The sequence below is a fragment of the Dialister succinatiphilus YIT 11850 genome (genome assembly GCF_000242435.1).
GTDB classification, from domain to species: domain Bacteria; phylum Bacillota; class Negativicutes; order Veillonellales; family Dialisteraceae; genus Dialister; species Dialister succinatiphilus.
Genome location: NZ_JH591188.1, coordinates 329,498 through 386,912 on the forward strand (window position 1 = coordinate 329,498; position 57,415 = coordinate 386,912).

The following is a 57,415-nucleotide window of genomic DNA, read 5'->3' on the forward strand; positions in this document are numbered from 1 at the left end:
TAACAACCTCGTGGACCATCTCAGGCAGGCGGTTTGACTGGGGCGGTCGCCTCCTAAAATGTAACGGAGGCGCCCAAAGGTTCCCTCAGGCCGGACAGAAACCGGCCGAAGAGTGCAAAGGCAGAAGGGAGCTTGACTGCGAGACAGACAAGTCGAGCAGAGACGAAAGTCGGGCTTAGTGATCCGGTGGTACTGAGTGGAAAGGCCATCGCTCAACGGATAAAAGCTACCCTGGGGATAACAGGCTAATCTCTCCCAAGAGTTCATATCGACGGGGAGGTTTGGCACCTCGATGTCGGCTCATCACATCCTGGAGCTGGAGTAGGTTCCAAGGGTTGGGCTGTTCGCCCATTAAAGTGGTACGCGAGCTGGGTTCAAAACGTCGTGAGACAGTTTGGTTCATATCCATCGCGGGCGCAAGAAGTTTGAGGGAGGCTGCTCCTAGTACGAGAGGACCGGAGTGGACGGATCAACGGTGTACCAGTTGTCACGCCAGTGGCACGGCTGGAAAGCCGCATCCGGAAAGGATAAACGCTGAAAGCATCTAAGCGTGAAGCCCGTCCCGAGATGAGACTTCTCATCAGCAATGAGTAAGACCCCTTAAAGACGATGAGGTTGATAGGCTGTGAGTGGAAGTGGCGCAAGTCATGGAGCGACGCAGTACTAATAGGTCGAGGTCTTAGCTTAGATTTCACGAAAAGCACGACCAGAGGCGAGAGCCTTCGGAACTTCTTCTATGCAGTTTTGAGAGAACAGACTCTCAAAGATTCAGTGGCGATAGCTGTGAGGATACACCCGTACCCATGCCGAACACGGTAGTTAAGCTCACAAACGCCGAAAGTACTTGGCTGGAAGCGGCCCGGGAGGATAGGAAGCTGCTGATTAACTAGAAAAAGCACTAATCGATAAGGTTAGTGCTTTTTTTCTGTGCGTATCATTTGAGGTTATGGGCCTTTGTGAGGGATTCGGCGGGAAGCTGTATTCCCGAAGGTTGACGCGGCTTCGCCGCGAGGGTTGATGGCGCCGCCGGGCCTGACGGCCCTGGGCGCCAAGGGTTCTGCCTGTGATCGGCTGACGCCTTACAGGCGGGTTGAGGGCTCCGCCCTCGGGAGGTATGAAGTACCGCTGCGCTGGCGAGGTGGGCGCCCTTGGGGGCGCCAGTATAAATGCCGCCTTTGGCGGCGAAAACCGGACAACCGGGCTTCGCCCGAGGGAAAACAGGCCAGCCTCGCTTTGCTCGAAGAAATGCATTCCCCCTTTGGTGGCTGGCGCCACCACCTTCCCCTCGCGGAGCGGTGGGACTATGGGTACTTAGCCATGGAGCCATGTCTCTGCAGGAAAGCATAGAGCGATTTATTCTGCCCCCTGCATAGGGGGAAGTCCGGCGCAGCCGGATAGGGGGAGGCGAGCGCAGCGAGCCAATCCGCAGAATGCCTATCATGCATATGACATAGAAAGCCAATCCCGTAACGCTGACTTTATATTCATCTCCCAAGGGGCGATACCACAACCCTCGGCCTGAAAGGCCGTCAAACTTAAGAACCCTTGGGCCGAAGGCCCATCCATCCTAAGAACCTTTCCCTTCACAACCCTTCTACACAACCTGCCGCCGGCAGGCGGCCATAACCCTCGGGCCGGAGGCCCGTCAACCCTCACACCGAAGGTGTGTCCATAGACAGTTCTTTCCCTTTTTACATCCTTCTCTTCACAGGGTATAATGGAGTCAATCTTTATTTCTATGATTACACAGGAACAGGAGGCGGGGATGGAGGTTCGCTATCAGGTGGCTTCTGACCATGAGGGGCAGGAGCTTCGACGGTTTATCAAGGGGAAGCGGGAGTTTTCTTCTGCCCTTTGGAAGCGGGTGAAGTGGAATGGGAAGGTACTGATTAATGGAGAGGCTGTTCATAATGCCCGCACTGTTCTTCATGAGGGTGACGAGGTCATCCTTTCCTGGAGTGAGGAGAATGAGGTGGTTCCTTCGGATATTCCTCTTTCCATTGTCTATGAGGATGAGGATGTGCTGGTAGTAAACAAGGGACCCGGCATGATTATCCATCCTACGTCCCGAAATACTCATGATACGCTGGTGAACGCAGTGACCGGTTATTTTGAGAGAAATCACAGGAATGCCGGGATTCATCCGGTATACAGGCTGGACCGGAATACCACGGGGCTGGTGGTGGTGGCGAAGTCTGCCATGGGGCAGTATGAGCTTTCAAAGAGTCATGACTGCATTTATCGGCAGTATGTGGCGCTGGTTTCCGGCAGGGTGGAGCCTACGGAAGGGGTTATCGAAAAACCTATCGGCCGGAAGCCCGGAAGTATTGTGGAATGGATGGTACGGCCTGATGGAAAATGGGCGGCTACGGAGTACAGGGTGCTGGCGTCTTCTGATGAGGCCAGTCTTCTTCTGATTCATCTGAGGTCGGGACGCACGCACCAGATACGGGTTCATTTTTCATGGCTGGGCCATCCTCTTCTGGGAGATGATTTATACGGCGGCTCCCTGGATCTGATGAAACGGCAGGCTCTTCATGCCTTGTCTGTTGCTTTCCGCCAGCCCCGAAAGGGGACGCCTCTTCGGCTCTATGCCCCCATGCCATCGGATATGACTGAGGTGATTTTGAAGCTGTGGGGTTCTCTTGATGTTTTGAAGGAGGTATGAAATTGCCTGTACAGAATAAGGGATATATTTCATTTCTTACATTTTCCATTTTTCAGGGGCTTCCGCTAAAGGCGGCGGTGTCCTGCAGAAAGGGCGGCGTGAGCAGGCCTCCTTTTACCAGTTTGAACATGGGGCTTCATGTGGGGGACCGGGTAGAGGATGTGCTGGAGAACCGGAAGCGGTACTGCCGGGCCCTGGGCTTAGATGAAGGGCTGCTTATCAACTGCCGGCAGGTACATGGGACTCATATCGAGGAGGTTTCAGAAGAGGACCGGGGCCGTGGCGCTTTTTCCCTTGATACGGCTATTCCCGATACGGACGGTCTCATTACTTCTTCTCCTGATGTGCCGCTTACCATGAATTATGCAGACTGCACGCCTCTTTTCTTCTATGATCCTGTAAGAAAGGTCTGTGCCCTTTCTCATGGCGGCTGGCGGGGGACTGCCGGAGACATAGCAGGGAAAACGGTATCACTGATGGTGGAGATATTTCATTCCAGAAGGGAAGATATATTAGGTGCCATTGGTCCTGCCATTGGCTTGATGGATTTTGAAGTGGGAAAAGAGGTTATAGATGCCATGCGGCCTCTTTTCAGCAGGGAGGAATGGCCTTCCCTCTTCCGGGAGAAGGGAGAGGGGAAGTATCTTTTCGGCCTGGCCAAGGCCAATTACTATCTCATGAGGAAGGCGGGCCTTTTGGAGAATCATATCGAGGACTGCCATATTTCTACCTGGACTGATAATGATTTCTTTTATTCCTATCGGAAGGAAAAGGGAAAGACCGGGCGCCACATGGCGGTGCTGATGATGGAACCATGAGGGGAGCAAGGATTGCTGTCATTACCGGCGCTTCTTCCGGGCTGGGCAGGGTATTTGCCCTTGAAACAGGCCGTCTTGGAGGCATCGATGAAATATGGCTGATTGCCAGGAGAAGAGAAAATCTGGAGAGACTGGCAGGAGAGCTTCCTGTGAAGGGAAGGGCCCTTTCTCTTGATCTTCTGGCAGAGGATTCCTTTGCATCTTTGAAAAAGCTCCTGGAAGAGGAGCGGCCGGCCATTGCTCTTCTGGTAAATAATGCAGGGCGGGGGTCCGCCGTTTCCTTTGAGAAGGAATCTCTGAAGGATATGGAGGACATGGTCAGACTTGACGCAGAGGTGCCCATGAAGCTCACCGGACTTTGTCTTCCTTATATGAAGAGGGCTTCTGGCATTATCAATGTGTGCTCTGCGGCCTCCTTTGTGCCTCTGCCGGGGCTTTCGGTGTACAGCGCTTCGAAGAGTTTCCTTCTTTCCTTCAGCCGCTCCCTCCACAGGGAACTGAAGGGCCGGGGCATTGCGGTTACCGCGCTCTGTCCTTACTGGATCGGCGATACAGAGTTTATGGAGAAGGCGGGAGCGTCTGTTCATCCCCTTGGTCTGTTGACAGCCAAAGAGGTGGCGCGTCAGGGGCTTTCAGATAACCGGCGGGGCAGGGAAATATCTCTTCCCGGTATCATGAGCCGCCTTACGCGGCTGGGAGCTGCTTTATTTCCGCTGCCGGTGCTTCTCTTTTTTAAAAATCTTTTTGGCGCATGAAAAAACTTCGGATTCCTTCAGGGGTCCGAAGTTTTTTATTTCTAGCGGAAGGTATTTTCTCCAAGTCGGGGATGGACGGCAGGCTTTAAGCTCCGCTTTTCGATGATGTCCAGGGCTTCTTCCATAGGCACATCGCTCAGGCGGCCTTCTATTTCATAAATCAGCATGGGAGAGGCAGCGTCCAGCTCGCTTCCCGGAAGATAGATGTATTCCTGATTACGGCTGTCGCCGTATATGAATCCCGCCAGCAGGCGGCTTTCTGCCAGTTTATGCATGAATTTCCTCCAGGTTGCAGATGAAATGGGGCTTGAAATCCAGGTAGTCAGCCGAAGTGAGGTGAAGTTTGATGCCGCAGAGCTCTTTCGGCAGGTTGGTGAAATTGGCAGCTCCATGGATGTGGCCGTAAATGCAGTCGGTTACATGATGGGCTTTCATGATCTCTATCATGTGGGATGGATTTCTTGCCTCGTCAAAGGGGGGATAATGGAGCACTGCCATAATGCGGGAGGCTCCTGTTTTTTCCGCCAGGTCCAGGGACCGCTCCAGGCGGCCTTCTTCTCTAGCGATGATGGGCTTGTCTGTTTCTGTCAGTTTGGGGGAAGTTTCCGATATCCAGCCCCTGGTGCCGGCCAGGGCTACCTGACCGGTTCTGATGGCGGAATTATGGAGAAATTCCAGCATGCCATCGGTCATGCGGGTCATTTTAGTCACTGTGTCCCACCAGTAGTCGTGGTTTCCGCGGACTACGATCTTTCGGCCCGGCAGGCGGCCCAGCATCTTTAAATCGGAAATGGCATCATCCATATTCATGGCCCAGGACAGGTCTCCTGCCATAATGACTGTATCTTCTTCATGAATGGTTTCCAGCCAGGCGGTTATAATTTTTTCCCTGTGGTTTTTCCAGTGGGCGCCGAAGATATCCATGGGCTTGGAAGGCGGATCGCCGGATAGGTGAAAATCGCTGAATGCGTATAATTTCGTCAATTCTGTTAGTCTCCGAAGTATTTGGGGGATGCCAGAGTTTCCATCATCCGCTTTTTGCTGTCCCTGTCCATGACATGGGTGATGCGGTAGCCCATGTACAGGGGGCTGGCTGTGTAGCGGGGAAATATTTTGGCATGGATATGTTTCATGTAATGATAAAAGAATATATTGTAGCTGGTGCAGGGCAGGGGGAAATCATGAAGCACAAAGCGGGCCAGGGTCTGAATGGTGTCGGCAAACCGGTCCGGCGAAGCGTCTTTCTTCAGCGTTACATTCAGTTCCCCCATGCAGCTCAGGGGATAATCGGAAATGGTGGCATAGCAGTCCTCATCTTCATGGACCAGGGAGCCAAGGAAATTTTCTCCCAGAATGTTATCCCGGTAGTCATAGTTTTCCAGCCCGATAATCTGGGAATGCGGATGCCGCTGGGAGCCGCCGGATCCGGGACCGTAGTTGCGGAAGTAAAGGACCGACTTGAACCGTTTGTCCGATTCCAGCTTCAGCCAGTGGGAAAGGCCAAAGGAAACGACTTCATGGAGCTTTTCCGGTTCATAGGTGGAAAGCTCCCCGTTGTGGTCTGACGTTTCCACAATCACCGTAGGCCAGGTGTGCTCAAAGACAGGAAATTTGTTCATGAGCCAGATGATATCGCCTTTCTTCTCCATAATGCCGGTCAGTTTTTCCGGATGGCAGAAGGGGCAGATTTTCTGGGTGCCGGAATGGGGTTTCCGGCTTCCGATTGCCAGATTAAAAGTGATAGGTGTATTCATGTTTTTATCCTCAGCTTTCCTTTTTATTATAGCACAGGGCAGGGAGAGGATACGCCGGGACGGCTGTAAAAATATAGTAAAAAAGACCAGAACAGGGAAGGTTTATTTTCTGCTTGACAAAGTCAGGCGAATCAGCTAATATATTGTCATAGCATTTCTTTAACGAAATAAAGTAATAAAGAGAGGTAAGGATTATGAAGCTGAAAAAATTGGTTATTGCAGGGGTTCTGGCACTGGGTGCCGCTGGTCTTCTGGCAGGCTGCGGCGGGGATAACAAGGCAGGAAGCGCTGCCAAATCGGCAGCTGCCGGTGCAAAGCCCACCAAGATTGTAGCCGGTATGGATGATACCTTTGCTCCCATGGGATTCAGGGATGACAGCGGTAAAATCGTAGGCTTTGATATTGATATGGCAGAAGCGATTTCCAAGGAAATCGGCGTGCCCATCGAATTCAAACCCATTGACTGGGCTTCCAAGGAAACGGAACTGAACTCCGGCCGTATCGACTGCATCTGGAATGGTTTCACCATGACACCGGAACGGCAGAAAAAGCTGGCTTTCACCAAACCTTACATGGACAATATTCAGGAATTTGTGGTGCTGAAAGATTCTCCGGTCCAGAGCATGGCTGATCTCAAGGGCAAGAAGATTACCATTCAGGAAGCTTCCACTGCTGAAACGGCACTGAACCGGGATCCACAGCTGAAGGCGGCATTTGCTGAAGTCAAGGCTTATCCGGATCTGACCGCCTGCTTCATGGACCTGGAAAGCGGCCGCTGCGATGCCGTGCTTTCCGATACCGTACTGAATGAATACTACATGACAAAGAAGCCTGATACCTTCCGGGAACTGCCGGATCAGGTATCCAAGGATACCTTCGCCATCGGCATCAAGAAGGATAACCAGGCGCTGGTGGATCTCCTGAACCAGGGCATTGATAAGGTCATTGCCAGCGGCGAAGCTGCCAAGATTTCCGAGAAATGGTTCGGCAAGGATGTAGTACTGAAATAAGATTTCCTTTTCCTGCCCGTCAGGTGGGAACAAAGTATCACCGGAGCGGGTCCTCCCTCCGGTGATTTCTTTTTCTGTAAAATTCTATTTCTCTGTCTTGTTAAATGAATGAAGGCAGTGTATGATATTCATACATGCATCAAAGGGGCCTTCTGCCTCCTGATTTTTGTAAGGAGTTACTGATGGATTATATCATTCACATTCTGCCCAACATGTTTTCCGGTCTGGGCGTTTCAGCCAAAATCTTCGTACTCACCTTCGTGCTGGCTCTGCCTATCGGCATTCTTCTTGCCATGGTCCGTATTTCTCACGTGGCTCTTTTCAGAAAACTGGCAGCCATATACATTTACGTCATGCGGGGAACGCCCCTCATGCTGCAGATCATGTTCATTTACTACGGGCTGCCTCTCATGCTTCATGTACAGGTCAGCGATTTCCCTGCAGCCATTCTTGCCTTTGTGGCCAACTATGCCGCCTATTTTGCAGAAATTTTCAGAGGCGGCATCCAGTCTATCAGCAAAGGGCAGTATGAAGGAGCCAAGGTGCTGGGCTTCAGCTATCGGCAGACCATGTGGCACATTATCCTTCCCCAGGTGATTAAACGGGTCATCCCTCCCTTGGGCAATGAAACCATTACCCTTCTGAAGGATACCTCCCTGGTATACATCCTGGCCATGAACGACCTCATGCGCGTGACCCGCGCTTTTGTACAGCGGGATTTCGACACCACTCCCTTCCTGGTGGCAGCGGTATTCTACCTTGTATGCACCGCCGTGCTGACAAGAATCCTGGCTTATGTGGAAAAACGGTATGCAGTGTATGAGGAATGATGAGGTAGCGAAATGAGCTTTATTGAAATGAAAAATATCCGGAAGGATTTCGGAAAGCAGACCATCCTTCACAATGTGAACATGTCTATGGAAAAAGGGGAAGTCCTTTCCATTATCGGTCCCTCCGGCGCCGGTAAGAGTACCCTGCTCCGCTGCCTGATCCATCTGGAAACCATCCAGGGCGGCTCCATCATGGTGGATGGTGATTACCTGGCCCGGGAAAAGGACGGGGCCATGGTATATGCCGATGAGAATCAGCAGAAGAAAATATTAAGTAAAATGGGCATGGTCTTCCAGTCCTTCAATCTCTTTCCCCATATGACGGTGCTTGATAATATCATGGCAGCGCCGATCTATGTGAAAGGTATGAAGAAAGAGGAAATCCAGCCGGTGGCTGAAGAGCTTCTTCGCAAGGTAGGCCTTTTGAATAAGAAGGACATGTATCCCGGCAGCCTTTCCGGCGGCCAGAAACAGCGTGTGGCTATTGCCAGGGCACTGGCTATGAATCCGGATATCATGCTCTTTGATGAACCCACCTCTGCGCTGGATCCGGAGCTGACAGGAGAAGTTTTGAAGACCATTCAGCAGCTGGCCGATGAAAATATGACCATGGCCATTGTGACCCACGAAATGGCCTTTGCCAAATCCGTTTCGGACCGTGTCCTTTTCATGGTAGACGGAAAGGTGGAGGAAGAAGGAACCAGTGAGGATGTCTTCGACCATCCGAAGAACGAACGCACCAGGGCTTTCCTGAAATCCATCCTCCGGGCCTAGGAAGATACTAAAAAGGCTATGAAGAATGCAGCATTCTTCATAGCTTTTTTTGTGTGCAGGGACAGGAATTTTTAAAGACCCAGGGCCACGCCGGCAGCGGCAGAGATGACAATGTAAATGATGGGGTGAAGCCGGAATTTCACAAGGCCTGCATAGATAAGAAGAGCCAGGATCAGGGAAGGCCAGCGGAAGAGGGCAGACAGGGTGCCGCTTGCCTCAAAGAGGGGAAGGTTCAGGAGGGAAATCTTTGCCACTCCCAGACCGGCAGCAGCAATGAGGGCGGTGGAAGCAGGGCGGAGTCCGTAGAAAATGCGTCCCATGATTTCCGATTCCCTGAATTTTTTCAGGATGGAATACACTATGGAAATGACAATGATGGCGGGGGCTGTTAAGGACAGGGTGGTATAGATGCCCCCGGGAATCCCCAGGGCCTCGAAACCGGCGTAGGTAGCCATATTGACACCCAGGGGACCGGGAGTGGATTCGGAAATGGCAATCATATTGGCAATATCCTCAGCAGTGAACCAGCCGGTGCGCTGAGATATATCATAAAGGAAGGGAAGCGTAGCAAGACCGCCGCCTACAGCAAAGAGACCGGCCTTGAAAAATTCCCAGAACATCTGGAGCCACATCATCGGGACTCACCTTCCTTCTTTTCTTTCTTCACCGAGGGCATGAGGAAGAAACCGCCTGCGCCGGCAGCAATCACGGAAAATACGGGAGATACAGGAGCAAAGAGAGAAAGACAGAGGATGCAAAGGAAAATGAAAAGGGTCCTTTTATCCTTCACCGATTTCTTTCCCAGCTTCAGCACCGCATCCAGAATGAGAACGCACACGCAGGCACGTATGCCTGTAAAGGCATGGACCACATAGGGGTTCTCTTCAAACCGGGTGAGGAACATGGCAATGGTGGTAATAATGATCATGGATGGCGTAATGACGCCGAGAGTGGCAAAAATGCCGCCCCAGAAGCCTTTCAGCTTTAAGCCGATGAAGGTGGCCACGTTCACCGCAATCATACCCGGCGTCACCTGCCCCAGGGCATAGTAGTCCATGAGCTCCTCGTCAGAAGCCCAGTGATGATTGTCCACCACCTCCCGCTGCAGTATGGGGAGCATGGCATAACCGCCGCCGAAAGTGACGGCTCCCATTTTTGCAAAAATCAGAAACAGCTGTACTAATAATTTCATGGCGCTCTTCCTTTCCTGAACAGAGTGTAAGATCCATCAGCGGATACATTGTCATCAGATGTAAAATCCATATTGCCTGCGGCGTGGAATACATGTATCATAGCAGGTATAGAGGCATATGAAAAATATTGATTTCCTTAAAAACCATATGGAGAAGATATAGATGGACCTGAGGCAGCTGCGATATTTTAAAACCATTATAGAAGAGGGCACCATTACAGGCGCCGCCAGAAAGCTTCATATTTCCCAGCCGCCCCTGTCCAGCCAGATGCACCTTCTGGAAAAGGAGCTGGGCACCCTTCTTTTTGAACGGGGCGCCCGGCAGGTGGTGCCCACGGAAGCGGGAAGCCGACTCTACCGCTATGCCGTGGAAATGCTGGATCTGGAAACGGCGGCCCGGGAGGAAATCGGCACCCTGAAGACAGGACACCAGGGGCTTCTGCGCCTGGGCCTGGTATCTTCCGGCGGCCATGATAAACTGTACCGTCTGCTTCGGGAATACAGGAAGTGCTATCCCCATATCCAGTTCAAGGTATATGAGGGAAACAGCTATGAGCTCCTTGAGCAGCTCCGGAAGGGAAAAATCGATGTGTCCCTCCTGCGCTCCCCTTTTTCCCTCTATGGACTGGACCTGATTCCACTGGAAAGGACCGCCATGGGAATCGGTCTTTCCGGCAGTGCCTTTCCTTCCTGGCAGAGAAGGGCTCTTCGTTTAAAGGACCTGGGAGATGTGCCCCTCATCCTCTACCGGCGGTGGGAAAAAATCATACTGGAGGAATGCAGGAAGGAAAAATACAGCCCCGATATTTACTGCGTGTCCGATGACGCCAGAACCTGCAGGGAATGGGCAGAAGCGGGGCTGGGGGCAGCGGTGGCGCCCATGACGGTGCTTCGAAAGAGCAGGGAGCTTATTCTGGGCACCCTGCAGGAGGAGGCCCTTTCATCGGACCTGTATCTGGCCCGTCGGAAGGGGGAAACCGGTGCCCAGAGTGCCCTCCTGTTCTTCCGGATGGCAGAAAAATATGCCGCCATGATTCCTCGGGAAAGCAGGGATTGATGGAAAGAATCTGATTTCATGGTGCTGGTGTACAAGAGATGCAGGATTTTCCAAATGGCAGAAAACCATGGAATCGTCGGATTTTCAGAATCTTTATCGAAAAATTTGTTTTTTTTAAGGGTTTATGCTAAAATATAACTTGCGATTTATCGTGCATTGAAAGACCCAAAAAAGGTATCATTTGTCGGTGAGCCGACTTAAGGAGGAATATTTTTTATGAACGTAAAAGTAGAGGCACTGGATCAGCACAAGGTTTCCGTAGGCATCGAACTGCCGGCTGAAGTTGTACAGAAAGGATTCAAAAAAGCGGTATCCCGCATTGCCAACCAGGTAAGAATCCCTGGATTCCGTAAAGGCAAGGCAAACCGCAAAATCCTGGAAATGCATTTCGGCAAAGAAGCCATTGAAGCAGAAGCCAAGGACATTGTCATCAACGAAGCAGTAGACTCAGCACTCCGTCAGGAAAAACTGATTCCCGTCACCACCCCTGATGTAAAAGAAGACAAATTCTCCGAAGCAGAAGGTGCCGCTTTCACTGCTACTTTCGTAAAACGTCCGGAAGTAGAACTGGGCGAATACAAAGGCCTGGAAGCTGAAAAAGCATCCCCCGAAATCACCGATGACCAGGTGATGGCACAGCTCAAAGGCGCTGCTGAACAGAACGCTAGACTGGAAAAGGCAGAAGAAGGCACAGAACTGAAGAAAGGCGACTTTGCTATTATCGATTTCAAAGGCACCGTTGACGGAAAACCCTTTGAAGGCGGTGAAGGCAAGACCTATCCTCTGGAAATCGGTTCTCAGAGCTTTATCCCCGGCTTTGAAGAACAGCTGGAAGGACATAAGGCCGGCGACGATGTAACTGTTAAGGTCGTTTTCCCGGAAGACTACTTCGTAGATGCCCTGAAAGGCAAGGAAGCAGAATTTAAGGTTCATATCAGTGACGTAAAACGCAAACAGCTTCCTGAACTGAACGATGAATTCGCAAAATCCATCAGCCAGTTTGAAACCATGGATGAACTGAAGGCTGCTGTGAAACAGCAGATGCAGCTGCAGGCTTTCCAGCAGGCAGAAGAAGCTTACCACGAAGCTCTCGTTAAACAGGCTGTAGCCAATGCCAAGGTAGACATTCCCCAGGAAATGGTGGAACAGCATATCGATGAAATCGTGAACGAAATCAAAATGAACGTGGAATCCAGAAACTCCACTCTTGATGAATACCTGAAGAGCATCGGCCAGACCATGGAACAGCTCCGCAAGAACTATGAAAAGACCGCTGCTGAACAGGTACGTCAGGGACTGGTTCTGGAAACCATTGCTGAAAAGGAAGACCTCACCGTTACCAACGAAGACCTGTCCATGGAAATCTACAGCATGGCTCACCAGTTCAATGCTGACCCCAACGATGTCATGAAGATCATCAAAGATGAAGGCCGCGTAGGCATGCTGGTGAACTCCGTACTCCGCAAGAAAGCAGCTGCTTTCATCTACGGCGCAGCCAAGAAGGCTGAAGCTGACAAGAAGGAAGAAGCCAAAGCAGAAGAAAAGGCAGCAGAAGCTCCCAAGGCTCCCGAAGCTCCGAAAGCGGAAGAAAAGAAAGACGACTTTGAATCCATGACAGTGAAAGACCTGAAGGCTTATGCCGCTGAAAAAGGCATTGCTCTGGAATCCAAAGCCAAAAAAGCTGAAATCATTGAAACCATCCGTAAGGCAGAATCCAAATAATTGGCTTTTACGGCTCCCATTCCATGGGAATATCATATCAGGAAACTGATGGTTTAGAAAAAGAGACGCGGGGATAACCGGCGTCTCTTTCGACCATATGGAAAAAGCAAAATTTCAGGCAGAAATGCCTGTATCCGAGAAAGAAAGGTGTTATCACTATGGCATATGTACCGATTGTAGTTGAACAGACAGCACAGGGAGAAAGATCCTATGATATTTACTCCCGTCTCCTGAAAGACCGTATCATTTTCCTGGACGGCCAGATCGAAGACCACATGGCCAATGTCATCATTGCCCAGCTTCTCTTCCTGGAAGCAGAAGATCCGTCCAAGGATATCCACCTTTACATCAACAGCCCCGGCGGCGTAGTTACCGCAGGACTGGCTATTTACGACACCATGCAGTATATCCGGCCTGATGTATCGACCATCTGCATCGGCTCCTGCGCCAGCATGGCAGCAGTCCTTCTGACTGCCGGCGCCGCAGGAAAGCGGTATGCACTGCCCCATTCCAACATTATGATCCACCAGCCTCTGGGCGGCGTGCAGGGACAGGCTACGGAAATCGAAATCCATGCCCGTGAAATCCTTCGTCTCCGGGAAGAATTGAACGGCATCCTTTCCAAGCACAGCGGACAGCCCCTGGAAACCATTGCCAGAGATACGGAACGGGACAATTTCATGACCGCTGAAATGGCGAAGAACTATGGCCTCATCGACCAGATTCTTACCCGCAATGATTTGCATAAACTGACTGCCAAATAAAGGAGGCTTCCATTGAACAGGAAAAATGAAGGAACTCCGGTCTGCAGCTTCTGCGGCCGCTCCGGGGACGAAGTGGAAAAACTGATTGCCGGCCCTGGAGTCTATATCTGCAACGAATGCATCGAAGTATGCTCCAATATCCTTCGGGAAGAGCTGAAGGCAGACAAGAAAAAAGCAGCGCCCCATTTCAAACTGCCTACGCCGGAAGAAATCAAAAAATACATGGACCAGTACGTCATCGAGCAGGACGATGCCAAAATGGCACTGGCCGTGGCTGTGTACAACCACTATAAGCGCATTGAACATGAAGGGGAAGACGATGATGTGGAGCTGCAGAAATCCAATATCATCATGCTGGGGCCCACGGGCAGCGGCAAAACCCTTCTGGCCCAGACCCTGGCCCGGTTCCTGGACGTGCCTTTTGCTATTTCCGACGCCACCACCCTTACGGAAGCAGGCTATGTAGGGGAAGATGTGGAGAATATCCTCCTCCGCCTCATCCAGGCGGCTGACTACGATATTGACAAGGCAGAACGGGGCATTGTCTATATCGATGAAATCGATAAGATCGCCAGAAAATCGGAAAACCCCTCCATCACCAGGGATGTGTCCGGCGAAGGGGTGCAGCAGGCGCTCTTGAAAATTCTGGAAGGCACGGTAGCCAGCGTACCGCCCCAGGGCGGAAGGAAGCATCCGAACCAGGAAATGATCCAGATCGACACCACCAACATCCTCTTCATCTGCGGCGGTGCCTTTGCAGGCATCGACAAGGTCATTGACCGCCGGCTTACCAAGAGCGTCATGGGATTCGGGGCAGACATCGAAAAGAAGGATGACCGGGACATGGCGGAACTTCTGCAGCAGGTACAGCCGGAAGACCTTCTGAAATTCGGCCTCATTCCTGAATTTATCGGTCGTCTCCCTGTCATCGTTCCTCTCCATCCGCTGAATGAAGAGGCCCTTGTGAAAATCCTTACCGAACCGAAGAATGCCCTGGTCCGTCAGTATCAGAAACTGCTGGCCATGGACCATGTGGACCTGGAATTTGACGACGGCGCCATTCATGCCATTGCCCGTCAGGCCATTGAAAGGAATACGGGAGCCCGCGGACTCCGCGCTATCATTGAAAAAATCATGCAGCATGTCATGTACGAAATCCCCAGCATGAAAGACGTGGTGAAGTGCACAGTGACGGAAGATGTGGTCAAGAACCATTCCGAACCGATCCTCACAAGAAAAGACAGCTGATTTTATTCTTCAGATTATGGAAAGGGGAAATTTCCCATTTCCTGCAAGCCGGAGCTCTCAAGCTCCGGCTTTTGTGACCTTCCAGGCCGATGGGTTCCCTTCTATTTACAAAAGAGAAATCAAGGATTGATAATTCCTTAATAAAATAAGGAATTCATGCTCTTCCATGTGTTACAATAAACTGGGGAAACTGTGCAGACATCATAGTTTCCCCAGTATGGAGGAATTATATATGAGTGAAACAAAAACAGAAAACAATGGACTCACCCTGCCGCTGGTACCGTTGAGGGACATTGTGGTTTACCCGAAAATGACGGTAAACCTTGATATAGGCAGGAAAGATTCGGCCGATGCCGTGCGCCTTGCCAGCAGGGGCGACCGCTACATCGTAACGGCCCTGGAAAGACAGGGGGACCCATCTGGAGATGACGTATATCTCACAGGCACAGTGGTGAAAATCAGCCAGATGCTCCAGCTCCCCGGCGGGCTGGTGCGGGTGCTGGCAGAAGGGGTATCCCGGGTGAAAATCCTTTCCTATGAAAAGGACAGCCGCTGCCTCATGGCCCAGGTGGATGACCTGGAAGAAATCATGCCCGATGATGAACTGAAGGCAGAAGCATACAGAAGGACTATTTTAAAATCCTTCTTCGAATGGCTCAGAAACACAAAACAGGGTCTTCCTGATGAACAGATGGATCAGCTCAAGCAGATTACGGACCCCGGCGAAACGGCGGACTTCCTTTCTGCCCAGCTTCTCCTTACGCCCCGGCAGCGCCAGGACGTACTGGAAGAAACGAATGTGATGGACAGGCTCCGCCTGGTTCACCACCTGCTGGACCAGGAAATCCAGATCGGCCGGCTGGAAGCGGAAATCAACGGTGACGTGCGGGCCAAAATGGACAAGGAACAGCAGGACTATTACCTGCGTCAGAAAATCAAGTCCATCCATGACCGCCTGGGTGATACGGTAAGCCAGGAACAGGAAGCCGAAGACTACCGGAAAAAGCTGAAAGAATCGGGCATCCCTCAGGAATTCAAGGCCAAAATCGGAAAAGTCATCGACCATCTGGCAGCCATGCCGCCTATGATGGCGGAAACGGCAGTGGCCAGAAACTACCTGGACTGGATTTTCAGCCTGCCCTGGAATAAAGAAAGCCAGGACAAACTGGATTTGAAGGAAGCCAAGAAACTGCTGGACCATGACCATTACGGCCTCACCAAAATCAAGGAAAGAATCCTGGAATACCTGGCAGTCCGTGTGCTGGCACCGGATGCCAAGGCTCCCATTATCTGCTTCGTAGGACCTCCAGGTGTAGGCAAGACCTCCCTGGCCCAGTCCATTGCCAATGCCATGGGACGGAAGTTTGCCCGCATTTCCCTGGGCGGCATTCACGATGAAGCGGAAATCCGCGGCCACCGCCGCACCTACATCGGGGCCATGCCTGGACGGTTCATTGAAGCCATTGCCCAGGCCAAAACGAAGAATCCCCTCATTCTGCTGGATGAAATCGACAAGGTAGGCGCCGATTTCCGGGGCGACCCGGCATCGGCCCTGCTGGAAGCCCTGGATCCGGAACAGAACAAGGCTTTCCACGACAATTATATCGATATTCCCTTTGATTTATCGAAGGTATTCTTCCTGGCCACTGCCAATACGGTATCCACCATCCCGCCGGCCCTTCTTGACCGCATGGAGCTCATCGAGCTCACGGGCTACACGGAAGAGGAAAAGGTGAAGATTGCCAAACAGTACCTCATTCCCCGCCAGATGAAGAGAAACGGTCTCAAGGCAAAGGATATCCGTTTCACGGATCTCCTCATCCGCCGAGTCATCGAAGGCTATACCAGAGAGGCGGGCGTCCGGGAACTGGAAAGGACCATTGGATCCCTCTGCCGCAAGGTGGGCAAGAAGATGGTGTTGCAGGATGACAGCCTTCCATCTCTCAATGCGAAAACCCTGGAAAAATACCTGGGCCCTGTGAAATTCATGCCCATGGCGGAAGAACATCCCGATGCTGTGGGACGGGTCAACGGTCTGGCCTGGACCATGGCAGGCGGCGAAGTACTGGATACAGAAGCGGTCACCATCAAAGGCAAGGGCAATCTGATCCTTACGGGACAGCTGGGCGATGTAATGAAGGAATCCGCCGAAACAGCCTATACCTACATCCGCAGCCGGGCTAAACAGCTGGGCCTGAAGGATGATTTCTACGAAACCCTGGATACCCATATCCATCTGCCCGAAGGAGCGGTGCCTAAAGACGGCCCTTCCGCTGGCGTGACCATGGCTACTGCCATGGCCTCTGCCTACACCGGACGGAAAGTGAGAGGCGACACGGCCATGACCGGCGAAATCACACTGACCGGCGAAGTCCTTCCCATCGGTGGCGTCAAAGAAAAGGTGCTGGCAGCCAACCAGTTTGGCATCAAGCAGATTCTTCTCCCTGAAAAGAACAGGCGGGATCTGGAAGAACTGCCTGCATCGGTGAGAGATAAGCTCCATTTCGTATATGTGAAGAATGTGGATGATGTGCTGAATCACGCCCTGGTGAAATAAGCCATTATCAGGGGAAGTGCTGTTCGTCAGGCAGCAGCCCCTTTCAGTGAATCCGGACAACCGGCAGCAAGGAGGCAAGCCTGTGTCAGAAATTAAAAAAATGGATGAATTTCATATATTTTCTTCCGCCTATGTCCGGGCGGCAGTGAACCGCAGCCAGTATGTGAACGACGGAAAGAAGGAAATCGCCTTCATCGGACGGTCCAATGTGGGAAAATCATCCCTCATCAATTCTCTCTGCGGCAGGAAGAAACTGGCCTTTGTCAGCCGGGAGCCGGGGAAGACCAGAACCATCAATTACTATGCTATCCAGTCCAGAAGGATGGAGAATGAAGAGGAAGTGCGGCAGGACTGGTACCTGGTGGACCTGCCGGGGTACGGCTTTGCCAAGACAAGCCAGCAGAACAAGGACAGCTGGTCTGCCTTCATTGCAGATTACCTGGAACATTCCCCCAGTCTCCAGATGATCGGCCTTTTAATCGATCTCCGCCATCCCGGCCTTCCCATCGACATGAAGGCCTATGAATGGCTCCGTTCCATTGCCCCGTCCCTCCAGATCATCGGGACCAAAGGGGATAAGCTGAAGCGGAATGAACTGGTGAAGAATAAAAAACTTCTGGAAAAATATTTCCCTGGAGACTTCCCGCCCATTGCCTACTCTGCTCTCACCGGAGAGGGCCGGGAGGAACTGCTGAAGGTGATTGAAGGAAAGATATGTGACTGATATGAAAAAGACAGTTTTCCTCACCGCCCTGCTGGCGGCAGCGTCTATCACAGGTTTTGCCTATAATCTGTACGCTCCGAATTCCTTTGATTCCGTAAGCCCTAAGTCCTGGGACTACAGGACCGTGGAAACCCTGTGCCGGGAAGGGAAAGCCCCTTCCTATACTGCCGATTTCTTCAGCCGGGGCAGCATGACCCGCTATGAACTGGCCAGCGTGATTAAGGATATGCTGGAGCACCATAACGAAAAGGACAAAGATCATGAAAGTCTGATGAAACTGAAGAAGGAATACACCCGGGAGCTGGAAGCCCTGGGATACAGAGAAGAAAAAAAGATTCCCGAAGGAAAACCGATGCTGGAAATGAGCGGAGACGGAAGAATCCGCTATAACAGTGACGGAGACGCTGACGGAAGAGTCCGGGTCAATACCCGGTGGCGCATCGGTGATGATACTACCATCAATGCCGGCGGTACAAAGAATGTAAAATAAAAAAACGCGATACCATGGTAATCCATGGCATCGCGTTTTTTGGTGCGGGCTGGTGGGGACTGGGGAATAGGAACCGGGGAGTGGAGAGCGGGGGTCTGGCCTGCCCGTAAAGGCGCTTTCTTTTTGCTGCCTGACCGTATCTTCGGACTGGCAGGGGCGTTAAAACCAAGAATCCCTTTCCACAACCGGCCCGGGTCAGCAGGCCATAACCCGAAGGAAGTCCCTCTGCCCTTTCTTAATACACCATCACATACCACAGGATGAGCACTGCCAGAAGGAGCAGGTTGTATAGAGAAAAGAGGGCCAGGTACTCCTTTTTGGAGACGGCAGGAATATGGGTATAGGCTTTGAAGGAAATGAGGCTGGCCATGGAAGCAATGAGGGTGCCCAGGCCGCCCACATCCACACCCAGGAGAAGGGGCGCCCAGTTTTCCGTATAGGGAGAAAGCATGACCGTGGCCGGCACATTGCTGATAAATTGGGAGAGGAGAAGGGATATCCAGAACTCATGGCCCCCTATGGTCTGCCGGGCCCAGGTGCTGAGGATGTCCAGGCGTCCCAGATTTCCGACAGCCATGAAGAGAAGGGAAAAGAGGAGAAGCAGCTTGTAATCCACCTCCCAAAAGGCCTTCCGATCCAGGAAAATCATGGCCGGCACCACCACCGCCATGACGAGGGCAAGGGGAATCAGACGAAGAACATGAAGAACACAGAGGAGGAGAAGGAAAAGGAGAAAGAGGGACTTCTTCCTTGGCAGTTCCATTTCCCTGGAAGGCAGGGAAGAAATGACGGTTTCCGGGGAAAGCCGTCCTGCCAGATACAGAAAAAAGCCGCTGATGAAGACCACCGGCGCTGTGGTCGATAGAAAATCAGACAGGGGCAGATGGAAGTATTCATAGATGAAAAGATTCTGCGGATTTCCTATGGGTGTCAACATGCTGCCCATGTTGGCAGCTATGGTTTCCAGCGTAATCAGTGGAATCAGAAGTGACCGCTCATGGATTTCAATAAAAGTGGAAATGGAAAAGGGAACAAAGATAATAAGGGATATATCATTGGTTATGACCATGGACGAAAAGAAGCAGGCACCGGTAAAGAAACGGGCCAGCTGCCGCACCGTGACTTTTCCGTCAAAAAAATGAAGGCAGAGAGCCCTGGGAATGCCCCATTTTCCGATTTCCGCCGTAATGGTCATGAGACAGAACAGGATGCCCAGCAGATTCCAGTTTATGCTTTCCCAAAGAAGGGCAGGGGAGAAAGGCACAAAAAGCCCGGTGGCCAGAGCCAAAAGGGCGGCCAGCAGCAAATCGGTGTATTTTTTTATCATGAAAAGCCTCCGCAGGAATAAGATGTCTTTTTATTATAATGGAAATGGGACTGGCGGGGAATGGGGAATGGAGACTGGAGATTAGGGAATGGGAGGACTTACCGCTGGCCGTGGGACTGTATTCCCGAAAGAGGTCATAGACCTCAGACTATCAGACTTCAGACTTTGGACGGCATGGACTTCATGTATCACTCCGGCGTTTCCCCTTTCCTGCGAAACGGGAAAGGAGAGAAACGCCGCGGCCAATCAGCAGAATGCTCATCATGCCAAATGACGCAGAAAGGTAAATCCGTAACGCTGACTTTATACTTATTTCCCGAAGGGCAATCCACAACCCTCGGCCCGAAGGGCCGTCAAACTTAAGAACCCTCGGGCCCGAAAGGGCCAGTCAATCTTAAGAACCGTTCCCTTCACAACCCTTCTACACAACCTGCGGCGCCAGCCGCGCCCCTTTTTTATAAAACTTGCGGCGGAGCCGCTACCACCACCCTTTGAACCTTTTGAACCTTCTTAACCCTTTAAACCCTCACACCGAAGGTGTGTCCAATGCCGGGGTGCCCTTTCTTTTTCTGTATCCATGGATTATAATAAAGTCGTCAAATTCATAAGAAAAATGGGCAAGGGAGCCTGTGGCACTATTTTGCCGCGGGCTTTTTCATTGATTTGCTTTATTTTTCCATGTTCAGGAAGAAGGCTTTTCTTCTTTCTTATTTCAAGGAGGATTTTTTATGTTCAGTGTGGCAGCACCTCATGCAAAAGGAAAATGTGCAGAAGATAATATTTTCGCAGCCAATAACAGAGCCATTGCGCTGGCGGAAAAAATCGGCAACGATCAGGTGGTGAACGGAACCGTTGGTTCCATTCTGGATGAAGATGGAAACCTGGTGGTGCTGGATGTGGTGAAAGAAGCACTGACAAAGCTGAGTCCGAAGGAAATCTGTGCCTATGCACCTATCCAGGGGTACCGGAAGTTCCTGGATGATTGTATTGATCAGTGCTTTGGCGAATCCAGACCGGAAGGATATATTGATGCCTGCTCTACGCCTGGCGGTACCGGGGTGCTCCATCATGTAGTTCACAATTATACGGAACCGGGCGATGAAGTACTCATTACGGACTGGCACTGGGGGGCTTACGACAGCCTGATTGATGACAATAACCGCAGGGTGAGAAGTTTTTCCTTCCTTACGGAAGAGGGACACTTCAATGCGCCTGCCTTTAAGGAAGCAGTGGAAGACATCCTGAAGAACCAGGATAATATCGTCATCATTCTGAACGGTATTGCCAATAATCCTACGGGCTACTGCATGTCTGTGGCTGAATGGCAGAAAGCGGTGGATATACTGAAAGACGCTGTGGCAGACGGCAGAAAGAATGCCATCCTGGTTCCCGATGTGGCTTATCTGGACTACAGCGGGGAAAAACAGGAATGCCGGAAATTCTTCAAGGTCTTTGGCGGGCTGCCGAAGAATATTCTGGTGGTCTGCGCCTACACCCTTTCCAAAGGATTTACCATGTACGGCCAGCGCATGGGTGCCATGATCGGTATTTCTTCCGATAAGGATGTAATTAAGGAATTCGTAGACATTAACCAGTACAGCAGCCGTGCTACCTGGTCCAACTGCAACAGTGCAGCCCAGAATGCCATGATTCATATCTGCGAAGATCCGGATAAAATCCGCCAGCTCGATGAAGAAAGAGCCCGCTATTTCAAACTGATTCAGGAAAGGGCTTCCATCTTCATGAAGGAAGCCAGAGAAGAGGGCGTTAAATTTGTACCTTATATTTCCGGTTTCTTTATCACCATCCCTGTGACCAACTCCCAGGCTGTATGTGATGATTTGGAAAAGCAGCATGTCTTCCTGGTACCTTTAAAGAAAGGTATCCGTCTGGCTGTTTGCTCCATATCCCGTGAAAAGATGAAGGGGCTGGCCCATAAGCTGGCTCTGGCCATCAAGGCAGCAGGGGCCAGACAGTAAGTTTCGAGCGTTTCTCAGCATCATTCGGGGCCGGTCATGGTATGGGGATCATGACCGGCCTGTCTGGTATTTACGAAAGGAGAGAGGAATATGGAGAACTTATTTGCCGCCCTCAATGCGGTGCTGAGCTTTGTCACTCCGGTTTCCGACTTTTTCTGGGATTTTCCAAAAATGTTCAGTTTCTGGAAGAATATTCCCCTGCTGGGATCCTTCTCACTGGCAATTATCGTACTGGTGGGTTCCGGCATTTACTTTACCATCCGCCTGGGCTTTATCCAGGTGAGGCTGTTTTCCGTGGGCGTTCATACGCTGGCTTCCAGAAGAAGCATTAAGGCGGGCATATCTCCGCTGGCTGCTTTCCTCCTCAGTACGGCCATGCGGGTAGGACCGGGCAATATGATCGGTGTTACCGGTGCCATTGCTGCCGGCGGTCCGGGGGCTCTGTTCTGGATGTGGGTTTCCGCCTTCTTCGGCATGGCTACCGCCTTTACGGAAGGAACGCTGGCCCAGATTTTCAAGGAAAAAAGAGGAGATACCTTCGTAGGAGGTCTTCCCTTTTATGCCAGAAAGCTCTGCGGCAACAAGGTGTGGGTGGGCACCATCCTTTCACTGGTGTATATCGTATATGCCCTCATGTGCCTGCCTGCCCAGGGGTTCAACGTGGTTACCTCGGCCGGCGCCATCGCAGGACTTGCACAGCATATCCAGATACCGGTGCAGTCTACTTTCTATTATGTGGTTTCTGTGCTGGTGATTCTCCTCATGGCTTTTATGGCTTTCGGCGGTATCCGCCGTGTGTCCCGCTGGGCAGACGTGCTGGTACCGGTGATGGCTGTCATTTATGCAGTCACCGCGCTGCTGTTGATTCTTTTCAATGTGGACAGTGTGCCCTATTTCTTTAAGGCCGTGTTTGAAGGGGCCTTCAAGCCGGAAGCCGTTTTCGGCGGATTTCTGGGGACCGCCCTTCTTCAGGGCGTCAAGAGAGGACTCATGTCCAACGAAGCCGGCCAGGGCACCATCACCATGGCTGCCGCTTCCGCTGAAGCCCGTCATCCCTGTGAACAGGGCATTATTTCCGCTCTGGGCGTTTTTCTGGATACCCATGTGATCTGTACCATGACCGGTTTCATCATCGTCATGGCCCATGAATGGGCACTGGATCCTGCGGCCTGGAAAGCCGCAGGCACCTATGGGAAATTCCTCTTTTCGGTGAACGGCCTGGCGCCGGAAATGCTGCAGGTGATGGTGCAGATCATGGTTTCCATCTGCTTCTGCCTCTTTGCCTATACCTGCGTAATCGGCTTCGTTTCCTTCTCTGAAATTTCTGCCAATCGTATTTCCTCGTCCAAAGGTTTCATCAATTTCATCCGCTGCCTCTGTGTTTTTGTGGCAGCCTTCGGCATTGCCTGCAACATTGCAGGCTACGACCTGTCAAACCTCTGGGCTTTCTCCGATTTGGGAAATATCATCATGGTATACTGCAACGTACCTATGCTTTACCTGGGGCTGAAATATGTAATCAGAGCGGCCCGCCATTATTCCGATGGCCATAGGGACTCCTTCGAATCGGAAAAGGTGCTGGGTATCAGGACAGCCTATTGGAATGGGGAAGAAAAATAAGGCATGAAAAAAGACTGTGAAGAAATGATTTCCATTTTTTCACAGTCTTTTTTTATGTTCTGGCAGGTCTCCGCTTTCTCTGCCTGAAAAACTTCTGTACATAATAGGCCCCTGTCGCATAGAGGGACATAATCAGAAGATGGCCGAATGTGAAAGTCCAGAGGGTCACGGGGATGCTTCGGGCATTGGGAATGCGGAGAAGAAGGAGCCGGCTCCCCAGGCTGTAGTAAAAGGAGAAATAAATGCCACCGGCGGTGAGAAGAATGACAAGCACTTTGTAGAGAATGGCGCGATGGGGGATTTTAGAAAATCCCATTCCCTTCTCCAGCCGGGGAAGAATGGCGCTCCAGTGAAGTCCCAGATGGAATCCCAGGGCAATGACCATGACATAGCCGGCCACATGATGAATCTGGTGAGCCAAGAGAGGGGCTTTCTGCATTCCTGTGGGGAGGGTATGGGATATCATAAACCCGCTTGCCATGACGGCGGCAAAGGAACCAAGAAGCAGCAGGTCTGCGAGGAAGGTCAGTTTCCTGTCCGTGTTCCATCGGCCCCGGGTAAGGGAAGCATACCACTGCCTGTTAAACCAGGTGTGAAGAAGAAAAAGAAGAAAGAAAACAAGGGCCAGCGTTTCATGGCCGAAATTCCGGACCAGCCGGTAATCCAGAAGGACAAGGAAGGAAATCAGCATTCCCAGGTCCACAGTCAGACGTTTGTTCATCATAACCTCCATCAAAGGACATATCTTCGGTTTCGTATATTTTCTATCTATGTCCTATTGTATCATGAAAAGAAAAACGAAAGCAAAAGGCACGGGGCCTGGCCTTTTTTATTTTCTCTGCCCCGTGAATCCCGCCGCCCCTGTATATTCTCTCGTTGCTACCGGCGGCGGGGTCTTATATAATAAAAGAAATAAAGCTCTAAAATCACCGATTTCATATACCGGAGGAATCAATGGGGAAAGTTTCTGCAAATGGTCTCTGTTCGAAGCAGCATATCCTGCATCTGCTGTATGCTACACTTTTTCTGCTGCCCTTAAATCCCTTTCTTTTTTATATCACCCTTCTTCCTGCCATAGGGGCATGGATCTATAACTGGAAGAGGCAGAAAGAGGTGGGGCTTTCTCTTCCGCCTTTATGGCAGATGGGGGCTGTTTTCCTCCTTTGCTCCTTCCTTTCTGCCTTTGTATCTAAGAACACCGCCTTTTCTCTGATGAACTGGGCACTGCAGCCTCTCATGTATGGTCTGCTGTATCTTCTGATTTATACCACCGTTTCCACGGAGAAAGAAAAGGAAAAGGCCTTGTATGCTTTCCTGGCAGGGGCGGTGGTCACCGTGGCCTACGGCTTCTTCCAGTATGCCAATGCAGCGGGAATGGCGGCGGATATGGAAGCCCAGAGCTGGGTGGACCCGGAACGGTTTCCCCTCCTTCGGCGTCGCATGTACTCTACCCTGGAAAACCCCAATCTTTTTGGCGCCTATCTGCTGATGATGATCAGTATCCTCACCGCTTTTACCTTGAGAGAGAAGGCAGTGAAACGGAAAACTGTCTTTGCAGGGATTCTTCTTGCCCTCCTTCTCTGCTTGGCTCTCACCTATTCCCGGGGAGCCTGGGTGAGCCTGGCAGCCATTGTGCTGGGGCTTACTCTTTTTTATGACAAAAGATTCGGATTCCTCTTCCTTCTGGTGCCGGTGGTGCTGGCCTTCTATCACGGTCAGGTAGTGGAACGGTTCCTTTCCCTCTTCTCCGGCGAAGATACATCAGTGGACCTCCGCTTCGCCCTGTGGGAAAGTACGGTGGCCATGATTGAGGAACATCCGCTTCTGGGCGTAGGCTGGGGGACCTATTTTCTTGCCTATCCCGATTATAATTTTTTCATTCAGGAAGAAGGAGTGCTCATCTTCCATGCCCATAATATGTACCTGAATATGCCGGCGGAAGTAGGCATCCCCGGCGGACTGGCATTCCTTGGCGCCTTCTTTGCCCAGGGCATCCTGTGCTGGAAAAATTACCGCCATGGAAAGGACAGCTTCACCAAGTCCATGGGCCTTGGCGGCGTGCTCATGGTCATGGCTCTCTCTGTCATCAGCATGGGGGACCATGTCCTCTTCAGCCGGTCCGTATCCTTCTGCTTCTGGTCTCTGGCCGCCCTCTGCGTTTCCTGCGGAAAAAAAGAAAATGGCAGGAAGGCAGAGGCTTAGCGGGCGGCATCCGGCGGCGGGTTAGTTCTTTTCCTGATTCATATATGATTTTGACGAAACCCATAAGTTTCAATACACAGGTCGTCTAAGTATATAAATAGACATATCTCCATTAAATTCACGTCAATTAATAGAAACATCTGTAAACATGGAGTTATAGGTCACGCAATTCATAATTTGTCTAATAGGAATTATCTATAACGGGTACAAGGGAATTTGTAAGGCAAATAGTACATTTTTGGGGTTTTCATGAGGAAAAGTGTGTTATAATAATACTGGTGATTGAATGAACCAAAATGCAGTCAGCAAAATCTTACGATTGGAGGGTTTGGTCTTGTGATTATAGTATTACACTTTACGGGCATACATAATCTTAAGATAAACTCATACCACAAGGATTAGGCGACTGTTTTTTTACGGGTAAAAAGTTCTGCGGCAATGCTGAAGCGAGTAATCAGGTTTTGCGGCTGCGGACTTTTATATAATTTATTTTTCATATTTGGGAGGATGATAGTAATGATCGACACCAATGATAGTGAATTCCTTAGCAGAATTGAAGACAAAGGTCTTCTCTCCAAGGTATGCGATGCCAAGACTGCAGCAAAAATGTTCAATCCTGGCGATATCATCGGTATTTCCGGATTTACCCCCTGCGGCTATCCGAAGATTACAATGCATGAACTCGCAGAACGCATGAAAGAAACTCCATTCCAGGTTGATATCTGGACCGGCGCTTCCACCGGTTCCCAGATCGATACCGAACTGGTTGCTGTAAACGGCATCAGAAACCGTATGCCTTATCAGACCAATGCCAACCTGAGAAAAGCTATCAATGCAGGCAAGGTAAACTACTACGATCTGCACCTGTCCCATGTTGCACAGCAGGTACGTGCCGGCTTCTTCACCAACGTGAAGGGTGAACACGTAACAGGCCCGGATTTTGCAGTAGTTGAAGTCTGCAAGATCGGACCGAACGGCGAACTTTATCCGACAACCGCTATCGGCAACTCTCCGGTATATGTTGACACTGCAAAGAAAGTCATTGTAGAAGTCAACACCACCCAGCCGCTGGACCTGGTAGGCATGGCTGATATTTACATGCGTAAGAATCCGCCATTCTGTGAACCAATTCCGATTCTCCATGCAGGCGACCGCGTAGGCACCCCGTACATCCCCTGCGATCCCTCCAAGATCGTTGCCATCGTTCCATGCGATATGCCAGATGTAACCCGTGCACTGGCTCCGCTGGATGATGACGCAGAAGCTATGGGCAACAACCTGGTAGACTTCCTGAAGAATGAAGTGAAACACGGAAGACTTCCGGAAAACCTCCTGCCTCTGCAGTCCGGCGTAGGCAACGTAGCAAACGCAGTTATCCACGGCCTCGTTGAATCTGATTTCCAGAACCTTTCCGTATACACCGAAGTTATTCAGGATGGCATGGTCGACCTGATTGATAAAGACAAGATCGACATGATTTCCGGTACTTCCCTGTCCCCATCCCCGGATGGACTGAAACGCTTCTATGCAAACATTCAGAAGTACAACAAGAAGATCGTTCTTCGTCCGCAGGAAATTTCCAACAACGGTGAAGTTGTTCGTCGTATCGGCGTTATCGGCATGAACACCGCTCTGGAAATGGATATTTACGGTCATGTAAACTCCACCCATGTAACAGGCACCAAGCTGATGAACGGTATCGGTGGTTCCGGCGACTTCGCCCGCAACGCATTCCTGTCCTGCTTCTTCTGCCACAGCACCACAAAGGGCGGCAAGATTTCCGCTGTTGTTCCGATGTGCTCCCATGTTGACCACACCGAACATGATACCCATGTATTCATTTCCGAACAGGGCGTTGCAGATGTTCGCGGCCTGACCCCGAAGGAAAGAGCAAAGGTTATTATCAACAACGTTGCTCATCCGTCCTTCAGAGATCAGCTCATGGACTACTACGAAAGAGCATGCGCTGCCTGCGGCAACAGCCAGACCCCGCATCTGCTTAAAGAAGCTTTCAAATTCCATGAAAGCCTGGCAGAAACCGGAGATATGCATTTCAAGAAATAATTTGATTTGCTTTTAATACTTTACAAATAATCCAAATATTGTATAATTACCTATGGTGATAGCTGTCTAAGACAGTGTCATATACATGGGTCTCGCAAGAGTCCGAAAGCTGCTGCAAGAAGATTCAAACGATCGCTGCGGCAGCGAAAGGCTTTGCGGAACCCTGACGGAAGACGTCCCTCACAGGAGAACAAGAAGAGCACAAAGCCACGGTTTCCCGGAAAAGGGGATACACTTCCAGATAGTTACATACTTACTTTTTTAGGAGGAAGATGAACTCATGTCTAACGAATCCCTGAAAGCTAAACTTGATGCCTACAATGCAGAATATGCAAAACAGGTTGCAAAACATCCGGAAAGAGTTGGTCTGAAACATAAGAACCTGTACACACCACTCGATCTTGACGGTTTCGACTATGAAAAAGACCTCGGTTTCCCGGGCGAATATCCATATACCCGTGGCGTACAGCCCACCATGTACCGTGGCCGTCTCTGGACCATGCGTATGTATGCTGGTTTCTCCACCGCTGAAGAATCCAACAAACGTTATAAATACCTGATTGCTAACGGCGGCACCGGCCTGTCTGTTGCATTCGACCTTCCGACCCAGATCGGTTATGACTCCGACGACAAAATGTCCGCTGGCGAAGTTGGTAAGGTAGGCGTAGCTATCGACTCCCTCTACGATATGGAAAGACTGTTCGATGGCATTGATCTTGGCAAAGTTTCCACTTCCATGACCATCAACGCACCGGCTTCCGTACTGCTGGCTATGTACATTGCAGTAGCTGAAAAACAGGGCGTTCCTGCATCTGCACTTCGCGGCACCATTCAGAACGATATCCTGAAGGAATACGCAGCTCGCGGCACCTACATTTTCCCGGTTAAACCGTCCATGCGTCTGATTACCGATATCTTCGAATACTGCTCCGCTAACGTACCGAAGTGGAACACCATTTCCATTTCCGGCTATCATATCCGTGAAGCTGGTTCCACCGCTGCTCAGGAAGTTGCATTCACCATTGCTGATGGTATTGCTTACATCGAAGCAGCTCTGAAAGCAGGCATGAAGATTGATGAATTCGCTCCACGTCTGTCCTTCTTCTGGAACGCTCACAACAACGTACTCGAAGAAGTTGCTAAATTCCGTGCATCCCGTCGTATCTGGGCTAGAATCCTGAAAGAAAGATTCCATGCTGAAAACGCAAAGTCCATGAAACTCCGTTTCCACACCCAGACCGCAGGCTCCATGCTGACAGCTCAGCAGCCGAACAACAACATCATCCGTGTTGCTCTTCAGACCGCAGCAGCAGTTATGGGCGGCACCCAGTCCCTGCACACCAACTCCCGCGATGAAGCACTGGCTCTTCCGACCACTGAATCTGTAACCATCGCTCTTCGTACCCAGCAGATCGTGGCTTACGAATCCGGCCTGGCTGACGTAGTTGATCCGCTCGGCGGCTCCTACTATGTTGAAGCAATGACCAACGCTATCGAAGAAGAAGTTATGCAGTACATCAAGAAGATTGATGAAATGGGCGGCGCTGTAGAAGCTATTGATAAAGGCTACATCCAGAAAGAAATTCAGGATTCCGCTTATGCTTGGCAGATGGCTGTTGAATCCGGCGAAAGAACAATCGTTGGCGTCAACAAGTTCACCATGGAAGAACCGCCGGTTACCGGCCTGCTGAAGATTGATGCTTCCGTTGGCGAAAGAAAGAAAGCTCAGCTCGCTAAAGATAAGGAAAACCGTGACCAGGCTAAAGTTGCTGAAGAACTGGCTAAACTTGAAAAAGCAGCTCAGACTCCGGCTGAAGGTCCAGATCATGTTAACCTTATGCCAGTCATCCTCGACTGCGTACGTGCATACTGCACCGAAGGCGAAATCTGCGGCGTTCTCCGTAAAGTATTCGGCGAATACAAACCGCACAACACCCTTTAATCTTAGGGCAGCCTGAAGCAAGAGAATCTTACATTACTGAACATATTTCTGGAGGTAATTTACAATGGCAGACAAACGTATCAGAGTACTCGTAGCTAAACCGGGTCTTGATGGACACGATCGTGGTGCAAAAGTTATTGCCCGTGCACTTCGCGACGCAGGCATGGAAGTTATTTACACCGGTCTTCGTCAGACCGTTGAACAGATTGTTGAAGCAGCAGATGCAGAAGACGTTGATGTAGTAGCTCTGTCCCTGCTCTCCGGCGCTCACAACACCCTTTTCCCGGAAGTTGTAGAAGCACTGAAAGCTAAAGGAATGGGCGACGTTCTGGTTATCGGCGGCGGCGTAATTCCGGAAGACGATATCCCAGGCCTTGAAAAAGCTGGCGTAAAAGCTATCTTCACACCTGGCACCCCAACAAAGAAAGTTATTGACTTCATTAAAGAAAACGTTAAGAAATAATCAGCCTGTAGCTGTTATTGACTGACGTTTGGTAATTTAGCTGCTAGGGACTGGACTAATACCCAGCCCCTTGCAACTATATTATTTCTCTTTACTCTTCGAAAAGGCGGTGTATCCATGGAATTCTCAATGAAAGATTTTTGGAATGGAAACAGACGTGCCTTAGCGAGAGCAATTACCATCGTTGAAGACGAACGGGATGGATTTGAAGATATCATGAAAGATATCTATCATCATACCGGTCGTGCACAGGTCATCGGTATCACTGGTGCACCTGGTGCGGGTAAGAGCACACTGTCAGATGCCCTGATCAAGAAATACCGTGCTCAGGGTAAGACCGTAGGTATCGTAGCAGTCGATCCTACCAGTCCGTTCTCCGGCGGCGCCATCCTTGGCGACCGTATCCGTATGAACGACCTGACCTTGGATAAGGGTGTTTATATCCGTAGTATGGGCACGCGAGGCAGTCTCGGCGGACTTTCCCGCAAGACAGCTGATGCGGTAAAACTGATGGATGCTTTCGGTCTCGATGTTATTTTCATCGAAACAGTAGGCGTAGGACAGTCAGAAGTCGATATCGTCAAAAATGCGGATACAACACTTGTTGTGCTCGTACCTGGACTTGGTGACGATATTCAGGCTATTAAAGCAGGTATCCTCGAAATTGGTGATGTATTCGTCATCAATAAATGTGACCGTGATGGCGCAGATCGTCTGAATGTAGAAATCGAAATGATGCTCGATCTGGGCGAAGCCCAGAACTGGCGTCCTCCGATTGAAAGGACGATTGCGAACAAAGACCAGGGTGTAGATGATGTAGTAGCAGCCCTGGGCGATCATCGTAAGTATCTGGAAGAATCCGGCGTTCTTGATGAAAGAAGACGCGACCGGGCTCGTTCCGAAATGCTTGAGATGATTCACGACCGCATTTCCCGTCATATTGAAGAAACCATCTCCAAGACGGGTGAATTTAGTGACTACGTGGAACAAGTCTTTGAACGGAAAACTGATCCGTACACAGTCGTTGATTCCATTGTGGGCAAAATATTCAAATAATTTTAAAGGAGGAGTTATTATGGCATTCAAAGTTTTAACTGTCGATCATGTTGGCGTAGCTGTTAAAGATCTCGCAAAGATTAAACAGCAGATGAAAGACATTTTCGGACTTGAACCTTCTCTGCCGGATGAAACCGTTGAAGAACAGCATGTAACCACAAGCTTCTTCAAACCATCCGCTCAGACCGAAGCTTGCGAACTCGAATTCCTGGGTTCTACCACTCCGGACGGCCCGATTGCTCGTTTCATTGAAAAAGCAAACAACGGCAAGAACGGTTTCCAGCATGTTGCTCTTCGTGTAGATGACATCGAAGCTGCTCTGGCTGATCTGCAGGCTAAAGAAGTTCCGCTCATCGACAAGAAGTTCCGTGTTGGTGCAGGCGGCTGTCATATTGCATTCTTGCATCCAAAGGCAACTGGCCTTCTGCTTGAACTGACAGAACGCCCCGGCGGCCCATCCTTCAAGAAATAATTTGAACGATGGCATATGACTTGCCCATTTGGGTAAGTCATCCCCCCTGTGGGGGACCCTAAAATTTTTGGAGGTGTAAGAATGGCAACTGTTGAAGAAAGAATTGAACTTCTCCATAAAAACCTCGCTCATGTAGAGGCTATGGGTGGCGAAAAACGTGTTGAAAAACAGCATGCAAAAGGCAAACTGACTGCTCGTGAAAGACTTGCTCTTCTGTTTGATGAAGGCACTTTCGTAGAAGTCAATGCCCTTGTAAAATCCCGCTGCCACAACTTCGGCCAGGAAAAGAAAGATCTCCCTGGTGAAGGCGTAGTAACAGGTTACGGCACTGTTGATGGAAGACTTGTATTTGCATTCGCTCAGGACTTCACCGTAGAAGGCGGCTCCCTTGGTGAAATGCATGCAGCTAAGATCGTTCACGTAAATGAACTGGCTCTGAAAGTCGGTGCACCTTGCGTAGGCCTGAACGATTCCGGCGGAGCTCGTATTCAGGAAGCTGTCGATGCCCTCTCCGGCTACGGCAAGATTTTCTGGTGCAACACCATTGCATCCGGCGTTATTCCTCAGATTTCCGCAATCATGGGACCATCTGCAGGCGGCGCTGTATACTCCCCGGCTCTGACCGACTTCATTTACATGGTTAAGAAAACATCTCAGATGTTCCTGACCGGCCCGGCTGTAGTAGAATCCGTAACAGGCGAAAAGATTACAGCTGAAGCACTCGGCGGCGCAATGACCCACAACCGTACTTCTGGTGTAGCTCAGTTCGCAGCTGAAAACGACGAAGACTGCATTAAACAGATTCGTTACCTGCTCTCCTTCCTGCCTTCCAACAACATGGAAGATGCTCCTATCGTTGAAACCGGTGATGATCCCACAAGAACCGATCCGGCCCTCGATACCCTTATGCCTGAAAGCTCCAATGCTCCATATAACATGTACGATGTTATTAAGTCCATTGTAGATAACGGCGAATACTACGATGTAGCTAAGGAATTTGCAAAGAACATCATCACCTGCTTCGCTCGTATGGACGGACAGACTGTTGGTATCATTGCTAACCAGCCGGCATTCATGGCAGGCTGCCTTGACTACAACGCATCCGATAAAGCAGCTCGTTTCATTCGTTTCTGCGACTGCTTCAATATTCCGGTTCTTAACATCGTCGATGTACCAGGCTTCCTGCCCGGCAAACAGCAGGAATATGCCGGCGTAATTCGTCACGGCGCTAAGATGCTGTTCGCTTACTGCGAAGCTACCGTTCCGAAGATCACCATGATTCTCCGTAAAGCATACGGCGGCTCCTACATTGCTATGTGCTCCCGTGAACAGGGCGCTGACCAGGTATTCGCTTGGCCGACCGCTGAAATCGCTGTTATGGGACCTGCAGGCGCAGCTAACATCATCTTCAAGAAAGATCCGAACAAAGAACAGCGTACAAAGGAATATGTCGAAGAATTCGCTACTCCTTACAAAGCTGCAGAACGCGGCTATGTAGATGCAGTTATCGATCCGAGAAACACTCGTCCGACAATCATCAATGCACTGAAGATGCTTGCTTCCAAGCACGAAGTACATCCGGCAAAGAAACACGGAAACATTCCGCTCTAATATTTGCCGCTTAAATACTCTAATTGAAAGGATGGGTACAGATGGATAACAGTACAGTTATGTATATCGCGGTATTTGCTGCCGTTGTTGCAGTAATTGCCCTGATCATGATCTGGCAGGTACGTTCATCTCTCAATCAGTCCGCAGCACCGGCACCGGCCGCAGCTCCCAAGAGAGCAGCTGCAGCTCCTAAAGCAGCTCCCAAAGCTGCTGACAATGGTGCAGTCGTAGCAGCAATTGCTGCTGCTATCGTTGCTATGGGTGGCGGCGAAATCGTCTCCATCCGCCCGGCAGCTAGAACCGGCTGGACAACCGCAGCCCGCATTGCAGGCGTTTCCGGCAATCAGCAGTTCTAATTGAAAGTTGAAAGTACAATCATTTAGGAGGAAAGACAATGAGAAAATTTACTGTAACAGTTAACGGCCAGGATTACGATGTAGTAGTTAAAGATGGCGGCGCTGCAGCAGCAGCTCCGGCTCCGGCAGCAGCTCCGAAAGCAGCTCCGGCTCCAGCAGCAGCTCCGGCTCCGGCTCCCGCTCCGGCTCCGGCTCCCGCTCCGGCAGCAGCTCCTGCAGGTGCAGGCGAATCCGTTGAAGCTCCGATGCCTGGTAAAGTTATCCGCATCAACAAACATGTTGGTGATGCAGTAGCTTCCGGCGACGAAGTCCTCGTTCTCGAAGCTATGAAGATGGGCAACCCGATCATGGCTCCATGCGATGGCAAAGTAACCTCCATGCAGGTTTCCGAAGGCCAGAGCGTACAGGGCGGCGATCCGCTGTTCACCGTTGGCTAATCCCAGCTTGAACTATGCATAAGAAAAAGCAGTGCTTCGGCACTGCTTTTTTTATTGCCTTCATGGTATGAGAGCAAGAAAAATCTCTTTACATGATGGCAGGCTTTTTTTCCCTATGCCAAAGCTCATTTCTCATTCCCCTTCTGCTTTGTGATGCCTCTTATGATCATGGTCTTCTTCTATGAAAAGAAATGATAACTCCCTTTTTGTCTCCCTTATTTCTTCTATTCGTGGAAATAGGGTAAAGTGAGGTGCCCTTTGGTTCTCTGGGTGCTTAAGGGCCTGTAATTTCTATGGATTTAGACCGTTAAGAAAGGCAACTCTCTGCTTTCTTAATCATTTTCATCCTCCATCTGGGCCATGAGGAGGCCAAGCATAGTGAGGCCTGCCTGTTCCAGGGGATAATCCTTTGGGAAAACAGCGGCTATGCCATAGCGGAAGAGTGTTTCTTTCTCTTTTTCTTCTCCCTGCTGTAAAGCAATAAGGATGTCATCCCTGCCTTGCAGGGTGAGGGCTCTTTCCAGTTCCACTGTCAGACGGACTCTATGGGGACTGTCGGTACTGAAGTAAATGAAATGGACATCGTTTTCTATGGCATGGCGTGCGGTGTCTTCCGGGGTTTCCATGGAGCCTACATCCACGTCCCAGCCTCCATCGGCGAAGGTGGTGGCAGCCAGCTTCCTTTCTTCTTTGGAATGGTCTTCTTCCATGTCTGCCATGTAGAGACGAGGCCTTCTGCCTTCCATGTCTGCCAATTTTTTTGTCAGTTCTACCGACTTCTGACGTTCCATTTCCTGATTCATTATGATTCTCCTTATTTGTGAAATAAAGAATGACCAATGAATTATTCATTCTTTATTCATTATACTTTCTTTTATGCCTTTATTTCAAATATTATTTGCAAATAAAATTATAAATTAACAGTAAAATTAGATAAAAATCACAGTAAAATAATTGACACTTAGAAATTAATGAATTATACTGTGGATGTAGTCTTTTGGACAATTTCACATTTCTGACAGATGCGAAAGCATAAAAGAGAATCCGGTATAAGCCGGAGCGGTCCCGCCACTGTAAGGAGGAGTTCCTGCTCAAAAATGTCACTGGGGAAACCTGGGAAGGCGAGCAGGAATGAGGAGTCCAAGCCAGGAGAACTATCTGTCAAAGAATCACCGTTAGGGAAGCTCGATTTTCAAAATAAATCCTGCTTCCAGAAACCTGCGAATGATGGGGAGGGGATTGGGACATATTGTCCCTCTGACCGGCTGCCATCCATAGGTGCCGGCTTTTTTCATGCCAATATACCTTGAAGGAGGTGAAACTCGGGGTCATGGTGGAATTGTCCGGAGAAGTTCTGATACTATCGGAATCTCTGCTTCTCTCATGTTGTTAAAGGAGGATATATTCATGGATGAACAGAAATCCCAGGAACCGGTAAAACAGCTGACAGATAAAGAGCTTGAAGCGATCCTTAAAAAATCTGAAGGAAAAACGGATTTCCCGGCAGTTAAATTTGATGAATTCACACCGCCCACATGGGAAGAATGGGTGGATGCCTGCAATGCACTTCTCAAAGGCAAGCCTTTTGATAAACTCATGTATACGAAAACTTATGAAGGCATTACGTTCGATCCCATTTACACGCTCCGCACCGGTCCTGTAGCTATGGATAAGGACCTGCCTCTTGATGATTATCCAGGGATGGGTGATTATCTCCGGGGGTCCACGGTGAATGGCTATAAGGAAGCGCCCTGGGGCATTGCCCAGGCCTGCGACGAGACGCTGCCTTCCGAAAATAATGAGCTTTTGAAGCATGAAATCGATAAGGGGTCCACGGTGTATAATGTCCGTCTTGACAGTGCATCCATGGATGGTGTGGATGTGAAGGATGCGGAAAAACCGGGGGACACCGGCGTATCTATTACGACGCTGGAAGACATGGCTCATCTTCTGGATGGCCTTGATCTTAAGACCTATCCTTTCATGATGTACTGCGGACCTTCCGCTGTCCGCATGATTGCACTGGCAGCTGCTGCATTGAAAGCAAAGGGAAAAGATACCAGTGAACTTCATGGTGTAATCGGTGCCAATCCTTTGGCTCAGCTGGCAAAGAATGGTACTCTGATCAAGCCGCTCTCTGCCTGCTATGACGACATGGCAGAATCTATCCGCTGGGCCAGGAAGAATGCACCCCATCTTCGTACCATCATGGCGAGAAGCGAAGTGTTCTCCAGAGGCGGTGCCAATGCAGTGCAGGAAGTGGCTTATACCTTCGCCATGGCGGTGGAATATATCCGGGAAATGGAAAAGAGAGGAGTTTCCATTCATGATATAGCCCAGTCCATCAATTTCGGATTCAATGTGGGTAACGTATTCTTTATTGAAATCGCCAAACTCCGGGCTGCCCGGGAAGTATGGGCCAATATCATGAAGGCCTTCGGCGCTGAAGAAGCAGACAGGAGCTGCCGTATCCATTCCCGTCCCGCTTATTTCTACCGCACCATTTTTGATGCCGGCGTCAATATGCTTAGAAATACGACAGCCATGTTCTCCGCCGTGGTGGGCGGCGTAGATACCTACGAAAACGAGCCCTATGATGAAACGGTGAGAAAGGGGGATGAATTCTCCCGCCGTATAGCAAGAAATGCCCATATTATCCTGCAGGAAGAATTCGGCATGCTTCGTCCTATCGACCCTGCCGGCGGTTCCTGGGCCTTGGAACATCTGACGAAGGAAATGGCTGGAAAAATCTGGAAGGAATTCCAGAAAATCGAGTCCATGGGCGGCTTTACGAAAGCCCTGGAAGCCGAATATCCGCAGGAACAGATCCTTGATATCCTGAAGCAGCGTTTCAAGGCACTGGATTTCCGCAAAGACCGGGCTGTAGGAAACAACATGTATCCGAACATGGCGGAAGAACTCATCGAACCAAGACCGGAAGATACACCGACTCTCAAGAAACAGCTTGTGAAAGGGGTAGAAGATTACAGGAAGGACATGGACAAGGAGTACCTGGGGAAAAAGCTGGAAGAACTGGAAGCATCTCCGGTTGCCGGAAAGCTGGATAAGGCTATCGAAGCCTTTTCTGCCGGTGCCACCCAGAACGAGGTCTATAAGGCCATGATTCCGGATGGGGAAGCAGAAAAAGTTCGTCCTATCACGGAACACCGCTGGACAGAACGGTTTGAGCGTCTCCGCTTTGATACGGAAAATTATAAGAAAGAAACAGGAAAGAATGTGGAAGTCTTCCTGGCCAATATGGGACGTATCCCGCAGCACAAGGCAAGGGCCGATTTTTCCACTTCGTTCCTGCAGGTAGGCGAATTCAATGTGCATTTGAACAACGGCTTCCAGGATGACGAAGGAAAACCGGGCTCCCGCTGGGATAAATGCGTGGAAGCGCTGAAAGCTGGCTGTGACGATAAGGGTACGCCCTATGACTGTGCCGTTATCTGCTCCAAGGATGACACCTATCCTGAAGATGTACCGGCTCTGGCTCCCCGGCTGAAGGAAGTGCTTGGCAAAGGGAAACTGTTCCTGGCAGGAGCTGCACCAAAAGACCTGGAGCAGACATACCGTGATGCCGGTATTGACGATTTCATCAGTGTGAAGGCAAACTGCTATGAGATCATCCGCAGTCTTCAGAGGGAAAAAGGCATGAAGATTACGGAAGAGGAGGTAAAATAATATGGCAATGAATCCCGATTTCACAAAACTGGACCTGGAAAATCATCCTTCCTGTGATTACGATGTCTGGAAAACAGGGCTGGAAGAAACGACGGGCAAATCCTACAATGATTTGTACGACACCACCCTGGAGCGTATCCCCGTAGGTCCCCTGTATACCAAAGATATTTATAAAGAATGCAATCATCTGGATTTTATGAGCGGCATTCCTCCGTTCCTGAGAGGCCCCTACTCCACCATGTATGTATTCCGTCCATGGACAGTACGTCAGTATGCCGGCTTCTCCACAGCCGAAGAATCCAATGCCTTTTATAAGAGAAACCTGGCTGCCGGGCAGAAGGGGCTGTCCATTGCATTCGACCTTCCTACCCACCGGGGCTACGATGCGGATAACCCCCGCGTAGTAGGCGATGTGGGCAAGGCAGGCGTATCGGTATGCTCCATGCTGGACATGAATATCCTCTTTGACGGTATCCCCCTGGACCAGATGTCCGTATCCATGACTATGAATGGCGCCGTGCTTCCCATCCTGGCTTTCTTCATCTGCGCCGGCATTGAGCAGGGGGTAGACAGGAAAATCCTCCAGGGCACTATCCAGAACGATATCCTGAAGGAATTCATGGTCCGCAACACCTACATCTATCCGCCGGCCATGTCCATGCGTATCATCGGCGATATCTTCGAATACACCACCAAGTACATGCCGAAGTTCAATTCCATTTCCATTTCCGGCTACCACATCCAGGAATGCGGCGCTACCTGCGACCTGGAACTGGGCTATACCCTGGCTGATGGCATGGAATACATCCGCTGCGGTGAAAAAGCAGGACTGCCGGTGGATGCTTTCGCCAAGCGTCTGTCCTTCTTCTGGGACCAGGGCAAGAACTACTTCATGGAAGTAGCCAAGATGAGGGCTGCCAGAGTGCTGTGGGCTAAGATTCTGAAAGGCTTTGGCGCCAAAAATCCGAAGTCCATGGCTCTCCGTACCCATTCGCAGACCTCCGGCTGGTCCCTTACCGAACAGGATCCCTTCAACAATATCACCAGAACCTGTATGGAAGCCATGTCCGCAGCCCTGGGCCACACCCAGTCCCTGCACACCAACGCCCTGGACGAAGCCATCGCGCTGCCTACAGACTTCTCTGCCCGTCTGGCAAGAAATACGCAGCTCTATATCCAGGATGAAACGAAGGTTTGCAAGATTATCGATCCCTGGGGCGGTTCCTACTATCTGGAATACCTGACCAATGAAATGATTAAACGGTCCTGGGCCCATATCCAGGAAGTGGAATCTCTGGGAGGCATGGCCAAGGCTATTGCCACAGGCCTTCCGAAGATGCGTATCGAGGAATGCGCTGCCCGCCGCCAGGCTGACATTGATTCCGGCAGAGAAACCATTGTAGGCCTGAACAAGTATCGTCTGGCCAAGGAAGACCCGTTGAACGTACTCTCCATTGACAATACCGCCGTACGGAATGCGCAGATTAAACGCCTTGAAAAGCTCCGCTCCATCCGGGATCCAGAAAAAGTACGCCGGGACCTGGAACACATTACCAAGTGTGCCGAGAGCAGGGACAATGGCAACCTTCTGGACGCTGCCGTACAGGCAGCCCATGACCGCTGCTCTCTGGGTGAAATTTCCGACGCCGTGGAAAAGGTGTCCGGCCGCTACAACGCCACCATCCATACCGTATCCGGCGTGTATTCCAGCGAATTCCAGGATAACGGCCAGTTTGACAAGGCTAAGAAACTGATTGAAGAATTTGATGCACTCGAAGGCCGCCGTCCCCGTATCTTCTTCTGCAAGATGGGTCAGGACGGTCATGACAGAGGCCAGAAGGTACTGGCATCCTCCTTTGCCGACATGGGCTGGGACGTGGACGTAGGTCCCCTGTTCCAGACACCGGAAGAAGCGGCCCAGGATGCCGTAGATAACGATGTTCATATTGTTGGCTTCTCCTCTTTGGCTGCAGGACACAAGACACTGCTTCCAGCCCTGGTGGAAGAACTGAAGAAACGGGGCCGCAGCGATATCCTCGTTTGCATTGGCGGCGTTATCCCACCCCAGGATTACCAGTATCTCTATGACCATGGCGCCACTGCTATCTTTGGACCGGGCACCAATATCCCGAAGTGCTGCATCGAACTTCTGCAGATCCTTGTGGACCGTGCCAAAGCCGAAGCCAGGGAAGGATAAGGTAAGTGCTTATGCCTGATAACGATGATGACCTGAGACCCAGCTGGGTGCCGAAGGAAAAGAACCCTGAATTTGCCTGTACCGTTATGCGCGGCATTGACAGTGCCGTGAACAGCGTTACCAGTGCCAAGTATTACCCGAAGGAAAATCTCCGCCGCGTACCGCTTCGGAAGAAAATGAGCGTGGAAGAATATGTGGAAGGCGTGAAAAAGGGGGACCGTATGATTCTGGCCAAGGCCATTACCCTCATTGAGAGTAACGCCCCCAAAGACTTCGATAAAGCCCAGCGCGTCCTGCAGGCACTCCTTCCCAGGACAGGACATTCCCTCCGTATCGGTATCACCGGTGTCCCCGGCGCAGGCAAGAGTACCTTCATCGAAGCCTTCGGGCAGCTTCTCTGTCAGCAGGGCTATAAAGTAGCCGTGCTGGCGGTGGACCCTACCAGCTCCATCACCGGCGGCTCCATTCTGGGCGATAAGACCAGGATGCAGAAACTGTCCCGGGAACCGAACTGTTTCATCAGGCCCTCTCCCTCCGGCGGTACCCTGGGAGGCGTGGCCAGGAAGAGCCGTGAAACCATGATGCTCTGCGAAGCGGCAGGCTGTGATGTGATCCTGGTAGAAACCGTAGGCGTAGGCCAGTCAGAAACCACAGTCCGTTCCATGGTAGATTTCTTTATGCTGGTGGTTCTTACCGGTGCCGGCGATGACCTTCAGGGCATCAAGAAAGGCATTATGGAACTGGCCGATGCCATCGTGGTGAACAAGGCCGATGGGGACAATCTGGAAAGAGCTAAGGTCACCCAGGGAGAATACGAACGGATGGTAGAATTTATCCGCCCCGCTACGGAAGGCTGGAAAACCCATGCCTACCGCTGCTCTGCTCTGCAGAAAACGGGACTTCTGGAATTGTGGGCAGTGATGCGGGAATTTGAAAAGGTGACGAAAAAATCCGGCGCCTTTGAAAACCGACGCCAGCGCCAGATCATCGCCTGGGTCAAAACCATGATTGACGAGCATCTGCACAATCTCTTCTATGAAGACCCTGTCATCAAAGGCAGACTTCCGGAAGTGAGGGCAGCCGTGCTGGCAGGGGTGGTATCACCCAGCCAGGCAGTGGCGGAACTGATCAGGACCTTCGATCTTGATCGCGCCGCCGCCCGCCATTTGGATTCATAAGGAAATCCGACCTGCGAAAAGGGGGAGCGTCCATTACGGGGCCGCTCCCCCTTTCGCTAAATCCAAAGTCAAGGAGGAAATCATGTATATCAATGGAGCATTCATGAAAGAATTGTACCTGGCGGGAGGACCCTACTACGGACTGCAGGAGGTTTTCTCCCGGGTCAAAGGCGTGGCCCGGGTGCGGGCAGGCTTTGCCAACTGCAGCAGCGACTCCCCTTCAAAGGAAGACATATACAGCGGCAAAGTGGAAGGCAGGGAATGCATACAGGTCATTTACAATCCGAAGAAAATCGACATTGTCAGCCTCCTTTCCCTCTTCTTTACCATTATCAACCCCTATACCGACGGCATCCAGGGGAAAGCCGAGGGGCCTCAGTTCCGGAGCGGTGTTTACTACACCAGCCCTGAAGATACCATGCAGATCAGCTATTACCTGACATTCCTGCAGAACCGCGGCATCCACCGCCGCATGACCGACGATGCAGTGGTATTCAATGCATTTGAAGGAGAAGGTGGAAGGCGGCCGCCGATTCGGACGGAAATGAAGAGGCTGGAAAACTTCTACGAAGCGCCGGAAGAAGAACAGTACTTCCTGAGAAAGCACCCAGGCACCTACACGCCCATTCATATAGACCTTCTGGAAGAACTGGGAACCATAGGGAAAGTGGAGAATGAAAGGAAGTAAGACTCCTGTTTCCGCCATCCGCCATGGAAAGCCATGATTTCAAGCTCTGGAAGGATGGATTGCTCCTAGGCACTTACCATCTGCGTCCTGTTCATTTGACAGGGCAGGCAGAACGGCTATAATAAGGACTGACAGTTATTCATTGAAAAGAAACGGCAGTGAATCATGCCGTTTCTTTTATTGTGAGGAGAAGAAACCATGGAAATATTTACACTGCAGTTCTGGCTCAGCGTAGGAGCTATTATATTGATGGATTTATCCCTGGGCGGTGATAACGCGGTGGTCATTGCCATGGCTTCCAACCGCCTGCCGGAAAAGGAGCGGAAGAAAGCCATCCTCATCGGCACCATAGGCGCCGTGGGCCTCCGCATGGCTCTGACTGCTGTGGCCGTATGGCTTCTTACCATCCCCTATCTCCAGGTGCTGGGCGGCATCCTCCTGATTCCCATTGCCATCCACCTTCTGGCACCGGGCGATGAAGATCCCCATATAGAAGCATCCGATAATCTGTGGACGGCGGTGAAAACCATTATTCTGGCAGATTTCCTCATGTCCATCGACAATATCCTCTCTGTCGCCGGTGCTGCCAATGGTGATTTCCTTCTGGTAGTCTTCGGCCTCATGGTGAGCATCCCCATCATCGTCATGGGCAGCCAGCTCATAGGAAAAGTACTGGACCGCTTCCCCTTCCTCATGTACGCCGGCGCCGCCATGATCGGCTGGACCTCCGGTACCATGTTCCTCCACGACAAGGTGCTGGGCCCGGTGATTACCGCTGCTTTTGGCAGCTGGATAGAAACGGGCCTCCCCGCTTTCCTGGCTCTGGCGGTCTGCGTCCTGGGATACTTGAAAAGCCATAGGAAATAAAAATCTCCACGTCAAAAAGGCCTCACAGAGAGCTGTGAAGCCTTTTATCGTGGAAAAGAACACACCACATGGCAGGCATTCCATATCCTGCCTTACCCCTGGCCGATGTATGCTTTTCATATTTCCTTGGTTTCAGTGCACTGAAGGGAAACGGCCTTCCTGCTTCCATCCCCTCCCTCCTGCTCCATGGATGGGCGCCTGCAGGATTTCTGAGAGGATTTTGCCGGTTGGCTGTTTCTATAGGGATAGTCATGGAGAAGGGGAAGGCGTATCAGCCCGGGGAGAGTCTATGCCAGAAACCGCTTTGTCATCCTGCTGGTATATGGTCAAAAAGGCCCGGAAAGAGGTGACCCTGGCGCCCTGGAGAGTCTTTCTGCCTGAAATGCTCCTGCACAGGCAAGGCCATCATGCAATGGAGATAGAACTCTTCCAATTCCAGTATATTATCCCTTTTTCTCACTGCATTCTATATAGGCTATGCTAATTTTGCAAAGAGTACCTTATTTATGGGGTTTCACCTTTTTTGCTGACACATAAGGTGATATGATAGGAAATGTAATTGAATCATCGAAAATGAGAGGAAGACCGTTTTTCGTGCCTTCCCCTGGAACCGCAGAGGCGGTTCTTTCATTTCCAAAAGGGGGATGTTTATGAATATACATGAGTATCAGAGCAAGGCCATTATGAAGGAATATGGCATTCATGTGCCTGAAGGATATCCGGCATTCACCGTAGAGGATGCGGTGGCTGCAGCGAAGCGGATCGGCACACCGGTGGTGGTTGTGAAGGCCCAGATTCATGCCGGCGGCCGCGGGGAAGCGGGAGGCGTCAAGCTGGCCCATTCTCCGGAAGAAGTGAGAAAATATGCCAGAGAGCTTCTGGGCAGCATCCTTGTGACCCGCCAGACCGGGCCCCAGGGAAAGAAAGTGAACCGTCTTCTCATCGAAGCAGGCGCCCATATCAAGAAGGAATATTATATTTCCTTTGTGGTGGACAGGGAATCCCGGTGCGTGGTGATGATGGCTTCCGAGTCCGGCGGCATGGCCATCGAAGATGTGGCTGCAGAAAATCCCGAGGCCATTCTGAAGGAATATATCGACCCTGCCATCGGCCTGGCCGATTTCCAGGCAAACCGCATGGCGTATGCTCTTCATATGGAGCAGGCGGTGGTGCCGAAGGCGAAGACTTTTATGAAATATCTGTACAAGCTGTTTGTAGATAAGGACTGCTCCCTGGCAGAATGCAATCCCCTGGTGGTGACAGAGGAGAATGAAGTGCTGGCTCTGGATGCCAAGCTGAATTTTGATGACAGTACCCTGTCCCGTCATCCCGAAATCGTGGCTCTCCGGGATATTACGGAAGAGGACCAGAAGGAAAGAGAAGCGGCGGCAGAAGGATTGAACTATGTAAACCTGGGCGGTGATGTGGCCTGCATGGTGAACGGTGCCGGCCTGGCTATGGCTACGGTGGATATTATTAAGGAAAACGGAGGAGAACCGGCCAATTTCCTGGATGTAGGCGGCGATTCCACACCGGAGAAAATCGTAGCTGCTTTCAAAATCATGCTGGAAGATGACCAGGTGCATGGCATTCTGATCAATATTTTCGGCGGCATCAATAAGTGCGATGTCATTGCCACAGGCATTGTGGAGGCAGCGGCTCTCCTTTCCGGCGGAAAGGAAGAGTTCCCCATTCCTGTGGTGGTGCGTCTGGAAGGACGGAATGTGGAAAAAGGACGGAAGATTCTGGAGGAAGCCCACATTGTGAACCTTTTCCCCGCTTCTTCCATGGATGAGGGCGCTAAGAAAGTGATTCGCCTGGCGAAAGAGCAGAAGGAAAAGAAATAAGGAGGGCTGGTTATGAGTATATTAATCCATAAAGATACGAAGGTCATAGTACAGGGCATTACCGGCAGGGCAGCCCGTTTCCATACAGAACAGATGCAGGCTTACGGTACGAATATCGTAGGCGGTACGGCACCGGGAAAGGCGGGCCAGGTGTGCTGCGGTGTTCCCGTGTTCAATACGGTGAGAGACGCAGTGGCTGTGACCGGCGCCAATGCATCCGTCATTTTCGTGCCGGCTCCCTTTGCAGCGGATGCCATTCTGGAAGCGGTGGAAGCAGGTCTTGACCTGGTGGTATGCATCACAGAGCATATTCCTGTGGAAGACATGGTGAAGGTGCATCGTTATATGGAAGGGAAAAAGACCCGTCTCATCGGGCCGAACTGTCCCGGCATCATCTCTGTGGATGAAGCCAATATTGGTATCATTCCCTCCCAGATTTATAAAAAAGGCCATGTAGGCGTCGTATCCAAATCCGGTACATTGACCTACGAAGCCACCTACCAGCTCACAGAGGCAGGCATTGGCCAGACCACGGCCATCGGTATCGGCGGCGACCCCATCAAGGGTATGGACTTCATCGATACCCTGACCCTTTTCAATGAAGATCCGGAAACGGAAGCGGTGCTTATGATTGGTGAAATCGGCGGTAATGCAGAGGAAAGGGCGGCCCAGTGGATCAGGGAACATATGAAGAAGCCTGTGGCTGCTTTCATCGCAGGCCGCATGGCGCCTCCAGGAAAGCGCATGGGTCATGCGGGGGCCATCATTTCCGGCGGCAAGGGCACGGCGGCTGAAAAGATTGCTGCCTTGAATGCCGTAGGCATTCCGGTGGCCAGAACTGTGGCAGATATCGGAGAAACGGTCATCCAACTGCTGAAGGAAAAGGGCATTTACGAGGACTGCCATACCTGCTGAAGGGTGGAGCTTTAAGAAAAAACTGACTTCATGGTGGAATGTGATTCTGCCAGGAAGTCAGTTTTTTTATGGATTCAGGTAGTTCTTTATAATCATCAGCCCTTTGCGAAGACGGGCCGTATTTCCGGCGGAGCATAGGGATACGCGGAGAAAACTGCTTTCTTCGTGGTTTGAAGCCATAAAACGGCCGGATGGAAGGAAGTCGGGTCCGCCTTGGCGGCAGGGCGGCGCTGTATTCGATTGCGGAAATTGCAGATACAGTGAAGGGGCTGTAATAGAAACGGACTTGACGAAGCCTCTCCTTTCCGCTATTGTAAGGATAAGTCTTTAGGAAGCGGAGGAAGGCAGTATGTTCTCAAAATTTCAGGATTTTCTTCTGGTGGTGGTTCTCTTCTACTCCATTTACCGTATCGGCTTCGGAGAAGGCGTCACTACGGTGAACCTTTTCATCCTTCTCTGTGCTGTGGTGGCGGTCATTTCTATGGCCCTCAAACGGAGCGGTGCCTATGACCGGGCCCACAAGCAGAGGGAAGAGGCTATGAAGAAAAAAGAGGAAAATAAGGAAGACTAAAAAAGAGCCGGCAAGGCTCTTTTTTCATGGAAAATAGGAGGAATAGCCGCTATCGTCTGTCGGCTGTCGGCTGTCGGCTATCGGCTATCGGTTGTCCGCTATCTGCTGGACGCTGTCCGCTATCCGATGTTTGCTATCCGCCAGGCGGCTTTTCACTGATGAGTCATCGGCCAGTCCCGTGACGCTGGGTTTACATCATCGCCGCGCTGGGGGCAATCCGCAACTCTCTGGCCCAAAGACTCTCAAACCTGAGAGTATTAAGAACCTGGGGCCCGTTATTCATTCCCTATGAATCCTCTGCACCTGCAGGGGGCAGCTCCGCCATTTTCCCAAAGGGAATGCCTCTGGTATCCTGTTTATGGTCGGAAATGAAAAGGGCAAGGAGAACATCCTCTTCTTTTTCTATGATGACAGCGGTTATGTAGACCAGCTGGGTCATGCCGCCCCCGGTGAGGAGAAAGCTGGCACTGCCCTGTACGTAGGGAATGTCACCATCTTCCAATTTTTCCTCCCAGCCAGTGAATTTGTGGAGGCGGATGTGGGAGCTGTCCCTGTTGGTGATGGATGAGAGCCTGTCTTCCGGAAGATTTTCCTTAAAGCGGTCTTTCCATAATTGAAATTCTTCTTTGGGCAGGGAGAGTGAGACGCGGTAGCCGCCGTAGTAGCGGCGGCCCTGGCAGCGTACCTGCTCCAGGGATGTAGCACGGCCCAGGGAGACTGCAAGGGAAGCCAGCTCTTCATGGTATTCTGGATGATCAGGGAAAAGGGGAAGCGATTCCATTTCATGGGCCAGTTTTTCTTTCAGATCCTCCCGGGCAAAGAATTCTTTCATTTTCTTTCCTATAAAGCTGTCGTCCGCAGAGGTGACGGTGATGGAGGTTTCCATCATCCTGGCGTATCGACCGGAAAAGGTGAGGGCGTTCAGGAGGATAATGCCTGCCACCGCCAGGATGGAAACCAGGGTAATCAGTACTTTTCTCATGGTAGTCCTTTCTTGTGGATTCATTATACCATGAGAGCAGTGCCGTATGGCTGGAGGAGATTTCTGGCGGCCTGGCGGTCTGGTCTGTGCCCCTTAGGGCATGGACCGCAATGTTTTTTTGCCGACTGGTATGTAGGGACTTAGAGTTTCCATCGATGCGTACCGGGATCCTTCGAAGCGATTGGAATGACTGTGTCCGGTGGGGCCGTAAAACCCTGACGCGAAGCTCTGCCAATCTATCCCTTCCGAACTTACAACCGGGCCTTCCCTTTTTGTCAAACAGTGGGGATTATGATAAAATTAAAAACATAGGAAAGCGGCAGAGGCGGCGGCTTCTCCCGGAAAGAGGTGCTTTTTCATGAATCCGGATTTAGACATAGTAAGAAAAATCAATGGGCTGGCCGGCAGGGTGCGGCCCTTTGACCTGATGATGGATCTGATTGCTCGCTACGGGCATTGGGCATTTGTGATTTACGGCCTGTTTCTCTGGTTTACCCCGGGGAAGGATCGGGAGGTGCGGCGGCGCTGCTGCATTCTTTCGTTTCTGGGCGTATGCGTGGCGTCTCTGATTTCCTTTGCCCTTGGCAAAATATGGTTCAGAAAACGGCCGTTTACCCGGGATTACCGGATATGGAACTTTACCGGCCATAAGGCCAATGCGTCTTTCCCCAGCAACCATACCATGAACGGCGCAGTGGTGGTGATGGAGCTTCTATCCATGCACATGAAGGGGTCCAGGCTGATGACCCTCATGGCCATGATTCTGGCCTTTTCCAGACTTTTTGCAGGGGTTCACTATCCCAGCGATCTTCTGGGCGGCACGGCCGTGGCTTTCCTGGTACACCGCGCCCTGCAGTCCATAGCCCATTCTCCTTTTATCCGCTTTCTCACCGTGATTTCTTCTCTTATCAGTGATGAAGCTATTCGCAGAATCAGAGGGCGGTGATTGGGATGGCAGGAGATAAGAGTGACAGAGGAAGCAAGATGTCCATTATGCGGATCGCGCAGGTCCTCCTTCGGGAGTCGGACCGGGACCATCCGCTGACCCAGCAGGAAATCCTTGATTTCATGGAAACGAAGTATGCCATGACGGTGAGCCGGAAGTCCATCGGCCGGAACCTGAGCCGCCTGAAGGAAGCGGGGCTTCCTGTGGTGTGCCGGGAGGTGACCCGGGTGGTGAACGGTAAGGAAGCACCCCTTGCTCTGGACTGGTACTGGGACCATGTACTGTCCCAGGATGATCTGAAAGTACTGATAGACCTTCTCTATTTCTCCCATCTGCCTGCCCAGCAGGTCCGGCAGCTGTCGGAAAAGCTGAAACGGCTTCAGAGCCGCACCTTTGACGACGGAAAGGAAAATATCAAGAACCTGCCTGCCCTGGGACGGCCGGGAGAGTCGGGAGAGGTGCTGGCCCTTCTGACCCGGGCCCTGTCCCAGAAGAAACAGGTTTCCTTTTACTATGACCATTATGAGGCGGACGGAAAAAAGCACCATGGCTACACAGTGTCCGGCGAAGACAAGCTGTATCGGGTGAGTCCCTATCATTTGGTGGCTTCTGATGATCGCTACTTCCTTCTGGGCAATGAGGAAGGAAGCGAAGGCATTTCTGTTTTTAAGACCGATATGATGTCCCAGGTGACAGTGACAGAAGAGCCAGCGCGGCTGCAGACATCTCTGGAAACCGTGGCGCAGGGCGGAAAGCTCTTATCTTCTCTCTTCGCTTATCACGGCCTGTATACAGGAGATCCGGTGTCATGCACCTTTGAGGCTGACTGGCATCTCATGAGTGACATTGTAGATGATTTTGGCAAGGCGGCCCATCTGGTCTCGGCCCGCCAGGATCTGGTGACGGTGGAAGTGACTATTCCCGCATCCGCCATGAAGGCCTGGGCCCTGAAGCATGCGCCGCTGGTGAAGGTGACGGCGCCCTCATACCTGGTGAAGGAGGTCAAGGAGGCGGCTGACGGTCTCTGCCGTCTCTATGGAGCGCCATGATGATCGTAGAAATCCTTTTGGCCCTTCTGGGTCTGGTGATCCTTCTCCTACTTCTTCCTTTTTCCTATTCCCTTTCCTTTGAAAAATGGAAACTGGAAATCCGGATATCCCTCCTTTTAGGACTGATTTCGAAAAGGAAGACCTTTTCCCTCCATGATGAAGAAGCATCGGCAGAAGGGGAGGACTCTGAAAAGGCCCTGGAAGAGCTGGATGCAGCCCTGGATGCCTTAGAGGCAAGGGTGAAGGGCCGCGAAGAGTCATCGGCAGAAGGAAATCCCATAGAAAAAGCAGCGCCTCTGGAGATGGGGAAAGAAGAAAAAAGGAAAGAGGTTCCCTTTTCCGAAAAGAAGTCCTTCCGAGAGGAAGAGATTTCAAATTCCGGAGAAAAAAAGGGGCCCTCCTATCTTTCCCAGATCTGCTTTGCCCTGGAAAACGGTCTGGCAGAGCGGTTTCTGGAAAGTCTCTCTCTTTTGATTGCCCATGGATTTCCCCGGACTCTGGAGTTCAAAGGTGGGCTTGGGCTGGGAGACCCCATGCCCACTGGTGTCCTTTGCGGCATGGTTTATTCCTTCCTGCCGAAGGCGGCAGAAGAAATCCGGTGGAATTATGTGGATAAAGAGTGTACACTGACAGGAAAGAGTGAGGGAAGGCTCATTCCGCTGTATGTACTGTATATACTTATCAAACTTGCCCTGTCCAAACCGGCAAGAGAATTCTGGCATTTCAGACAAGGGGGAAATGACAATGGATGATGAAGTAAGAAAACAGATTTTTGATGATTTCAAAAAAATGATTACCACAGAATCGGTGGTAGGAGAACCCATCTATCTGGGAGACGCCACCATCGTTCCTTTCGTGGACATTTCCTTCGGCTTCGGCAGCGGCGCCCATGGCGGAAATACTTCCGGCGGCGCCGGCGGCGGAAAGGTGACACCTACGGCAGTGCTCATCATGAAGGGGGAAAGGGTGGAGCTCTTCTCCATTAAGAATGCCACTGCCAATGGAACCATTGATAAGGTTATCAATATGGTGCCGGAAGTGATTTCCCATTTCACCAAAAAGAAGGAAAAGAAGGAAGAGGTGCGGGAGGCCGCTTTGAAGGAAGCCAAGGAGGCCATGGCGGAAGAAGCGGAAACGGCGGCCATCGAAGCCAAGGGAAAATAAACCGTTTTACCCGTAATAGAGGATTTGCAAGAAATCCCGGACAGGCCATTGACACCTGTCGATTCTTTGATTAGAATTAAGCTATGCTTACCTGGTAAGCACTGATTCATCTGAAAAATGATGACATCGGCGCTTCCCTTGAGTCTCCCGAACAACGGGGGCGCAGTTAGGAGGATACTATGAAAATGAATAAAGCAGTAGCAGCTGCAGCTGCTGGTATGATCGCATTTGGTGCCATGTTTTCTGCTTCCGCAGCAGGCATTGGCTATGTAAATTCTAATGCTCTTCTGCAGGCTCATCCGAAAATGCAGAAAGCCCAGCTTGACATGAGAACCGCTGCCCAGAAGGCAGAAGCATCATTCAAGAGCCGCAGTGCAGGCAAGACTGACCAGGAAAAACAGCAGATTGCCACCGAACTGCAGAAAGAAATGGACCAGAAAGAAAGAGCTGCCATGCAGCCTATCCTTTCCGACATTATGAAAGCCATCCAGCAGGTTCGCCAGGAAAAGGGGCTGGATGTGATCCTTGAACAGGGTGCTGTCGTAGACGGCGGTGTAGATGTAACTTCTGCCGTTGCCCAGAAACTTTCAAAATAATGAGTAAAGGAAACGACGCAGCTGCGGCTGCGCCGTTTTTTTCTTTTTGAATACTCTTTTTGAATACTATGTGTTTATCAAAACAGGGAGATACACTATGGATAAACTGACGGCTTTATGCAAAGCTATGATTACTTATGACAAAGGGGATCCCCGGCGGATTCACCATTTCCTGAAGGTTCACGCTTTTGCTGCCCAGATCGGCAGGGAGGAAGGGCTGGATGAGAAGACCCTTTTCCTTCTGGAAGCAGCTGCCTATGTGCATGATATCGGCATCCATGAAGGAGAGAGACGGTTTGGCAGGAATGATGGCCAGATCCAGCAGGAACTGGGGCCTGATGAAGCCCGTCCCATGCTGGAAGAGCTGGGATTTGAAAAGGAAGATGTGGACCGTATCTGCTGGCTGGTAGCCCATCATCATTCCTATGGCAGCATTGACGGCCCCGATGCCCAGATCCTGGCAGAAGCGGATATGCTGGTGAACCAGTATGAAGACGGTGCGCCGCTGAAGCAGAACGAAGCACTGTACCACCGCCTTTATAAAACGGAATCGGGCAAGAGAATGTTCAGGGAACTGTATTTTGACACCTACGAGGGAATCAAAAAGTGAGAGATACATCCCTGGTGTATCCGGTGCGGGACGATGGCTCCATCCTCCTGGGGCGGAAAAGGCGGGGCATGGGATATGGGAAATGGAACGGCTTTGGCGGGAAAATAGAGCCCGGCGAGACCATGCGCCAATGCGCCTGCCGTGAGCTTTTTGAAGAATGCGGCCTGGTCATGGCGCCGGAGAAGCTCATCATGGCAGCAGATCTCTATTTCCATCAGCCTTCGGATCCCGAATGGTCCCATGGGGGTATTGTATACTTTGCCCGGGGATGGGAAGGAAGTCCCCATTTGTCTGATGAAATGGAACCCCGCTGGTTCCGGGTGGAAGATTTCCCCTATGAAGACATGTGGATGGCCGATAAGGTCTGGCTTCCCATGATTCTTTCGGGAAAGAGAATCCGGGGGACCATTTATTTTGCAGAAGACGGGGAAAGGGTTTTTGATTATGATTTCCAGGAGATGACATGATGAAGGGAAAGAAAGGGGAGGGAAATTGGCAGGAAAGGCTCCTTGCCTGGTTTGACGGCCACAAAAGGGACCTTCCCTGGCGGGAAGATAAACCCCGGAATCCCTACCATGTATGGATTTCTGAAATCATGCTGCAGCAGACCCGGACGGAAGCAGTGAAGCCCTATTTCAACAGCTGGATGGAGCGGTTTCCCAATATTTCCGCCCTGGCCAGGGCTAAGGAAAGCGAGGTGCTCCACCAGTGGCAGGGCCTTGGCTACTACAGCCGCGCCAGAAATATCCATAAAGCCGCCATGGAAATGGCAGAAACCTATGGCGGCCGCCTGCCTGACAGGAAGGAAGATATCCTTTCCCTGCCGGGCATCGGAAGCTATACGGCCGGTGCCATCCTTTCCATGGCCTATGGGAAGCGGGAGGGCGCCATCGACGGCAATGTGCTCCGCGTCTATGCCCGCCTCTACCAGGTGGAAGAGGATATTTTAAAGAGCCGGGGCAGGAAGAAAATCGAAGCTCTGGTGAATGAAACGCTGCCGGATCGAGCCGGCGATTTCAATGAAGCTTTAATGGATCTGGGCGCGGATATCTGCATACCGAAGAATCCCCGCTGCAGTCTCTGCCCTCTGGCGGAAGACTGCGCAGCCTTTAGGAATGGAAAAGAAAAGGAACTGCCCTTCCGCACGCCGAAAAAGCCGCCTAAAGAAGAACAGGCGGCCTGCGGCATCTGGATAAAGGAGGGTAGGGTACTTCTCCACAAAAGGCCGGCCCGGGGCATGCTGGCTTCCATGTGGGAATTTCCCATGGCCCTTGGAGAAACGGAAGAGGAAGCCAGAAAAGGGCTGGAACAGCTTCTTGCGGGCAAAACGGAAGATTTCCTCTGGCAATATAAACATGTTTTCACCCATCGCATATGGCATATGAAGGCCTATCCTGTCAGGGAAGGGGCTGTGCCGGAAGGGGAATACCGCTGGTTTTCGCCGGAAGAATACAGGGAAATCCCCCTGGCCGGGCCCCATGCAAGGCTGGCGGCCTTCGTGGAGAAAATAGTGTACTAGTGTACTAGTGGGCTGGTGGGCTGGTGGACTAGTGAACTAGTTGGCATTACTAACGGCAGGTACCCAGATTCTTCGCTCCGCTCAGTATGACCGCAGGGGCGGGGAGAGGGCACGTAACGCAGGCTATAATTGCGGCGCAGCCGCCACCACAACCCTTGCAGCCGCAGGCTGCGTGAAACCTTAGAACCTTTAGAACCTTCGGGGCCGAAGGCGCCGTCAACCTTCCCCACTGAGCCTTCTGAACCTTTTGAACCCGGGCCGCAAAGCGGTCCAAAGGAGGTGACTCCATTGTTTGAACGGATGATTCTGACCATTTTTTCCCTGCTGGGAATTCTGAACGGCGCTTTTCTGTCCGTGATTTTCAGGAGAAAACGGTTTTATTTCTACATGGCAGGAAGCTGGCTCGTTTCCTTTCTTTCAGCCGCCTATTTCCTCTGGTATGCCAGAGGCTATGAGGGACTGGGACTTTGGTCCCTCTATGTGGGATATCTGGCCTGCGGGCTCATGGTGGCAGAAATCATAGCCCTGCCCTGCCTGTTTATCCTGTCCCTTCTGTCCATGCCCCAGAGGTTTTTGAAGGAGACTCGCAGGCTGGCTCTCGGTGTCCTTCTTCTGGCGTGCGGGATAGGCCTGTATGGCGCCATTGACGGCAATACCAGCGAGAAGGTGGAGCATCTGGATGTCTATGTGGAAGGACTTCCGCCTGCCTTTGAGGGATACAAGGCAGCCCAGATGACGGATACCCACATCGGCCCCTATTTCCGGTATACTGACCTTCCCGACGAAATTGACCGGGCCAGGAGCGAAGGGGCACAGGTGCTTTTCTTTACGGGAGATCTCATCGACGATATCCGCCATATGCCGGAGGCTGCCGATACGCTGAAGGAGAAGTACCCTGCCTTTCCTGACGGCATTTACTATGTGTGGGGAAATCACGAGTATTACCGGGGGAAGGATTATATTGAAAGGGAGCTTCTGAAGACGCCGGTGAAGCTTCTGGTGAATGACCATGATGCGATTACAAGGGACGGGGAGTCCCTCTATGTGGCCGGTGTCGATTATCCCTGGTCCCGGGGAAGGGCTATGGAGATAGAAATGGATTCCATGACTGATGAAGCGTTCCGCGGGATTCCCAAGGGAGCACCGGTGGTGCTTCTGGCCCATCATTCCGCGTTCCTGGATGAAGGGTTCCGGAAAGGGGCGGCCATTACCCTGACCGGCCATACCCACGGCACCCAGTTCGGCCTTTTCGGCAGGCCCATCATTACGCCCTTCACCTATACCCGGGGGCTCTACAGTGATGGAAAGAATGTGGGCTACGTGTCCCGGGGCGACGCCAGCTGGTTCCCCTTCCGATTCAGCTGCCCCAGGGAGCTTGTCATCATCACTTTCCATAGAAAATAAAAAAGGCTTTGAAGAAATGATTTCCATTTCTTCAAAGCCTTTTTTCATGGATTCAGCTTTTGGAGGAGGACAGGGTGGTGTCGATCTTATTTTCCGGTTTCTGGGAAATCTGTACGATTTCACTCCTAATCTGCTCCATTTCATCATTGTTGTCTTGGGTGAGAGCCTGAAGGGTGACCGCTGTTTTATCGGCATTGGTCAGAGGGGTTTCAATGGTTTTGGACATGGTATTGTAGGACAGGGCGATTTCCCTGCCGCCCTTGTCGGGGGTAATCACCAGACGGCCGCCGTCTACGGTGCCCGTGCCGGCCAGGGAACCGTTGACTTCCTTGCTTCCCTGCTGCACTTTATGTTCTACCGTAATGGTTTTATCATCATTTTTTGTAAAGGTAAGGGTTTCCAGGTTCCGTATATGGTCGCCGGACCAGTTCACGCCGGCGTCCTGCACGCCCCACCAGGTGCCCTGCCAGGGACCACCGCTGAGAAAATGGACGTAGGCGAAAAAGCCGCCGCCCGCCAGGAGTACGATGGCAATCACAATGGCTGCCAGGTATTTCTTCATGATTCCACATCCTTCAGATAAAAAGAGTCTATGCCTTATTATATAAAAAAATATGAATGAATAAAAGAGAGAAATTTTCATTTCCTTGAAATGGCTGAAACAGGGCTTCCAGTATCTTAAACGAATTTCAACCTCTGTGTGATAAAAATGGAAAAGGGCCTGTAAACGCATTTAAATGGCCCTGGAAGCCATTTTATGGTATAATACCTATAAGCAAAGTAAGTTCCCAAAGGACTGACAGGGCTTCCTGAAGTCCTTATTTTTATGCCTCATCAAAGGAGGACCTATGGATTCCATTGAATGGAAGGAAGGAAAAATCATCAATACCCCGCTGGAAGGGCAGATGAAAAATTCCTACATTGACTATGCCATGTCCGTCATCGTCACCCGTGCGCTGCCGGATGTGCGGGATGGTCTGAAACCGGTTCACCGCCGCATTCTCTATGCCATGAGTGAAGCCGGTATGCTTCCGAATAAGCCTTACAAGAAATCGGCCCGTATCGTGGGCGATGTACTCGGTAAATTTCATCCCCATGGCGATTTTGCGGTATATGAATCGGCCGTCCGCATGGCCCAGGATTTCTCTACCCGCTATCCCCTGGTAGACGGCCACGGCAACTTCGGTTCCGTGGACGGCGACTCTCCGGCGGCTATGCGTTATACGGAAATGCGTATGTCCAAAATCACCCTGGAAATGCTCCGGGATATTGACAAGAACACGGTGGACTTCATGCCCAACTACGACGGCTCCCTGCAGGAACCGGTGGTGCTTCCTTCCCGTATCCCCAACCTTCTGGTGAACGGCTCCTACGGCATTGCCGTAGGCATGGCCACGAATATTCCTCCCCACAACCTGTCGGAAGTGGTGGATGGCCTTTCTGCCATGATTGACGATCCCGATATTTCCATCGAAGGGCTCATGAAATACATCAAAGGCCCTGATTTCCCGACTGCCGGCATTATCATGGGCCGGAAGGGTATCGAAGATGCCTACCGCACTGGCCGCGGTTCCATTACCGTCCGTGCCAAAACCGCCATCGAAGATATGCCGAAGGGCAAGCACCGTATCGTGGTGACTGAACTTCCTTACCAGGTGAACAAAGCCCGCCTCATCTCCTCCATTGCAGACCTGCAGCGGCAGAAGGTGCTTGATGGCATCACCATGCTTCGGGATGAATCGGACCGCACGGGCATGCGCATTGCTATTGAACTCCGTGCCGACGTAAGCCCGGAAATCATGCTGAACAACCTCTTCAAGCATACCCAGATGCAGATTAATTTCGGCGCCATCATGCTGGCCCTGGTGGACGGCCATCCCCGTATCCTGAACCTGAAGCAGATTCTCTACTACTATCTGAAGCATCAGGAAGAAGTGATTACCAGAAGAAGCCGCTTCGAACTGGATAAAGCCAAAGCCAAGGCCCACATCCTGGAAGGCCTGCTCATTGCACTGGACCATATTGATGAAGTCATCCGCACCATCCGCGAATCCAGAACCGACGAGATTGCAAAGAATGCATTAATGAGCAAGTTCGACCTGTCCGACAAGCAGTCCACCGCTATTCTGGATATGCGCCTGCGCCGCCTGACCGGACTGGAAAGAGACAAACTGGAAGCTGACTACAAGGACGTGAAAGAGACCATCGCTTACCTGGAAGACCTCCTCTCCAGCAGGGACAAAATCATGAATGTGGTGAAGGAAGAACTGCAGGATGAAAAGAAGAACTTCGGCGATGACCGGCGCACGGAAATCACCGACGCCCAGGAAGAGTTTACCATTACCGACCTGGTGCCCGACGAACCTATGACCATTACCCTGACCAAGCAGAACTACATCAAACGCATGGACTCCGCCGACATCCGGGTACAGAGAAAGGGCGGCCGCGGCGTGTCCGGCATGAAGATGAAGGACGAGGACTATGTATGGAAGATACTGAACACCTCCACCCATAACCGCATCCTCTTCTTCACCAACTACGGCAAAGTGTACATGAAGACTGCCATCGACCTGCCCAAGTCCGGACGCACAGCCAGAGGCAGCGCCCTCATCAACTACATTCCCAGCCTCTCCAAGGGAGAAAGGGTGACGGAACTTCTGGACATTGATGCTGCCGGAGAAGATACGAAGTACCTCCTCATGGTGACCAAGAAGGGCTATGTGAAGAAGACGGAAATCGCGGAATACAGAAACATCAACAAGAACGGCCTTATCGCCATCCGCCTGAATGAAGGGGACGAACTGGTGACAGTGCTCCGCGTGAAAGGTGACGAAGATGTCATCCTGGGCACTCGCTTCGGCATGGCCATCCGCTTCTCCATCAACGACAGCGAAGTCAGGTCTCTCGGCAGAGCCGCTGCCGGTGTCCACGGCATCCGCCTCTCTGAAGTGAAGGGCGTGGAAGATGAAGTGGTAGGCGCTGTCATTGCTGCCGATAAAGACATCTTCACCATCTCCGCCGACGGCAACGCCAAGAGGAACAAGGCCGATGCCTATCGCATCCAGGGAAGAAACGGCATGGGTGTCCGCAACTTTAAGAAAGGCTTCGAAGTGGTGGCTTTGGTGGCTGCCGATGATAATGATGAACTGGTAGGGGTTTCCGAACAGGGCATCACCATCAAGACCAAGGCCAGCCAGATTACCAGCAAAAAAGCCAAGGCAGGACAGGGCGTCATCCTCCAGAGACTGGAAGAGGGCGACCGCATCGCATCCATCGACGTTCTTTCCGGCGATGCGGAAAACG

The 57,415-nt window shown here is 51.3% G+C and carries 52 protein-coding genes, 2 rRNA genes and 1 riboswitch (2 of these 55 cut by a window edge); of the genes, 44 read left to right on the forward strand and 10 right to left on the reverse strand.

Translation table 11 applies throughout. The annotated features are described in order from the left end of the window. From HMPREF9453_RS06950 to HMPREF9453_RS06970, 5 genes are all read left to right on the forward strand, one after another. Positions 1-687, forward strand: a 23S ribosomal RNA gene (locus tag HMPREF9453_RS06950); it begins 2,240 nt to the left of the window's first position. Positions 688-767: 80 nt separating this feature from the next. After that, a 5S ribosomal RNA gene (gene rrf / locus HMPREF9453_RS06955) occupies positions 768-884 on the forward strand. Between the two features lie 881 nt (positions 885-1,765). After that, complete coding sequence (locus tag HMPREF9453_RS06960; protein ID WP_008859851.1) at positions 1,766-2,668, forward strand: RluA family pseudouridine synthase; 903 nt, start codon at positions 1,766-1,768, stop codon at positions 2,666-2,668. Beyond that, entirely contained in the window at positions 2,665-3,486 is an 822-nt protein-coding gene (gene pgeF, locus HMPREF9453_RS06965) for a peptidoglycan editing factor PgeF (protein ID WP_040380142.1), read from the forward strand. Before HMPREF9453_RS06960 ends, pgeF begins: the two co-directional genes overlap by 4 nt. Next, positions 3,483-4,241, forward strand: coding sequence for an SDR family NAD(P)-dependent oxidoreductase (locus tag HMPREF9453_RS06970; RefSeq protein ID WP_008859853.1), 759 nt, complete (start codon positions 3,483-3,485; stop codon positions 4,239-4,241). The genes pgeF and HMPREF9453_RS06970 overlap by 4 nt, the downstream gene beginning before the upstream one ends. Positions 4,242-4,282: 41 nt before the next feature. Here the strand turns inward: HMPREF9453_RS06970 and HMPREF9453_RS06975 are convergent, their stop codons facing one another. From HMPREF9453_RS06975 to HMPREF9453_RS06985, 3 genes are read right to left on the reverse strand one after another with little or no spacing between them, the layout of a single operon-like run. After that, the gene (locus HMPREF9453_RS06975; protein WP_008859854.1) at positions 4,283-4,516 is read right to left on the reverse strand and encodes a hypothetical protein; all 234 of its coding nucleotides are present in this window, start codon (positions 4,514-4,516) and stop codon (positions 4,283-4,285) included. Next, on the reverse strand, positions 4,509-5,225 hold the full coding sequence (locus HMPREF9453_RS06980) for a metallophosphoesterase (protein ID WP_008859855.1): 717 nt from the start codon (positions 5,223-5,225) through the stop codon (positions 4,509-4,511). Before HMPREF9453_RS06980 ends, HMPREF9453_RS06975 begins: the two co-directional genes overlap by 8 nt. A 5-nt stretch (positions 5,226-5,230) precedes the next feature. Next, a complete protein-coding gene (locus HMPREF9453_RS06985) occupies positions 5,231-5,995 on the reverse strand; it encodes a DUF4931 domain-containing protein (RefSeq protein WP_008859856.1) in 765 nt (254 codons plus the stop codon). Between the two features lie 194 nt (positions 5,996-6,189). Here HMPREF9453_RS06985 and HMPREF9453_RS06990 point away from each other — a divergent pair, with 194 nt between their 5' ends. The 3 genes from HMPREF9453_RS06990 to HMPREF9453_RS07000 all read left to right on the forward strand — a co-directional run bounded on the left by HMPREF9453_RS06990 (position 6,190) and on the right by HMPREF9453_RS07000 (position 8,609). Continuing rightward, positions 6,190-7,005 (forward strand): amino acid ABC transporter substrate-binding protein, encoded by an 816-nt coding sequence (locus HMPREF9453_RS06990; RefSeq protein ID WP_008859857.1) that lies wholly within the window; start codon positions 6,190-6,192, stop codon positions 7,003-7,005. 182 nt (positions 7,006-7,187) lie between these two features. Then, positions 7,188-7,835: an amino acid ABC transporter permease gene (locus tag HMPREF9453_RS06995; protein ID WP_008859858.1), complete on the forward strand. Its 648-nt coding sequence runs from the start codon at positions 7,188-7,190 to the stop codon at positions 7,833-7,835. A 12-nt stretch (positions 7,836-7,847) separates the two neighbouring features. Next, positions 7,848-8,609, forward strand: a complete 762-nt coding sequence (locus HMPREF9453_RS07000; protein ID WP_008859859.1) for an amino acid ABC transporter ATP-binding protein — start codon at positions 7,848-7,850, stop codon at positions 8,607-8,609. A gap of 71 nt (positions 8,610-8,680) precedes the next feature. Here HMPREF9453_RS07000 and HMPREF9453_RS07005 read toward each other — a convergent pair whose 3' ends face one another. Together HMPREF9453_RS07005 and HMPREF9453_RS07010 are read right to left on the reverse strand one after the other, a co-directional pair. Next, positions 8,681-9,229 (reverse strand): chromate transporter, encoded by a 549-nt coding sequence (locus tag HMPREF9453_RS07005; RefSeq protein WP_232217335.1) that lies wholly within the window; start codon positions 9,227-9,229, stop codon positions 8,681-8,683. An 11-nt stretch (positions 9,230-9,240) separates the two neighbouring features. Beyond that, positions 9,241-9,801: a chromate transporter gene (locus HMPREF9453_RS07010; protein WP_008859861.1), complete on the reverse strand. Its 561-nt coding sequence runs from the start codon at positions 9,799-9,801 to the stop codon at positions 9,241-9,243. Between the two features lie 163 nt (positions 9,802-9,964). On the opposite strand from HMPREF9453_RS07010, the gene HMPREF9453_RS07015 reads away from it, so the two are divergent. From HMPREF9453_RS07015 to HMPREF9453_RS07045, 7 genes are all read left to right on the forward strand, one after another. Beyond that, positions 9,965-10,858: a LysR family transcriptional regulator gene (locus HMPREF9453_RS07015; RefSeq protein ID WP_008859862.1), complete on the forward strand. Its 894-nt coding sequence runs from the start codon at positions 9,965-9,967 to the stop codon at positions 10,856-10,858. 216 nt (positions 10,859-11,074) lie between these two features. Continuing rightward, the gene (tig, locus tag HMPREF9453_RS07020; RefSeq protein ID WP_008859863.1) at positions 11,075-12,580 is read left to right on the forward strand and encodes a trigger factor; all 1,506 of its coding nucleotides are present in this window, start codon (positions 11,075-11,077) and stop codon (positions 12,578-12,580) included. Between the two features lie 158 nt (positions 12,581-12,738). Next, a complete protein-coding gene (clpP, locus tag HMPREF9453_RS07025; RefSeq protein ID WP_008859864.1) occupies positions 12,739-13,344 on the forward strand; it encodes an ATP-dependent Clp endopeptidase proteolytic subunit ClpP in 606 nt (201 codons plus the stop codon). Positions 13,345-13,356: 12 nt separating this feature from the next. After that, positions 13,357-14,592 (forward strand): ATP-dependent Clp protease ATP-binding subunit ClpX, encoded by a 1,236-nt coding sequence (gene clpX, locus HMPREF9453_RS07030; protein WP_008859865.1) that lies wholly within the window; start codon positions 13,357-13,359, stop codon positions 14,590-14,592. 232 nt (positions 14,593-14,824) lie between these two features. Next, entirely contained in the window at positions 14,825-17,149 is a 2,325-nt protein-coding gene (lon, locus tag HMPREF9453_RS07035; protein WP_008859866.1) for an endopeptidase La, read from the forward strand. Between the two features lie 82 nt (positions 17,150-17,231). Continuing rightward, positions 17,232-17,873: a ribosome biogenesis GTP-binding protein YihA/YsxC gene (gene yihA / locus HMPREF9453_RS07040; protein WP_008859867.1), complete on the forward strand. Its 642-nt coding sequence runs from the start codon at positions 17,232-17,234 to the stop codon at positions 17,871-17,873. A 1-nt stretch (position 17,874) separates the two neighbouring features. Further along, positions 17,875-18,363 carry a hypothetical protein gene (locus tag HMPREF9453_RS07045; protein ID WP_040380146.1) on the forward strand — a complete coding sequence of 163 codons (489 nt, stop codon included), beginning with the start codon at positions 17,875-17,877 and terminating at the stop codon, positions 18,361-18,363. 235 nt (positions 18,364-18,598) lie between these two features. Here the strand turns inward: HMPREF9453_RS07045 and HMPREF9453_RS07050 are convergent, their stop codons facing one another. After that, positions 18,599-19,690, reverse strand: coding sequence for an SLC13 family permease (locus HMPREF9453_RS07050; protein ID WP_008859869.1), 1,092 nt, complete (start codon positions 19,688-19,690; stop codon positions 18,599-18,601). Positions 19,691-20,418: 728 nt separating this feature from the next. On the opposite strand from HMPREF9453_RS07050, the gene HMPREF9453_RS07060 reads away from it, so the two are divergent. Continuing rightward, positions 20,419-21,669: a pyridoxal phosphate-dependent aminotransferase gene (locus HMPREF9453_RS07060; RefSeq protein ID WP_008859870.1), complete on the forward strand. Its 1,251-nt coding sequence runs from the start codon at positions 20,419-20,421 to the stop codon at positions 21,667-21,669. A 90-nt stretch (positions 21,670-21,759) separates the two neighbouring features. Beyond that, a complete protein-coding gene (locus HMPREF9453_RS07065; protein WP_008859871.1) occupies positions 21,760-23,289 on the forward strand; it encodes an alanine/glycine:cation symporter family protein in 1,530 nt (509 codons plus the stop codon). Between the two features lie 52 nt (positions 23,290-23,341). Here the strand turns inward: HMPREF9453_RS07065 and HMPREF9453_RS07070 are convergent, their stop codons facing one another. Further along, positions 23,342-24,013, reverse strand: a complete 672-nt coding sequence (locus tag HMPREF9453_RS07070) for a DUF4405 domain-containing protein (protein WP_222859644.1) — start codon at positions 24,011-24,013, stop codon at positions 23,342-23,344. Between the two features lie 230 nt (positions 24,014-24,243). Between HMPREF9453_RS07070 and HMPREF9453_RS07075 the strand changes: the two genes are divergently transcribed. The 9 genes from HMPREF9453_RS07075 to HMPREF9453_RS07115 all read left to right on the forward strand — a co-directional run bounded on the left by HMPREF9453_RS07075 (position 24,244) and on the right by HMPREF9453_RS07115 (position 33,892). Then, positions 24,244-25,491 carry an O-antigen ligase family protein gene (locus HMPREF9453_RS07075; RefSeq protein WP_008859873.1) on the forward strand — a complete coding sequence of 416 codons (1,248 nt, stop codon included), beginning with the start codon at positions 24,244-24,246 and terminating at the stop codon, positions 25,489-25,491. A gap of 516 nt (positions 25,492-26,007) precedes the next feature. Next, positions 26,008-27,555 (forward strand): succinate CoA transferase, encoded by a 1,548-nt coding sequence (locus HMPREF9453_RS07080; protein ID WP_008859874.1) that lies wholly within the window; start codon positions 26,008-26,010, stop codon positions 27,553-27,555. A 280-nt stretch (positions 27,556-27,835) separates the two neighbouring features. Next, the gene (locus HMPREF9453_RS07085; protein ID WP_008859875.1) at positions 27,836-29,497 is read left to right on the forward strand and encodes an acyl-CoA mutase large subunit family protein; all 1,662 of its coding nucleotides are present in this window, start codon (positions 27,836-27,838) and stop codon (positions 29,495-29,497) included. A 64-nt stretch (positions 29,498-29,561) separates the two neighbouring features. After that, positions 29,562-29,960 (forward strand): cobalamin B12-binding domain-containing protein, encoded by a 399-nt coding sequence (locus HMPREF9453_RS07090; RefSeq protein ID WP_008859876.1) that lies wholly within the window; start codon positions 29,562-29,564, stop codon positions 29,958-29,960. 117 nt (positions 29,961-30,077) lie between these two features. Further along, positions 30,078-31,016, forward strand: a complete 939-nt coding sequence (meaB, locus tag HMPREF9453_RS07095) for a methylmalonyl Co-A mutase-associated GTPase MeaB (RefSeq protein WP_008859877.1) — start codon at positions 30,078-30,080, stop codon at positions 31,014-31,016. Between the two features lie 19 nt (positions 31,017-31,035). Further along, on the forward strand, positions 31,036-31,488 hold the full coding sequence (locus tag HMPREF9453_RS07100; RefSeq protein WP_008859878.1) for a VOC family protein: 453 nt from the start codon (positions 31,036-31,038) through the stop codon (positions 31,486-31,488). A gap of 81 nt (positions 31,489-31,569) precedes the next feature. Further along, positions 31,570-33,099: a methylmalonyl-CoA decarboxylase subunit alpha gene (mmdA, locus tag HMPREF9453_RS07105; protein WP_008859879.1), complete on the forward strand. Its 1,530-nt coding sequence runs from the start codon at positions 31,570-31,572 to the stop codon at positions 33,097-33,099. A 41-nt stretch (positions 33,100-33,140) separates the two neighbouring features. Further along, entirely contained in the window at positions 33,141-33,455 is a 315-nt protein-coding gene (locus HMPREF9453_RS07110) for a hypothetical protein (protein WP_008859880.1), read from the forward strand. Positions 33,456-33,493: 38 nt separating this feature from the next. Then, positions 33,494-33,892 (forward strand): acyl-CoA carboxylase biotin carboxyl carrier protein subunit, encoded by a 399-nt coding sequence (locus HMPREF9453_RS07115; RefSeq protein ID WP_008859881.1) that lies wholly within the window; start codon positions 33,494-33,496, stop codon positions 33,890-33,892. 332 nt (positions 33,893-34,224) lie between these two features. On the opposite strand, the gene HMPREF9453_RS07120 is transcribed toward HMPREF9453_RS07115, so the two are convergent. After that, entirely contained in the window at positions 34,225-34,695 is a 471-nt protein-coding gene (locus HMPREF9453_RS07120; protein ID WP_008859882.1) for a methylmalonyl-CoA mutase, read from the reverse strand. A gap of 200 nt (positions 34,696-34,895) precedes the next feature. Continuing rightward, positions 34,896-35,068, forward strand: a riboswitch (cobalamin riboswitch). Between the two features lie 231 nt (positions 35,069-35,299). On the opposite strand from HMPREF9453_RS07120, the gene HMPREF9453_RS07125 reads away from it, so the two are divergent. The 8 genes from HMPREF9453_RS07125 (at position 35,300) to HMPREF9453_RS07165 (ending at position 45,842) form a co-directional block, all read left to right on the forward strand. Then, positions 35,300-37,579: an acyl-CoA mutase large subunit family protein gene (locus tag HMPREF9453_RS07125; RefSeq protein WP_008859883.1), complete on the forward strand. Its 2,280-nt coding sequence runs from the start codon at positions 35,300-35,302 to the stop codon at positions 37,577-37,579. Position 37,580: 1 nt separating this feature from the next. Then, a complete protein-coding gene (gene scpA, locus HMPREF9453_RS07130; protein ID WP_008859884.1) occupies positions 37,581-39,776 on the forward strand; it encodes a methylmalonyl-CoA mutase in 2,196 nt (731 codons plus the stop codon). A gap of 11 nt (positions 39,777-39,787) precedes the next feature. Beyond that, complete coding sequence (meaB, locus tag HMPREF9453_RS07135) at positions 39,788-40,954, forward strand: methylmalonyl Co-A mutase-associated GTPase MeaB (RefSeq protein WP_008859885.1); 1,167 nt, start codon at positions 39,788-39,790, stop codon at positions 40,952-40,954. Positions 40,955-41,036: 82 nt separating this feature from the next. Beyond that, positions 41,037-41,642 carry a peptide-methionine (S)-S-oxide reductase gene (locus HMPREF9453_RS07140; RefSeq protein WP_008859886.1) on the forward strand — a complete coding sequence of 202 codons (606 nt, stop codon included), beginning with the start codon at positions 41,037-41,039 and terminating at the stop codon, positions 41,640-41,642. A gap of 198 nt (positions 41,643-41,840) precedes the next feature. Then, positions 41,841-42,509, forward strand: coding sequence for a TerC family protein (locus HMPREF9453_RS07145; protein ID WP_008859887.1), 669 nt, complete (start codon positions 41,841-41,843; stop codon positions 42,507-42,509). A gap of 650 nt (positions 42,510-43,159) precedes the next feature. Continuing rightward, entirely contained in the window at positions 43,160-44,356 is a 1,197-nt protein-coding gene (gene sucC / locus HMPREF9453_RS07155) for an ADP-forming succinate--CoA ligase subunit beta (RefSeq protein ID WP_008859888.1), read from the forward strand. A 12-nt stretch (positions 44,357-44,368) separates the two neighbouring features. Next, on the forward strand, positions 44,369-45,271 hold the full coding sequence (gene sucD / locus HMPREF9453_RS07160) for a succinate--CoA ligase subunit alpha (RefSeq protein ID WP_008859889.1): 903 nt from the start codon (positions 44,369-44,371) through the stop codon (positions 45,269-45,271). Positions 45,272-45,620: 349 nt separating this feature from the next. Next, on the forward strand, positions 45,621-45,842 hold the full coding sequence (locus tag HMPREF9453_RS07165; RefSeq protein ID WP_008859890.1) for a hypothetical protein: 222 nt from the start codon (positions 45,621-45,623) through the stop codon (positions 45,840-45,842). A gap of 286 nt (positions 45,843-46,128) precedes the next feature. On the opposite strand, the gene HMPREF9453_RS07170 is transcribed toward HMPREF9453_RS07165, so the two are convergent. Then, the gene (locus tag HMPREF9453_RS07170) at positions 46,129-46,824 is read right to left on the reverse strand and encodes a hypothetical protein (RefSeq protein WP_008859891.1); all 696 of its coding nucleotides are present in this window, start codon (positions 46,822-46,824) and stop codon (positions 46,129-46,131) included. Positions 46,825-47,182: 358 nt separating this feature from the next. On the opposite strand from HMPREF9453_RS07170, the gene HMPREF9453_RS07175 reads away from it, so the two are divergent. From HMPREF9453_RS07175 to HMPREF9453_RS11080, 9 genes are all read left to right on the forward strand, one after another. Continuing rightward, positions 47,183-47,770, forward strand: coding sequence for a phosphatase PAP2 family protein (locus HMPREF9453_RS07175; protein WP_008859892.1), 588 nt, complete (start codon positions 47,183-47,185; stop codon positions 47,768-47,770). A 5-nt stretch (positions 47,771-47,775) separates the two neighbouring features. Then, the gene (locus tag HMPREF9453_RS07180) at positions 47,776-48,819 is read left to right on the forward strand and encodes a helix-turn-helix transcriptional regulator (protein ID WP_008859893.1); all 1,044 of its coding nucleotides are present in this window, start codon (positions 47,776-47,778) and stop codon (positions 48,817-48,819) included. Further along, complete coding sequence (locus HMPREF9453_RS07185; protein ID WP_148363731.1) at positions 48,816-49,571, forward strand: hypothetical protein; 756 nt, start codon at positions 48,816-48,818, stop codon at positions 49,569-49,571. The genes HMPREF9453_RS07180 and HMPREF9453_RS07185 overlap by 4 nt, the downstream gene beginning before the upstream one ends. Continuing rightward, positions 49,564-49,983 (forward strand): GerW family sporulation protein, encoded by a 420-nt coding sequence (locus tag HMPREF9453_RS07190; RefSeq protein WP_008859895.1) that lies wholly within the window; start codon positions 49,564-49,566, stop codon positions 49,981-49,983. The genes HMPREF9453_RS07185 and HMPREF9453_RS07190 overlap by 8 nt, the downstream gene beginning before the upstream one ends. 179 nt (positions 49,984-50,162) lie before the next feature. Then, on the forward strand, positions 50,163-50,579 hold the full coding sequence (locus HMPREF9453_RS07195; RefSeq protein ID WP_008859896.1) for an OmpH/Skp family outer membrane protein: 417 nt from the start codon (positions 50,163-50,165) through the stop codon (positions 50,577-50,579). Positions 50,580-50,676: 97 nt separating this feature from the next. After that, a complete protein-coding gene (locus HMPREF9453_RS07200) occupies positions 50,677-51,189 on the forward strand; it encodes an HD domain-containing protein (protein WP_008859897.1) in 513 nt (170 codons plus the stop codon). Continuing rightward, the gene (locus HMPREF9453_RS07205; RefSeq protein WP_008859898.1) at positions 51,186-51,656 is read left to right on the forward strand and encodes an 8-oxo-dGTP diphosphatase; all 471 of its coding nucleotides are present in this window, start codon (positions 51,186-51,188) and stop codon (positions 51,654-51,656) included. The genes HMPREF9453_RS07200 and HMPREF9453_RS07205 overlap by 4 nt, the downstream gene beginning before the upstream one ends. Then, positions 51,653-52,708, forward strand: a complete 1,056-nt coding sequence (gene mutY, locus HMPREF9453_RS07210) for an A/G-specific adenine glycosylase (protein WP_008859899.1) — start codon at positions 51,653-51,655, stop codon at positions 52,706-52,708. Before HMPREF9453_RS07205 ends, mutY begins: the two co-directional genes overlap by 4 nt. Positions 52,709-52,996: 288 nt before the next feature. Beyond that, positions 52,997-54,112: a metallophosphoesterase gene (locus HMPREF9453_RS11080; RefSeq protein WP_008859901.1), complete on the forward strand. Its 1,116-nt coding sequence runs from the start codon at positions 52,997-52,999 to the stop codon at positions 54,110-54,112. Between the two features lie 52 nt (positions 54,113-54,164). Here the strand turns inward: HMPREF9453_RS11080 and HMPREF9453_RS07220 are convergent, their stop codons facing one another. Continuing rightward, the gene (locus HMPREF9453_RS07220; RefSeq protein ID WP_008859902.1) at positions 54,165-54,674 is read right to left on the reverse strand and encodes a hypothetical protein; all 510 of its coding nucleotides are present in this window, start codon (positions 54,672-54,674) and stop codon (positions 54,165-54,167) included. A gap of 286 nt (positions 54,675-54,960) precedes the next feature. Here HMPREF9453_RS07220 and gyrA point away from each other — a divergent pair, with 286 nt between their 5' ends. Then, a protein-coding gene (gene gyrA / locus HMPREF9453_RS07225) for a DNA gyrase subunit A (RefSeq protein WP_008859903.1) crosses the window boundary here: on the forward strand, positions 54,961-57,415 show its 5' portion. 14 nt of this gene lie beyond the right edge of the window; 2,455 of the gene's 2,469 nt are visible here — the first part of the coding sequence; its start codon is at positions 54,961-54,963; its stop codon lies beyond the right edge, outside the window.

Excerpts from the sequence above, each read along its gene's own strand:
- meaB (WP_008859885.1), top strand. The coding sequence starts at position 39,788 with ATGCCTGATAACGATGATGACCTGAGACCCAGCTGGGTGCCGAAGGAA.
- HMPREF9453_RS07075 (WP_008859873.1), top strand. The coding sequence starts at position 24,244 with ATGGGGAAAGTTTCTGCAAATGGTCTCTGTTCGAAGCAGCATATCCTG.
- HMPREF9453_RS07195 (WP_008859896.1), top strand. The coding sequence starts at position 50,163 with ATGAAAATGAATAAAGCAGTAGCAGCTGCAGCTGCTGGTATGATCGCA.
- HMPREF9453_RS06960 (WP_008859851.1), top strand. The coding sequence starts at position 1,766 with ATGGAGGTTCGCTATCAGGTGGCTTCTGACCATGAGGGGCAGGAGCTT.
- HMPREF9453_RS07015 (WP_008859862.1), top strand. The coding sequence starts at position 9,965 with ATGGACCTGAGGCAGCTGCGATATTTTAAAACCATTATAGAAGAGGGC.
- HMPREF9453_RS07100 (WP_008859878.1), top strand. The coding sequence starts at position 31,036 with ATGGCATTCAAAGTTTTAACTGTCGATCATGTTGGCGTAGCTGTTAAA.
- HMPREF9453_RS06970 (WP_008859853.1), top strand. The coding sequence starts at position 3,483 with ATGAGGGGAGCAAGGATTGCTGTCATTACCGGCGCTTCTTCCGGGCTG.
- HMPREF9453_RS06995 (WP_008859858.1), top strand. The coding sequence starts at position 7,188 with ATGGATTATATCATTCACATTCTGCCCAACATGTTTTCCGGTCTGGGC.
- HMPREF9453_RS07110 (WP_008859880.1), top strand. The coding sequence starts at position 33,141 with ATGGATAACAGTACAGTTATGTATATCGCGGTATTTGCTGCCGTTGTT.
- HMPREF9453_RS07140 (WP_008859886.1), top strand. The coding sequence starts at position 41,037 with ATGTATATCAATGGAGCATTCATGAAAGAATTGTACCTGGCGGGAGGA.
- sucD (WP_008859889.1), top strand. The coding sequence starts at position 44,369 with ATGAGTATATTAATCCATAAAGATACGAAGGTCATAGTACAGGGCATT.
- scpA (WP_008859884.1), top strand. The coding sequence starts at position 37,581 with ATGGCAATGAATCCCGATTTCACAAAACTGGACCTGGAAAATCATCCT.
- HMPREF9453_RS07120 (WP_008859882.1), bottom strand. The coding sequence starts at position 34,695 with ATGAATCAGGAAATGGAACGTCAGAAGTCGGTAGAACTGACAAAAAAA.
- sucC (WP_008859888.1), top strand. The coding sequence starts at position 43,160 with ATGAATATACATGAGTATCAGAGCAAGGCCATTATGAAGGAATATGGC.
- HMPREF9453_RS07175 (WP_008859892.1), top strand. The coding sequence starts at position 47,183 with ATGAATCCGGATTTAGACATAGTAAGAAAAATCAATGGGCTGGCCGGC.
- HMPREF9453_RS07125 (WP_008859883.1), top strand. The coding sequence starts at position 35,300 with ATGGATGAACAGAAATCCCAGGAACCGGTAAAACAGCTGACAGATAAA.
- HMPREF9453_RS07050 (WP_008859869.1), bottom strand. The coding sequence starts at position 19,690 with ATGATAAAAAAATACACCGATTTGCTGCTGGCCGCCCTTTTGGCTCTG.
- HMPREF9453_RS07200 (WP_008859897.1), top strand. The coding sequence starts at position 50,677 with ATGGATAAACTGACGGCTTTATGCAAAGCTATGATTACTTATGACAAA.
- HMPREF9453_RS06975 (WP_008859854.1), bottom strand. The coding sequence starts at position 4,516 with ATGCATAAACTGGCAGAAAGCCGCCTGCTGGCGGGATTCATATACGGC.
- meaB (WP_008859877.1), top strand. The coding sequence starts at position 30,078 with ATGGAATTCTCAATGAAAGATTTTTGGAATGGAAACAGACGTGCCTTA.
- clpP (WP_008859864.1), top strand. The coding sequence starts at position 12,739 with ATGGCATATGTACCGATTGTAGTTGAACAGACAGCACAGGGAGAAAGA.
- HMPREF9453_RS07045 (WP_040380146.1), top strand. The coding sequence starts at position 17,875 with ATGAAAAAGACAGTTTTCCTCACCGCCCTGCTGGCGGCAGCGTCTATC.
- HMPREF9453_RS07065 (WP_008859871.1), top strand. The coding sequence starts at position 21,760 with ATGGAGAACTTATTTGCCGCCCTCAATGCGGTGCTGAGCTTTGTCACT.
- HMPREF9453_RS07170 (WP_008859891.1), bottom strand. The coding sequence starts at position 46,824 with ATGAGAAAAGTACTGATTACCCTGGTTTCCATCCTGGCGGTGGCAGGC.
- HMPREF9453_RS07080 (WP_008859874.1), top strand. The coding sequence starts at position 26,008 with ATGATCGACACCAATGATAGTGAATTCCTTAGCAGAATTGAAGACAAA.
- HMPREF9453_RS07165 (WP_008859890.1), top strand. The coding sequence starts at position 45,621 with ATGTTCTCAAAATTTCAGGATTTTCTTCTGGTGGTGGTTCTCTTCTAC.
- HMPREF9453_RS07005 (WP_232217335.1), bottom strand. The coding sequence starts at position 9,229 with ATGTTCTGGGAATTTTTCAAGGCCGGTCTCTTTGCTGTAGGCGGCGGT.
- HMPREF9453_RS07000 (WP_008859859.1), top strand. The coding sequence starts at position 7,848 with ATGAGCTTTATTGAAATGAAAAATATCCGGAAGGATTTCGGAAAGCAG.
- HMPREF9453_RS07185 (WP_148363731.1), top strand. The coding sequence starts at position 48,816 with ATGATGATCGTAGAAATCCTTTTGGCCCTTCTGGGTCTGGTGATCCTT.
- mutY (WP_008859899.1), top strand. The coding sequence starts at position 51,653 with ATGATGAAGGGAAAGAAAGGGGAGGGAAATTGGCAGGAAAGGCTCCTT.
- mmdA (WP_008859879.1), top strand. The coding sequence starts at position 31,570 with ATGGCAACTGTTGAAGAAAGAATTGAACTTCTCCATAAAAACCTCGCT.
- HMPREF9453_RS07220 (WP_008859902.1), bottom strand. The coding sequence starts at position 54,674 with ATGAAGAAATACCTGGCAGCCATTGTGATTGCCATCGTACTCCTGGCG.
- tig (WP_008859863.1), top strand. The coding sequence starts at position 11,075 with ATGAACGTAAAAGTAGAGGCACTGGATCAGCACAAGGTTTCCGTAGGC.
- HMPREF9453_RS07145 (WP_008859887.1), top strand. The coding sequence starts at position 41,841 with ATGGAAATATTTACACTGCAGTTCTGGCTCAGCGTAGGAGCTATTATA.
- HMPREF9453_RS06985 (WP_008859856.1), bottom strand. The coding sequence starts at position 5,995 with ATGAATACACCTATCACTTTTAATCTGGCAATCGGAAGCCGGAAACCC.
- HMPREF9453_RS07180 (WP_008859893.1), top strand. The coding sequence starts at position 47,776 with ATGGCAGGAGATAAGAGTGACAGAGGAAGCAAGATGTCCATTATGCGG.
- HMPREF9453_RS07070 (WP_222859644.1), bottom strand. The coding sequence starts at position 24,013 with ATGATGAACAAACGTCTGACTGTGGACCTGGGAATGCTGATTTCCTTC.
- lon (WP_008859866.1), top strand. The coding sequence starts at position 14,825 with ATGAGTGAAACAAAAACAGAAAACAATGGACTCACCCTGCCGCTGGTA.
- HMPREF9453_RS07060 (WP_008859870.1), top strand. The coding sequence starts at position 20,419 with ATGTTCAGTGTGGCAGCACCTCATGCAAAAGGAAAATGTGCAGAAGAT.
- pgeF (WP_040380142.1), top strand. The coding sequence starts at position 2,665 with ATGAAATTGCCTGTACAGAATAAGGGATATATTTCATTTCTTACATTT.
- HMPREF9453_RS07090 (WP_008859876.1), top strand. The coding sequence starts at position 29,562 with ATGGCAGACAAACGTATCAGAGTACTCGTAGCTAAACCGGGTCTTGAT.
- HMPREF9453_RS07115 (WP_008859881.1), top strand. The coding sequence starts at position 33,494 with ATGAGAAAATTTACTGTAACAGTTAACGGCCAGGATTACGATGTAGTA.
- HMPREF9453_RS07085 (WP_008859875.1), top strand. The coding sequence starts at position 27,836 with ATGTCTAACGAATCCCTGAAAGCTAAACTTGATGCCTACAATGCAGAA.
- HMPREF9453_RS07010 (WP_008859861.1), bottom strand. The coding sequence starts at position 9,801 with ATGAAATTATTAGTACAGCTGTTTCTGATTTTTGCAAAAATGGGAGCC.
- HMPREF9453_RS06990 (WP_008859857.1), top strand. The coding sequence starts at position 6,190 with ATGAAGCTGAAAAAATTGGTTATTGCAGGGGTTCTGGCACTGGGTGCC.
- HMPREF9453_RS07190 (WP_008859895.1), top strand. The coding sequence starts at position 49,564 with ATGGATGATGAAGTAAGAAAACAGATTTTTGATGATTTCAAAAAAATG.